This window comes from Exiguobacterium sp. UBA3491, from assembly GCF_002377745.1.
Taxonomy (GTDB): Bacteria; Bacillota; Bacilli; order Exiguobacteriales; family Exiguobacteriaceae; genus Exiguobacterium_A.
Genome location: NZ_DFQK01000032.1, coordinates 434727 through 492397 on the forward strand (window position 1 = coordinate 434727; position 57671 = coordinate 492397).

The 57671-nt window shown below is 48.9% G+C and carries 58 protein-coding genes, 1 pseudogene and 1 riboswitch (2 of these 60 cut by a window edge); of the genes and pseudogenes, 6 read left to right on the top strand and 53 right to left on the bottom strand.

The features are described 5' to 3' along the window. From B4F99_RS14695 to smc, 12 genes are all read right to left on the bottom strand, one after another. Positions 1-198, bottom strand: the start of a protein-coding gene (locus B4F99_RS14695) for a flagellar hook-length control protein FliK (protein WP_290759268.1). The gene continues 669 nt to the left of window position 1, outside the view; the window shows 198 of its 867 coding nt (coding positions 1-198); its start codon is at positions 196-198; its stop codon lies off the left edge, out of view. Between the two features lie 12 nt (positions 199-210). Beyond that, positions 211-963 (bottom strand): ribonuclease HII, encoded by a 753-nt coding sequence (locus B4F99_RS14700; RefSeq protein ID WP_290759270.1) that lies wholly within the window; start codon positions 961-963, stop codon positions 211-213. A 51-nt stretch (positions 964-1014) separates the two neighbouring features. After that, positions 1015-1878 carry a ribosome biogenesis GTPase YlqF gene (gene ylqF, locus B4F99_RS14705; protein ID WP_035409511.1) on the bottom strand — a complete coding sequence of 288 codons (864 nt, stop codon included), beginning with the start codon at positions 1876-1878 and terminating at the stop codon, positions 1015-1017. Between the two features lie 147 nt (positions 1879-2025). Continuing rightward, positions 2026-2565 (bottom strand): signal peptidase I, encoded by a 540-nt coding sequence (gene lepB, locus B4F99_RS14710; protein ID WP_035406947.1) that lies wholly within the window; start codon positions 2563-2565, stop codon positions 2026-2028. A 104-nt stretch (positions 2566-2669) separates the two neighbouring features. Beyond that, the gene (rplS, locus tag B4F99_RS14715; protein WP_023468738.1) at positions 2670-3023 is read right to left on the bottom strand and encodes a 50S ribosomal protein L19; all 354 of its coding nucleotides are present in this window, start codon (positions 3021-3023) and stop codon (positions 2670-2672) included. Between the two features lie 112 nt (positions 3024-3135). Continuing rightward, entirely contained in the window at positions 3136-3864 is a 729-nt protein-coding gene (trmD, locus tag B4F99_RS14720; RefSeq protein ID WP_290759273.1) for a tRNA (guanosine(37)-N1)-methyltransferase TrmD, read from the bottom strand. Further along, positions 3861-4370 (bottom strand): ribosome maturation factor RimM, encoded by a 510-nt coding sequence (gene rimM, locus B4F99_RS14725; protein WP_290759276.1) that lies wholly within the window; start codon positions 4368-4370, stop codon positions 3861-3863. Before rimM ends, trmD begins: the two co-directional genes overlap by 4 nt. A gap of 62 nt (positions 4371-4432) precedes the next feature. Beyond that, entirely contained in the window at positions 4433-4708 is a 276-nt protein-coding gene (gene rpsP / locus B4F99_RS14730; RefSeq protein ID WP_023468741.1) for a 30S ribosomal protein S16, read from the bottom strand. Positions 4709-4801: 93 nt separating this feature from the next. Further along, positions 4802-6151 (bottom strand): signal recognition particle protein, encoded by a 1350-nt coding sequence (ffh, locus tag B4F99_RS14735; protein WP_023468742.1) that lies wholly within the window; start codon positions 6149-6151, stop codon positions 4802-4804. A 12-nt stretch (positions 6152-6163) separates the two neighbouring features. Beyond that, positions 6164-6484: a putative DNA-binding protein gene (locus B4F99_RS14740; protein ID WP_023468743.1), complete on the bottom strand. Its 321-nt coding sequence runs from the start codon at positions 6482-6484 to the stop codon at positions 6164-6166. A gap of 99 nt (positions 6485-6583) precedes the next feature. Then, complete coding sequence (gene ftsY / locus B4F99_RS14745) at positions 6584-7588, bottom strand: signal recognition particle-docking protein FtsY (protein ID WP_290759280.1); 1005 nt, start codon at positions 7586-7588, stop codon at positions 6584-6586. After that, positions 7585-11148, bottom strand: coding sequence for a chromosome segregation protein SMC (gene smc / locus B4F99_RS14750; RefSeq protein WP_290759283.1), 3564 nt, complete (start codon positions 11146-11148; stop codon positions 7585-7587). Before smc ends, ftsY begins: the two co-directional genes overlap by 4 nt. 126 nt (positions 11149-11274) lie before the next feature. Between smc and B4F99_RS14755 the strand changes: the two genes are divergently transcribed. Continuing rightward, positions 11275-11475 carry a DUF1128 family protein gene (locus tag B4F99_RS14755; RefSeq protein ID WP_023468746.1) on the top strand — a complete coding sequence of 67 codons (201 nt, stop codon included), beginning with the start codon at positions 11275-11277 and terminating at the stop codon, positions 11473-11475. Between the two features lie 70 nt (positions 11476-11545). On the opposite strand, the gene rnc is transcribed toward B4F99_RS14755, so the two are convergent. The 11 genes and pseudogenes from rnc to B4F99_RS14810 all read right to left on the bottom strand — a co-directional run bounded on the left by rnc (position 11546) and on the right by B4F99_RS14810 (position 21741). Continuing rightward, entirely contained in the window at positions 11546-12316 is a 771-nt protein-coding gene (rnc, locus tag B4F99_RS14760) for a ribonuclease III (RefSeq protein ID WP_290759286.1), read from the bottom strand. Between the two features lie 56 nt (positions 12317-12372). Continuing rightward, positions 12373-12612, bottom strand: coding sequence for an acyl carrier protein (gene acpP, locus B4F99_RS14765; protein ID WP_029342095.1), 240 nt, complete (start codon positions 12610-12612; stop codon positions 12373-12375). 70 nt (positions 12613-12682) lie between these two features. After that, positions 12683-13414, bottom strand: coding sequence for a 3-oxoacyl-[acyl-carrier-protein] reductase (gene fabG / locus B4F99_RS14770; protein WP_290759289.1), 732 nt, complete (start codon positions 13412-13414; stop codon positions 12683-12685). Continuing rightward, a complete protein-coding gene (fabD, locus tag B4F99_RS14775; RefSeq protein ID WP_290759292.1) occupies positions 13411-14331 on the bottom strand; it encodes an ACP S-malonyltransferase in 921 nt (306 codons plus the stop codon). The genes fabG and fabD overlap by 4 nt, the downstream gene beginning before the upstream one ends. A 16-nt stretch (positions 14332-14347) precedes the next feature. Further along, entirely contained in the window at positions 14348-15343 is a 996-nt protein-coding gene (plsX, locus tag B4F99_RS14780; RefSeq protein WP_035406922.1) for a phosphate acyltransferase PlsX, read from the bottom strand. Next, the gene (gene fapR / locus B4F99_RS14785) at positions 15340-15909 is read right to left on the bottom strand and encodes a transcription factor FapR (protein WP_214854554.1); all 570 of its coding nucleotides are present in this window, start codon (positions 15907-15909) and stop codon (positions 15340-15342) included. The genes plsX and fapR overlap by 4 nt, the downstream gene beginning before the upstream one ends. 85 nt (positions 15910-15994) lie before the next feature. Beyond that, complete coding sequence (gene recG, locus B4F99_RS14790; protein ID WP_290759297.1) at positions 15995-18025, bottom strand: ATP-dependent DNA helicase RecG; 2031 nt, start codon at positions 18023-18025, stop codon at positions 15995-15997. Next, positions 18009-18905, bottom strand: a complete 897-nt coding sequence (gene sdaAA / locus B4F99_RS14795) for an L-serine ammonia-lyase, iron-sulfur-dependent, subunit alpha (RefSeq protein WP_290759300.1) — start codon at positions 18903-18905, stop codon at positions 18009-18011. The genes recG and sdaAA overlap by 17 nt, the downstream gene beginning before the upstream one ends. Positions 18906-18909: 4 nt before the next feature. Next, positions 18910-19579, bottom strand: a pseudogene (gene sdaAB, locus B4F99_RS14800) (L-serine ammonia-lyase, iron-sulfur-dependent subunit beta). Positions 19580-19679: 100 nt separating this feature from the next. Continuing rightward, positions 19680-21353 carry a DAK2 domain-containing protein gene (locus B4F99_RS14805; protein WP_396209314.1) on the bottom strand — a complete coding sequence of 558 codons (1674 nt, stop codon included), beginning with the start codon at positions 21351-21353 and terminating at the stop codon, positions 19680-19682. A 25-nt stretch (positions 21354-21378) separates the two neighbouring features. Then, positions 21379-21741: an Asp23/Gls24 family envelope stress response protein gene (locus B4F99_RS14810; protein WP_023468757.1), complete on the bottom strand. Its 363-nt coding sequence runs from the start codon at positions 21739-21741 to the stop codon at positions 21379-21381. Between the two features lie 283 nt (positions 21742-22024). Between B4F99_RS14810 and rpmB the strand changes: the two genes are divergently transcribed. After that, positions 22025-22213, top strand: a complete 189-nt coding sequence (rpmB, locus tag B4F99_RS14815) for a 50S ribosomal protein L28 (RefSeq protein WP_023468758.1) — start codon at positions 22025-22027, stop codon at positions 22211-22213. Positions 22214-22353: 140 nt separating this feature from the next. Further along, positions 22354-23757 (top strand): amino acid permease, encoded by a 1404-nt coding sequence (locus B4F99_RS14820; protein ID WP_290759302.1) that lies wholly within the window; start codon positions 22354-22356, stop codon positions 23755-23757. Between the two features lie 55 nt (positions 23758-23812). Here the strand turns inward: B4F99_RS14820 and B4F99_RS14825 are convergent, their stop codons facing one another. The 12 genes from B4F99_RS14825 to gmk all read right to left on the bottom strand — a co-directional run bounded on the left by B4F99_RS14825 (position 23813) and on the right by gmk (position 36559). Then, entirely contained in the window at positions 23813-24415 is a 603-nt protein-coding gene (locus tag B4F99_RS14825) for a thiamine diphosphokinase (RefSeq protein WP_214854562.1), read from the bottom strand. A gap of 1 nt (position 24416) precedes the next feature. Next, positions 24417-24977, bottom strand: a complete 561-nt coding sequence (gene thiT / locus B4F99_RS14830; protein ID WP_290759304.1) for an energy-coupled thiamine transporter ThiT — start codon at positions 24975-24977, stop codon at positions 24417-24419. Between the two features lie 59 nt (positions 24978-25036). Continuing rightward, positions 25037-25146, bottom strand: a riboswitch (TPP riboswitch). 22 nt (positions 25147-25168) lie between these two features. Next, on the bottom strand, positions 25169-25825 hold the full coding sequence (gene rpe / locus B4F99_RS14835) for a ribulose-phosphate 3-epimerase (protein WP_214854567.1): 657 nt from the start codon (positions 25823-25825) through the stop codon (positions 25169-25171). A 2-nt stretch (positions 25826-25827) separates the two neighbouring features. Further along, the gene (gene rsgA / locus B4F99_RS14840; protein WP_214854570.1) at positions 25828-26733 is read right to left on the bottom strand and encodes a ribosome small subunit-dependent GTPase A; all 906 of its coding nucleotides are present in this window, start codon (positions 26731-26733) and stop codon (positions 25828-25830) included. Between the two features lie 25 nt (positions 26734-26758). Continuing rightward, complete coding sequence (pknB, locus tag B4F99_RS14845) at positions 26759-28693, bottom strand: Stk1 family PASTA domain-containing Ser/Thr kinase (protein WP_214854573.1); 1935 nt, start codon at positions 28691-28693, stop codon at positions 26759-26761. A 2-nt stretch (positions 28694-28695) separates the two neighbouring features. Beyond that, complete coding sequence (locus B4F99_RS14850) at positions 28696-29430, bottom strand: Stp1/IreP family PP2C-type Ser/Thr phosphatase (RefSeq protein WP_290759310.1); 735 nt, start codon at positions 29428-29430, stop codon at positions 28696-28698. Positions 29431-29448: 18 nt separating this feature from the next. Continuing rightward, on the bottom strand, positions 29449-30780 hold the full coding sequence (rsmB, locus tag B4F99_RS14855) for a 16S rRNA (cytosine(967)-C(5))-methyltransferase RsmB (protein WP_290759313.1): 1332 nt from the start codon (positions 30778-30780) through the stop codon (positions 29449-29451). Beyond that, entirely contained in the window at positions 30777-32159 is a 1383-nt protein-coding gene (fmt, locus tag B4F99_RS14860; protein WP_290759316.1) for a methionyl-tRNA formyltransferase, read from the bottom strand. Before fmt ends, rsmB begins: the two co-directional genes overlap by 4 nt. A 9-nt stretch (positions 32160-32168) precedes the next feature. Further along, positions 32169-34493, bottom strand: coding sequence for a primosomal protein N' (gene priA / locus B4F99_RS14865; protein WP_290759319.1), 2325 nt, complete (start codon positions 34491-34493; stop codon positions 32169-32171). Then, the gene (coaBC, locus tag B4F99_RS14870; protein WP_214854579.1) at positions 34490-35680 is read right to left on the bottom strand and encodes a bifunctional phosphopantothenoylcysteine decarboxylase/phosphopantothenate--cysteine ligase CoaBC; all 1191 of its coding nucleotides are present in this window, start codon (positions 35678-35680) and stop codon (positions 34490-34492) included. Before coaBC ends, priA begins: the two co-directional genes overlap by 4 nt. Positions 35681-35736: 56 nt before the next feature. Continuing rightward, the gene (rpoZ, locus tag B4F99_RS14875) at positions 35737-35940 is read right to left on the bottom strand and encodes a DNA-directed RNA polymerase subunit omega (protein ID WP_029342114.1); all 204 of its coding nucleotides are present in this window, start codon (positions 35938-35940) and stop codon (positions 35737-35739) included. Between the two features lies 1 nt (position 35941). Continuing rightward, positions 35942-36559 (bottom strand): guanylate kinase, encoded by a 618-nt coding sequence (gmk, locus tag B4F99_RS14880; RefSeq protein WP_174316772.1) that lies wholly within the window; start codon positions 36557-36559, stop codon positions 35942-35944. Between the two features lie 168 nt (positions 36560-36727). Between gmk and B4F99_RS14885 the strand changes: the two genes are divergently transcribed. After that, on the top strand, positions 36728-38419 hold the full coding sequence (locus tag B4F99_RS14885) for an Rqc2 family fibronectin-binding protein (protein WP_214854581.1): 1692 nt from the start codon (positions 36728-36730) through the stop codon (positions 38417-38419). A 63-nt stretch (positions 38420-38482) separates the two neighbouring features. Here the strand turns inward: B4F99_RS14885 and B4F99_RS14890 are convergent, their stop codons facing one another. The 4 genes from B4F99_RS14890 to B4F99_RS14905 form a co-directional block, all read right to left on the bottom strand. Further along, the gene (locus tag B4F99_RS14890; RefSeq protein ID WP_035406871.1) at positions 38483-39394 is read right to left on the bottom strand and encodes an FUSC family protein; all 912 of its coding nucleotides are present in this window, start codon (positions 39392-39394) and stop codon (positions 38483-38485) included. After that, positions 39391-40293 (bottom strand): DUF4097 family beta strand repeat-containing protein, encoded by a 903-nt coding sequence (locus B4F99_RS14895; RefSeq protein ID WP_214854582.1) that lies wholly within the window; start codon positions 40291-40293, stop codon positions 39391-39393. Before B4F99_RS14895 ends, B4F99_RS14890 begins: the two co-directional genes overlap by 4 nt. 204 nt (positions 40294-40497) lie before the next feature. Beyond that, positions 40498-41187: a metal-dependent hydrolase gene (locus B4F99_RS14900; RefSeq protein ID WP_214854583.1), complete on the bottom strand. Its 690-nt coding sequence runs from the start codon at positions 41185-41187 to the stop codon at positions 40498-40500. 19 nt (positions 41188-41206) lie between these two features. Then, positions 41207-41521 carry a winged helix-turn-helix transcriptional regulator gene (locus B4F99_RS14905; protein WP_214854585.1) on the bottom strand — a complete coding sequence of 105 codons (315 nt, stop codon included), beginning with the start codon at positions 41519-41521 and terminating at the stop codon, positions 41207-41209. A gap of 104 nt (positions 41522-41625) precedes the next feature. Here B4F99_RS14905 and B4F99_RS14910 point away from each other — a divergent pair, with 104 nt between their 5' ends. Further along, positions 41626-42117: a lactoylglutathione lyase family protein gene (locus B4F99_RS14910; protein ID WP_023468778.1), complete on the top strand. Its 492-nt coding sequence runs from the start codon at positions 41626-41628 to the stop codon at positions 42115-42117. Positions 42118-42119: 2 nt separating this feature from the next. Beyond that, complete coding sequence (locus tag B4F99_RS14915) at positions 42120-43091, top strand: zinc-binding dehydrogenase (RefSeq protein WP_290759327.1); 972 nt, start codon at positions 42120-42122, stop codon at positions 43089-43091. Positions 43092-43202: 111 nt separating this feature from the next. On the opposite strand, the gene B4F99_RS14920 is transcribed toward B4F99_RS14915, so the two are convergent. From B4F99_RS14920 to ileS, 14 genes are all read right to left on the bottom strand, one after another. Further along, entirely contained in the window at positions 43203-44012 is an 810-nt protein-coding gene (locus B4F99_RS14920) for a GNAT family N-acetyltransferase (protein WP_214854591.1), read from the bottom strand. An 81-nt stretch (positions 44013-44093) separates the two neighbouring features. Then, complete coding sequence (gene pyrE / locus B4F99_RS14925; protein WP_396201154.1) at positions 44094-44735, bottom strand: orotate phosphoribosyltransferase; 642 nt, start codon at positions 44733-44735, stop codon at positions 44094-44096. Further along, positions 44723-45424, bottom strand: a complete 702-nt coding sequence (pyrF, locus tag B4F99_RS14930; RefSeq protein WP_214854596.1) for an orotidine-5'-phosphate decarboxylase — start codon at positions 45422-45424, stop codon at positions 44723-44725. The genes pyrE and pyrF overlap by 13 nt, the downstream gene beginning before the upstream one ends. Beyond that, positions 45399-46328 (bottom strand): dihydroorotate dehydrogenase, encoded by a 930-nt coding sequence (locus tag B4F99_RS14935; protein ID WP_290759506.1) that lies wholly within the window; start codon positions 46326-46328, stop codon positions 45399-45401. Before B4F99_RS14935 ends, pyrF begins: the two co-directional genes overlap by 26 nt. Beyond that, the gene (locus B4F99_RS14940) at positions 46328-47059 is read right to left on the bottom strand and encodes an NAD-dependent dihydroorotate dehydrogenase B electron transfer subunit (protein WP_290759332.1); all 732 of its coding nucleotides are present in this window, start codon (positions 47057-47059) and stop codon (positions 46328-46330) included. Before B4F99_RS14940 ends, B4F99_RS14935 begins: the two co-directional genes overlap by 1 nt. Continuing rightward, the gene (gene carB / locus B4F99_RS14945; protein WP_290759335.1) at positions 47056-50265 is read right to left on the bottom strand and encodes a carbamoyl-phosphate synthase large subunit; all 3210 of its coding nucleotides are present in this window, start codon (positions 50263-50265) and stop codon (positions 47056-47058) included. The genes B4F99_RS14940 and carB overlap by 4 nt, the downstream gene beginning before the upstream one ends. Continuing rightward, positions 50258-51346 (bottom strand): carbamoyl phosphate synthase small subunit, encoded by a 1089-nt coding sequence (locus B4F99_RS14950; protein ID WP_290759338.1) that lies wholly within the window; start codon positions 51344-51346, stop codon positions 50258-50260. The genes carB and B4F99_RS14950 overlap by 8 nt, the downstream gene beginning before the upstream one ends. Beyond that, positions 51339-52610 (bottom strand): dihydroorotase, encoded by a 1272-nt coding sequence (locus tag B4F99_RS14955; protein WP_056062328.1) that lies wholly within the window; start codon positions 52608-52610, stop codon positions 51339-51341. The genes B4F99_RS14950 and B4F99_RS14955 overlap by 8 nt, the downstream gene beginning before the upstream one ends. Then, positions 52594-53529 carry an aspartate carbamoyltransferase catalytic subunit gene (locus B4F99_RS14960; RefSeq protein ID WP_290759342.1) on the bottom strand — a complete coding sequence of 312 codons (936 nt, stop codon included), beginning with the start codon at positions 53527-53529 and terminating at the stop codon, positions 52594-52596. Before B4F99_RS14960 ends, B4F99_RS14955 begins: the two co-directional genes overlap by 17 nt. A 120-nt stretch (positions 53530-53649) precedes the next feature. Further along, positions 53650-54972: a uracil-xanthine permease family protein gene (locus B4F99_RS14965; RefSeq protein ID WP_056062331.1), complete on the bottom strand. Its 1323-nt coding sequence runs from the start codon at positions 54970-54972 to the stop codon at positions 53650-53652. Positions 54973-55023: 51 nt separating this feature from the next. Next, positions 55024-55554: a bifunctional pyr operon transcriptional regulator/uracil phosphoribosyltransferase PyrR gene (gene pyrR, locus B4F99_RS14970; RefSeq protein WP_035409506.1), complete on the bottom strand. Its 531-nt coding sequence runs from the start codon at positions 55552-55554 to the stop codon at positions 55024-55026. A gap of 247 nt (positions 55555-55801) precedes the next feature. Further along, positions 55802-56725 carry an RluA family pseudouridine synthase gene (locus B4F99_RS14975; protein WP_214854600.1) on the bottom strand — a complete coding sequence of 308 codons (924 nt, stop codon included), beginning with the start codon at positions 56723-56725 and terminating at the stop codon, positions 55802-55804. Further along, a complete protein-coding gene (gene lspA, locus B4F99_RS14980) occupies positions 56722-57198 on the bottom strand; it encodes a signal peptidase II (protein ID WP_056062334.1) in 477 nt (158 codons plus the stop codon). Before lspA ends, B4F99_RS14975 begins: the two co-directional genes overlap by 4 nt. 72 nt (positions 57199-57270) lie before the next feature. Continuing rightward, positions 57271-57671, bottom strand: the end of a protein-coding gene (ileS, locus tag B4F99_RS14985; protein ID WP_290759347.1) for an isoleucine--tRNA ligase. 2335 nt of this gene lie beyond the right edge of the window; only the last 401 of its 2736 coding nucleotides appear in the window; the start codon falls outside the window, past its right edge; the stop codon is at positions 57271-57273.

Here is a 57671-nt window from a genome sequence, read left to right on the forward strand (position 1 = left end):
TTGAAAGCGATACATGCCCCCTTCTTTTAATTCAGCCGTCGTCCCTGCCGTCAAGACGCGTTGACCGACCTGTAGTTCCATTAATCCGTCCGGCAACAGTTTTAAGACTTTGCCGACGATGTTTGCGCCTTCCCGTAACGGTAAGTTCGCATGATCGATGATTTTAAATGGTAGTAAGGCACGATGTTCGATGTGCATGCTCGATCCCTCCTAGAGACGTTCTTTGACAGGACGGAATGTTTTTCGGTGAATCGGTGTGACGCCCAGTGTATCAAGCGCTTGTAAATGCGTCGCAGTCCCGTAACCTGCGTGTGTTTCAAATCCGTATCCCGGATACTCGATCGCGTATTGTTCCATCATCGCATCTCGTGTCTCTTTTGCGACGACGCTCGCTGCTGCGATGGAGACACTTCTCGCATCTCCTTTGATGAGAGAGAGTTGTGGTGTATCGTCGTCGAGTGTCATCGCATCAACCAGCAAGGCATCAGGTTTGAGTTGACGAACCGCGACTTGCATTGCCCGTTTCGATGCTTGATAGATGTTGATCTCGTCAATTTCAGCTGGTTCGATGATGCCGACCGCAATCTCTGCAACGTCTTGTAGGTGTTTAAATGCCGCTTGTCGTTGTATTTTACTCATTTGTTTTGAATCCGTTAGGCCTGGATGATAGAATCCTTCTGGTAAGATGACAGCTGCCGCGACGACTGGACCAGCAAGCGGTCCCCGTCCCACTTCATCCACTCCGGCAATCCGTCTATATCCTTGCTGATGATACTGTTCTTCGAACGTGAACCGCTCCTTGAAATCGATCCGTTGTTGCTCTTCGAGGGCAAATCGTCGTTCTGTCTGACGAAACAGTGTATGCACCCCTTTTCGCGCGTCCGATGCGAGTTCCTGCTTCAATTGTGAAAACTCCTCGATCGTGATGTTGTGTAGACGTTCCTTTAATTCCGTAATCTTCATCTGTTTCGCTCCTTTGAAAAAAACTTGGACATCGAAGGATGTCCAAGTCCGTTATGCATGCGTTTCCCATTCTTCCACTGTTTCGAGCGTCACACGCCCTAGCTTTTCCGTCCGTAGTTCATGCAGAAGCATTTCACTCGTCCGTTCGAAATCGACGTAGCCACCTGAAACGAATCCGCGCTTTTTACCGATGGCTTCGAGTACATCAACCGCTTCTCCTGATACTTCGTCGAGACGATAACGCTCACGTAACTGCTCTGGATAACGCGTCTTTAGCTCACGAAGGGCAAACAGCGCGATATCGTCGATGTTTAAGATATCATCCTTGATCGCTCCTGTCGCTGCCAACCGATACCCGACGACTTGATCGTCGAACTTCGGCCAGAGGATACCTGGTGTATCGAGTAATTCCATCTCACCTGTCTTCATCTTGATCCATTGCTGGCGTTTCGTCACACCTGGGCGGTCACCCGTGATCGCGATGTTCCGACCGGCGAGTCGATTGATGAGTGTCGACTTCCCGACGTTTGGAATGCCGATGATCAAGGCACGAATCGCACTCGGATTCCGCCCTTTCTCCCGCATTCGTGCATGTTTTTCTTTCATTAGTCGCAAAGCACCTTCATGAATTTGATTCAATCCTTTATTGTGCTTCGCGTCGACCGCGACGACATCAACACCATCTGCCCGTAATGCGTGCATCCACTGTTCTGTCACTCGTTTGTCCGCCATATCCGCTTTGTTGAGGACGATCAATCGTGGCTTACCTGCCGTGATTTGTTCGACCATCGGGTTACGGCTCGACATTGGAAGACGTGCATCGACAAGTTCGATCACGACATCGATCAACTTTAATTTTTCTGTAACTTCCCGCCGTGCTTTGGCCATGTGACCGGGGAACCATTGAATCGTCATATCCTTCACCTCGTTCATATATTCCTGGACTTCTTGCTGATCATACGATACTTGAAAAAACATCCACTCTCTAGTATACGCAACTTAAGACAAGAAAAGAAGATGAGGTACTTACTTTTCACGGTAAGCGTCTCATCTTCTTTCGTTTTAATCGACAGAGCGTACATCATTGAATGGATAGAATACGAAGTTCGTCGTTCCGACGATTTGATCCTCATCCACAAAACCGATATCACGACTATCTTTTGAATTTTGACGATTATCTCCCATGACGAATACCTTCCCTTTTGGAACAGTCGTTTTTCCTGTCCGTTCCTCAAGTGTAAAGTCCTCCGTCAATGGAACACCATTCATCTGAGCTTTGTACTCTTTTAAATACGGTTCAGCTACTTTCTTATCGTTGACGTACAACGTATCGTCTTTATAATACATCGTATCTCCCGGAACAGCGATTACTCGTTTGATATAGTCGCGTGTTTCCGTTGCATGAAAGACGACGATATCGCCTCTTTCTGGTTCATTAAAATAATACGGAATCTTATTGACGATCATCCGATCCGCATTGTGTAAGGTCGGCATCATCGATTCCCCATCGACGATGACGGGTACGAACAGGAACGTTCGAATGATGAACGCGATGACAAGCGCTACGACGAGCGCTTTTACCCAACTGAATAACTCCTTCACGAATTCCACTCCCTTGATTAACGCAATTTCTTCCTATGGACTAGTATACGCATAAACAACAAAAAAAAGAAGCTTGTCCGGAGACAAGCCACTTTTTCACATGATTAACGACGAATTTCTTTAATACGCGCCGCTTTACCACGAAGGTTACGGAGGTAGTAAAGTTTCGCACGACGGACTTTACCGTAGCGAACAACTTCGATTTGTGCAACACGTGGTGAGTGGAGCGGGAAAGCACGCTCAACGCCAACTCCGTAAGAAATTTTACGGACTGTGAATGTTTCACTGATGCCGCCACCGTGACGTTTGATGACTACGCCTTCGAAGAGCTGAATACGCTCACGCGTACCCTCGACGACTTTAACGTGTACACGGACTGTATCCCCAGGACGGAACGCAGGGACGTCTGACTTGATTTGTTCTTGTGTAAGTTCACGGAACAATTGTTGTGTGTTCATGAATGATTTCTCCTTTTTTCACCAATGTTCTTATCTTCATTTGCTTTCAGCATCCGACAGCGGAACATCGTTAATGGGTGGCTTTTGCCACATGTTTTAACTTATCATAGATTCAATCGTTTGACAATCCTGAAATCGATTCTAAATAAAGACGATCATCCTCGGTTAATGGAGCATCAGTCAACAGATCCGGACGACGCTCAAATGTGCGTTTTAATGACTGTTCCCGTCGCCATTTTGCAATCCGCGCATGATTGCCTGATAACAAGACGTCTGGTACCTGGTATCCTGCATATTCAGCAGGACGTGTATAGTGTGGATATTCAAGAAGTCCCGTCGAAAAGGAATCATCTTCATGACTCGCAGATGCACCGAGCACGTCTGGCAAGAGACGGACGACAGCGTCAATCATTGTCATCGCAGCCAGTTCCCCTCCCGTCAAGACGAAGTCCCCAAGCGAGACCTCATCCGTTACAAGATGATCATGAATCCGCTGATCAAATCCTTCGTAATGACCACATAGGAAGACCAGTTCTTCTTCTTGTGCCCACTCTTCTGCCATCCGTTGCGAAAAACGTTTACCGGTCGGTGTCATGACGATGATTCGTCGTTTTCCTTCCGGCAGACTCGCCATCGCGTCGAAGACGGGTTGAGGGGTCAACAGCATGCCTGCTCCCCCACCATACGGATAATCATCGACTTTACCATGACGATTCGTCGAGAAGTCTCGAAAATTGATTGTTTCAAGACTGACACGTTCATCATCTTGCGCTCGTTTGACGATTGAATGATCGAGCGCTGAAAACATTTCCGGAAACAGCGTCAACACTCGGATGTTCATTCTTCAATCAATCCTGGAAGCGGTGTGATCTGGATACGTTTTTGCTCGACATCGACGGAAGCAACGACTTGCTCGATATACGGGATCAGGACATCCTTTTTCCCATCGCGTTTGATCGTCCAGACGTCGTTTGCGCCTGTTTCAAGAATGTCGGATATGACTCCGATTTTCGTTTCACCGTCATAAACCGTACAACCGATGATCTCATGATAGTAAAATTCATGCTCGTCTAAGTCTTGTAAATCTTCTGCGTGGACATAGAGTTTCAATCCTTTATACTTCTCGACGTCATTGATATGGTGCATCCCTTTGAACGTCACCATGATGAATTGTTTGTGTTTTCGGTAACCACTGATCGTCACCGGTGTATACGTACCTTCAGAGCCAATGAAGACTTCCTTTCCGACTTTAAAGCGTTCTTCCGGGAAGTCCGTGCTCGCGAGTAACTTTAATTCACCTTTTAGACCATGTGTATTGGCGATTTTCGCAATTTCCAACCATTCCATTCATTTCACTTCCTTTCTTGAATTAAAAAAAGGAGGTAAGCTTTTGCTCACCTCCTAACGTCTTACTTCGCGAGTTTCGCGTTGTGGAATTTCTCCATGATACCAGCTTGTGAGAAGAGGTTACGAACTGTGTCCGAAGGTTTAGCACCTTCAGAGAGCCATTTAAGAGCTAGCTCTTCGTTGATTTTAACTTCTGCTTCTGGTTTAGCAACTGGATTGTAGTATCCGATTTGCTCGATGAAACGACCATCACGTGGTGCACGTGAGTCTGCTACTACCACACGGTAGAAAGGTGATTTTTTTGCGCCCATGCGCTTAAGACGAATTTTAACTGCCATTCGTAAGTCCCTCCAAATAATAGATGATTTTTTCGTTTAGTCAAATTGACAACTTCATTAGTATACAACGTTACAGCAAAAGAGAAAAGACTTTTAAAAGAATGGAAGGCCAAAGCCTTTCTTTTTCCCTTTGCCCATCTGTCCGGAAAATTGTTTCATCATTTTCCGCATGTCTTCGAACTGTTTAATGAGACGGTTGACTTCTTGAATACTGCGTCCGCTACCACGGGCAATCCGCTTCCGACGACTCGCATTCAAGATTTCAGGTTCAGTCCGCTCTCGTTTCGTCATCGATTGGATAATCGCTTCGACATACACGAGTTGCTTCTCATCGATTTGGGCGTTTTTCAACCCCTTCATCTTCCCTTTACCTGCCCCAGGGATCATTCCCAACAGTTCGTCGAGTGGACCCATCTGTTTCACTTGCTGCAACTGCTCGATGAAATCATCGAATGTAAACGATGCATCGCGCATTTTGCTTTCTAACTCTTTGGCACGCGTAGCGTCCATTTGTGACTCTGCTTTTTCAATCAGTGTCAGCATGTCTCCCATGCCTAGAATCCGAGACGCCATCCGCTCGGGATAGAATGGTTCGATGGCATCGAGCTTCTCTCCAAGACCGACGAACTTAATCGGTGCTCCGGTGACTGCCTTGATGGAGAGTGCTGCACCACCTCGCGTATCTCCGTCGAGCTTCGTCAGAACAACCCCCGTCACGCCAAGCTTCTCGTTGAAGCTTTCTGCGACATTGACGGCGTCCTGACCCGTCATCGAATCGACGACAAGGAAGATTTCATGCGGTTTGGCGATCTCTTTAACATCAACGAGTTCCTGCATTAGTTCCTCATCGACGTGCAGACGACCTGCCGTATCGATCAACACGATATCGTGATGATGCTCTTTTGCATAATCGAGTGCACCGGTAACGATTTCTTGCGGACTGACCTGATCTCCCATTGAGAAGACCGGCAACTCCAATTGTTTCCCGAGTGTCTCTAATTGTTTGATTGCTGCCGGACGATAAATATCCGCCGCAACAAGCAAAGGACTACGATTATGTTTTTTACGTAAATGATTGGCAAGCTTACCCGTTGTCGTTGTTTTACCTGCCCCTTGCAGACCTGTCATCATGATGACGGTCGGAGGACGGTTCGCAAGCGTCAATGGTGACACTTCCGCACCCATCAGATTCGTCAGTTCATCATGGACGATCTTGACGACTTGTTGCCCTGGCGTCAAAGATGTCATGACGTCCTGTCCGACGGCACGTTCCTTTACATCATTTACGAATTGTTTGACGACCTTGAAGTTGACGTCGGCTTCAAGTAGCGCTAAGCGAACTTCGCGCATCATCTCTTTGACGTCTGCTTCAGAAATCTTACCTTTACCTCGCATTTTAGCGAGACTGGCTTGAAGCCGTTCCGATAATCCTTCGAATGCCATTAAGAATGCCTCCTACTCTAATTGCTCCAATGTCTCAATGATCACTAGGGCTTCACCCGGAAGGTCGCATTGCTTCAGCTGATCGAGTAACTGCTTTCGCCGTTCGTGTTTCTTGAACAGGGATAGTCGTTCTTCATACTGCTCGAGCATGGCTTCCGTGCGTTTTATGTTGTCGTAGACTGCTTGTCGGCTGACTTCAAACTCATCGGCGATCTCACCTAAGGAAAAGTCATCTAAGTAATAGAGTGACATGTAATTCCGTTGTTTTGGTGTCAAAAGCTCCTGATAAAAGTCAATCAGATAGTTCATCCGGTTCGTTTTATCAAGTGTCATTCGAGCACCTCCGCAATGTTAAGTGAAATTCCTTTACAGATAGTATAGTACAGCCCTCACAGTGTGTTGTCAAGTTTTTTTCTTTACATGAAACGTCGCTTATTCTGCGCTTTCTTCCGTGTCAACGTTTTCTTTTTCTTCAAAGACATCACCGAACAATCCATAAACGAATTGTTCTGCATCAAACGGTTGTAAATCATCGATTTTTTCACCAAGACCAACGAACTTGACCGGGAGGTTCAATTCGTTCTTGATCGCAAGGACGATTCCACCTTTTGCTGTTCCATCAAGCTTCGTCAAGACGATCCCGCTGACGTTCGTCGCTTGTTTGAAGGCTTTCGCCTGCACCATCGCGTTTTGTCCTGTCGTCGCGTCAAGCGCCAGCAATACTTCATGAGGAGCGCCTGGAATTTCACGTTCGATGACACGCTTGACCTTTTCAAGTTCGTTCATCAGGTTGACCTTGTTTTGAAGGCGTCCTGCCGTATCGCAAATCAGGACATCGACCTTACGTGCTTTAGCTGCTTGGACAGCGTCGTAAACAACAGCGGCCGGATCCGATCCTTCTCCTTGACGGATGACCGGTACACCGGAGCGTTCGCCCCAGACTTGCAGTTGATCGATTGCACCCGCACGGAACGTATCACCCGCTGCTAACATGACGCTCTTGCCTTCTTGTTTCAAGCGATTCGCAAGTTTCCCGATCGTCGTCGTCTTCCCGACCCCGTTGACACCGACGAAGAGAATGACGTTCAGCTCGTGATCGAGATCAAGTGCTGTCTCTTCCTCTTCAACTAACATCTTCGCAACGACTTCAACGAGGACATCACGTACTTCTTTTGGATCCTTGACGTTACGTCGTTTAACTTCTGTCTTTAACTCTTCGACCAAATCCATTGTCGTCGTCACGCCGACGTCGGCTTGAATCAATACTTCCTCTAATTCTTCGAAGAAATCCTCATCGACTTCGCGGAAACGATAGACGAGATCATTGACGGCACTTGCTAGTCCATCGCGTGTCTTCGTCAGTCCTTGTGTGAATTTCGTCGTGACTTCTTGCGTCGAAGTCGTCAAGCGCTCTTTCAGTTTTTTAAAGAAACTCATTGTTTAATCTCCTTTGGTTCTTCACTTAATGTACGTCGTGCCTCTTCTAGTTTAACGGATAACACTTCAGATATCCCGTTTTGCTGCATCGTGACGCCGTACAAGACGTCTGCCGCCTCCATCGTCCCTTTCCGATGAGTGATGATGACGAACTGTGTCTCGCGCGCTAGCTGATGGACGAATTCGCCGAATCGCGCAACGTTCGCTTCATCAAGTGCCGCCTCGACTTCATCGAGGACACAGAATGGGACAGGACGGGTCTTTAGAATCGCAAACAAGAGAGCGATCGCCGTCAAGGCACGCTCTCCACCTGACAAGAGCGACAAATTTTGTAGCTTTTTACCTGGCGGTTTCGCGACGATATCGATTCCGCTCGTCAGTAGATCAGTCGGATCGACGAGTACAAGGTCGGCTTCTCCACCCCCGAACAACTCCCGGAACGTTTCTCGGAAATGCTCACGGACGGCATCATACGTTTGTCGGAACAATCGAATGACTTCACGGTCCATCTCTTCAATGACACCATAGAGATCCGTTTTAGCGGCGACGAGATCGTCTCGTTGCGCCGATAGGAACGTAAACCGTTCATCGACTTCCGCGAATTCTTCGATTGCACCGATATTGACGATGCCGATTTCTTCGAGTTGTCGCTTGAGCAGATGAATTTCCTCTTTCGCCTCTTCATACGATTGATCGAGCGGAGCGATCAACTCGAGCAGTAATCCCATCTCTTCGAGCATTTCTTGTCTTGTCTCAAGGCGTGTACTCGTTTTCCCTTGTGAGAGTCGTAGTTGTTCAAGTGCCTGTTTCGTCGTATGTTGATCGTCCTTCGTCTTCGCTTCGCGAATTCGAATTAAGCGCAAGGATTCTGCCTGCACTTGAATCCGTTGCCCGATCGCGACAATTTCGGTCTCGACCCGTTGTTGTTCCTGTTCCTGTTCGCGCTGCTCGCCGTGCAAGGCATCGATTTTCGCTTCATCGAATCCTTCAAGGACATGACGCAAGTCACGGCGTTTATGACCACGTTCAAGCTTCGCGTGACTGACCTGTTCCGTCAGACGCTCGATCTCTTGCGTGAGTTGCGCTTGTTTCATTTGAATCGTCCGCTCTTCAAGAACTGCTTCTGCTTGTTCCTTCTTCAGTTCGTCCATCGTGACGGCACCACGGGCTTGAGCATCCTTGAGACGATCAAGTGCTTGTCTGAGCTCTGTTTGACGTTCCGTCCATTTCGCGATCTCGACTTCTGACATTTCGATGATACGGCGTGCTTCCTGTTCTTGTTCGAGCACACGTGCCATCTGCCGATCTTCAACCGATAATTCGGACGTCATGACGGCGAGGTGACGCTTCGCATCTGCTAACGTATCCCGCGATTGCTCGAGTTGTCCTTGTAATTCTTGAATCGTTTCTGTCCGCGTCCGAGCAGTAGCATCAAGCGTCTGAATCGCCGCTCTTAGATCTTCCAAGCGGCGCATCTGTTCCCGAATGACCGCTTGTCCTCGCGTCAGTCCCTCTTTTAACTCGTCGAGCTCGCGCGATTGACTGAACAATGGTGTGCCTTTTTTCCGACTTCCGCCGGTCATCGTTCCACCGACGTTGACGACATCTCCTTCGAGCGTGACGAGACGATAGCGATGTCCTGTCGAACGGGCAATTTGGTTCGCTTGTTCAAGTGATTCGACGACGAGTGTCGTACCGAGTAAGTTCATCTTTAATTTCGTCAGCGTCTCGTCTGTCGTCACAAGATCACTTGCGATCCCGACGAATCCAGACATCCCCCCGACTTGTTCTCGCACCGAACGGTTGACTTCACGTGTTTGGAGTGAGGCGAGCGGCATGAACGTCGCTCGACCGGCATTTAAGCGTCGCAGTTCCTGGATTAGACGACGTCCTGTCGCATCGGTATCAACAACGATATTTTGCATTGCCCCACCAAGCGCCGTCTCGATTGCCGCTTCAAATCGCGCAGGGACCGAAATCAACTCCGCGACCGCTCCGTGAATACCTGGGTACTGATCTCGTTGTTTTAATATCGTCTTAACGGCACCGAAATAACCGCTATAGTCGGCTTTGACGGATTCAAGAAATTCAATCCGATCTTCCGTCTTATGACGACGTCGCTCTAAATCCGCAACGGACTGTTCGACTTGGCGTAACGCATGTTGTTGTTCGTCTCGCGCCGCGAGTGCCGTTGCCTCTTCCTCAATCGCTTGATCTAATTCTGTCCGGATCGAAGCAACGTCCGCTTCTAGTCGAGCGACGTCTTCCTCGAGTTGACGACGGGTCGATTGTTTCGTACCGCTGTCCGCCGTAAAAGAACGTTGTTGTTCTTCTGCCTGCATGAGATCTTGCTTCGCCCGATTATAAGCATTATTCGTCGCAGCTAATCGGCTCGCCACTTCAAAGGCTTCCGAACGTAATGCTTCGGCTTCCTTATCAAAATCACGATCGGTTTGTGTCAGCGCTTGATCAGCTCGTTCTCGCTCAGCCGTAATCCGTTTTGCTTCCTGATCGACTTCTGCTTGACGCTCCTGTAAAGCGGTTAGTTCGAGTTCCAGTCCCTTGACGCGTTCTTCGACGATCACGACCTCTTGTTCGAGTCGCTCTTTCGTCTCGGTACCGTGTTTTTCACGTTCTTTTGCTAGGTTAAGGGCACCTTGGATCTCAACAAGTCGCGTCGAGACATGTCGAAGTTGCTCCTGCAACGCGTTTTCTTGTTGTCGTTCTTCTTCAAGCGTCGCTTCTTGTTTCTCCCGGGACACGACGGTCTCTTCGTGAGTCGTCTTTTGAGATGCAAGACGTTCTTCACATTGTGCGATATCACGCGCCAGTGTTTCGAGCTCCGTCTGATACGTCGTGATTTCATGCGCCAAGATGCCACGTTCCAGTACATCATGCCGTTCTCGAGCGACGAGATACTCTTTCGCGAGCGCCGCTTGTTCACGTAACGGCTCGATTCGTCCACCAAGTTCATATAAAATATCATCGACACGTGATAGATTCGCTTCCGTATCATTTAATTTCCGTTCGGCTTGCTTTTTGCGATGACGATACTTCAAGACGCCTGCTGCTTCTTCGATGACAGCACGACGTTCTTCCGGTTTTCCGGAAATGACTTGTTCAACTCGCCCTTGTCCGATGATCGCAAAGGCGTCACGCGACAAGCCTGTGTCCATGAACAAATCAAGGACATCCTTCAGGCGACATGGTTTTTTATTTAAAAAATAATCGCTATCGCCATTGCGGCTGACACGCCGCGTGACACTGATCTCCTGATACGGTAACGCGACCGTTCCCGACTCGTTGTCTAAGACGAGCGTCACTTCGGCAAATTGTTTCCGGTGTTCAGACAGACTGCCGGCAAAAATAACATCTTCCATCTTCGCTCCACGTAGTGACTTCGCAGATTGTTCTCCGAGTACCCAACGGACAGCATCCGATATATTTGATTTTCCACTTCCGTTCGGTCCGACGACTGCCGTGACACCCGGAAGGAATTCTAGTTCAGTTCGACTGGCAAATGATTTGAAGCCATTAATTTCAATTCGTTTTAAGTACATCTTGATCACCCGTATGTTTAAATTTCTTTTGAATTTCTTTCAGTTTACCATAGCCGAAACGCTAGCAACATGATAGGTTTTAAGGTAGTATCATGCGAAACGAGAAGAAGAGGAGCGAATAACACGATGACGATTGAACAAATGATTGAAGCGATCTTAGATAAATTGAATATCATCAACAAAGGGGTCATTAAAGCAGAACAGTTCGATGGCTCAAAAAATGAGGACTTAAAAGAGATTTATGAGTTCGTCATGATGCGAGACTCGTTATCACTCGCAGAGGTCGACGCGATCGTCGACGAACTGAAATCCCTCAAGACCGTCTAATCAAGCGAGCCTCAGACGATAAAGGCCGATCATCTCTCACGCGTTTGAGAGATGGTCGGCCTTTTGTTGCTTAAAACTGTTTCTTTAATTCAAGTAAGGCTTGTTTTGCCGCCTGTTGTTCTGCCTCTTTTTTCGAACGACCCGTTCCAATCCCTTCGAGCTCATCCGCGACTTGAACACGCGAGATAAATTCCCGACTATGCGCTGGACCGCGCTCCTCGATGATTTCATACTCGATGACACCTAAACCGACACGTTGAATCGCTTCCTGTAATTGACTCTTGAAATCCGTCTGTTCTTCGAAGAAGCCCGTCGCCACTTTCGGAAAAACCGCTTCGGCGAGGAATCGTTCGGCTGCTTCGATGCCTTGGTCAAGATACAAGGCGCCAATAAAGGATTCGAAGACATCCGCAAGTAAGGCTGGACGATTCCGACCACCGGTCAGTTCTTCCCCCTTACCTAACAGAATCATATCGGAAAACTGATAGTGATTCGCAAATTGGACGAGTGACGGTTCACAGACGATCGCCGCTCGCAATTTCGTTAATTCCCCCTCGGAACGTTCCGGGTAGTGTTCGAATAGATAGCGTGACACCGTCAACTCTAAGACAGCGTCCCCTAAAAATTCTAGGCGTTCGTTATCCCCTTCCGACTCGCGTTGTTCATTGACGAACGAAGAGTGCGTGAAGGCTTGTTTCAATAGTTCAACATTAGAAAACGTGATATTCAGACGCTCTTGTAACGCTTCGAATTTTTGCTCGATCTGAGCGAGCGTCCGAGCATCCTTGCGTCGTTTTACATAGGGTCCTTTTCGGACACGACGTCCTTTGTGATTCGTCATAGTTCCTCCTAAACAGCTAAAGCCCACCGCAAATTGCGGTGGGTCAGCTTCAATGATCAGACTTGTGTTTCGATGTAGTTGACGACATCGCCGACAGTCTTCAAGTTTTCTGCTTGCTCATCTTCGATCGTGATTTCGAACTTGTCTTCTAAGTCCATGACGAGTTCCATGACTTCAAGAGAGTCAGCTCCGAGGTCGTCTTTGAACGACTTATCAAGTGTGATTTCACTTTGTTCTTTACCTAATTTTTCTGCGATTGCTTCTTGTACGTCTACTAAGATTTGTTCTTTTGTCATTTTAAAATCCCTCCATGAGTTGAGTATATAAGATGATTACCGATTTGGCAAAGTACTTCCGTTAGTTCTGTTACATCGTCATGCCGCCATCGACGGCTAGAGTTTGACCTGTGATGTATCGTGCTTCATCTGAAGCGATGAAACTGACGAGTGAAGCGATATCGTCGGTTTGACCGAAGCGTTTCAACGGAATTTGCCCGAGTGACAGGTTCCGCTGTTCTTCTGTCAATTCATCCGTCATGTCCGTCTCGATGAAGCCTGGACAGATGGCATTGACTGTGACGCCTTTACTAGCGAGTTCACGTGCGACGGATTTCGTCAGCCCGATCAGACCCGCTTTCGCTGCGACATAGTTCGCTTGCCCTGGATTTCCAGAAATACCGACGACTGATGCGATATTGATGATACGACCGCTTGTCTTTAACAACGGACGTGTCGCGGCTTGTGTGACGAGGAATGCCCCTTTCAGGTTCGTATCGACGACGGCATCAAAGTCTGCTTCCTTCATACGCATCAGTAAACCATCGCGCGTGATGCCAGCATTATTGACGACACAATCCAGTTGACCGAACGCATCAATCGTTTGTTTGATCATCTGTTTGACAGCATCCGCTTCAGCGACATTCGCTTGAATCGCGAGTGCTTCACCGCCTGCCTCCTTGATTTCACGGACGACAGCTTCCGCCTTGTCCGTGCTTCCTGCATAGTTGACGACGACACGGAAACCATCTTTTGCCAATCGCTTTGCGATGGCCGCTCCGATACCGCGTGACGCGCCAGTGACGAGTGCTACTTTACTCAACGAATTCCCTCCGCTTCCAATTGCTCAAGTGTCGTGATGCTGATGATTTTCGCATCTTTTTTGATTCGTTTCACGAGACCGCTAAGTGGAGATGACGGACCGAACTCGATGAACGTATCCGCACCCTCTTCGATGAGACGCTCGACGCATGATTCGAACCGGACCGGCGAATAGAGTTGCTGAACGAGCAAACGAATCAATTCGTCTGGTTGATCGTGAAATGCACTGTCGACGTTCGAGATGAATTTCGTCTTCGCGGCTTTAAACGGTGACGAGACGAGAATATCTTCGAATCGTGGTGCGAAAGGTGTCATGAGCGACGAATGGAACGCACCCGAGACATCAAGTGGTAAGACTCGTTTTGCTCCGAGCTCTTTTAACTTCGCTGTAGCGGATTCGACCGCTGCGATTTGTCCAGAGATGACGAATTGCCCAGGACAGTTGTAGTTGGCGATTTGAACGATTTCTCCCGTTGCCGCAATTGATTCAACCGCGTGATGGGCTGCCTCGACATCATTCATGCCAATGACTGCTGCCATCGTTCCACCCGTGACTTGATTCATGAGTTTTCCGCGTTCGCGGACGAGATAGACGGCTTCAGACGGTGTGATGACAGAAGCTGCGACGAGCGCGCTATATTCTCCAACACTGTGTCCGAGTACGAAATCAGGTGTATGTCCTTGTGCTGCGTACTGCTGTGCGAGTAATGCACTGTGTGCGACGATGGCTGGTTGAGCGATATCCGTCGCTTTCAATTCATCCTTCGTCCCTGTCGTCATCAGCGTCGTCAGATCCAGACCAATTCGCGTTCCGAGGTCAGCGAGTGCTTGGCGTGTCTCGTCTTGCGTGATGAGCGTCTGTCCCATTCCAGGCGTCTGTGACCCTTGTCCCGGAAACATCCAAACTGTTTTCCCCATCTCGTCTCACTCCTTCTTAACGTGCTTCAGTTGCTTTCGCCTGAACGATTTTGGCAACGACTTCTTGTTCGACCATCTTTTCCGCTTGAACGAGCGCTCTGCTGAATGCATAGGCATTACTTGATCCATGCGCCTTGATGACCGGAGCCGCAATACCGAATAGTCCGGCACCGCCATATTCTTCATAGGCGAGCAACTGCTTCATTTTTTTCAACTTCGGTTTCAGTACGAGAGCGGCGAGCTTTGATGTCCACGAGCTCATGAATTGTTCTTTCATGACACCCATGATCATACTGGCTGCCCCTTCAGTACTCTTAAGTAACGTATTGCCGGCAAAACCTTCCGTGACGATGACATCGACGTCACCGCTCATCGCTTCTCTCGCCTCGACGTTCCCAACGAAATGAATCGGTGCTGTCTCAAGTAGCGGATACGTTTCCTTCGTCAATGCATTTCCTTTACCGGCTTCTGATCCGATATTCAGGAGCCCGACTTTAGGACGTGTGATACCGCGAACTTGTTCTGCGTAGACAGACCCCATGATGGCATAATCGAGCAAATGCTCTGCCTTCGCATCCGGGTTGGCGCCGACATCTAAGATGACGACACCCTTCCCATTACGTGTCGGGAAAGTCGGGGCCAGTGCAGGACGGTCAACTCCTTCGATCCGACCGATGACGAACAATCCGGCAGTCATGAGCGCTCCCGTGTTGCCTGCTGAAATCAAGGCATCTGCTTCTCCTGATTTCACCAGGTTTGCAGCCACAACGAGTGAGCTATCTTTCTTGCGGCGAATGGCACGTACCGGTTCATCTTCTCCGGTGATGACGGATGCTGCGTGGACGATCGTCACGCGCGGATCCTCGATTGTGTATGAGCGTAACTTCAACTCATCTCCGACTAGTCGGATATCGATGTTGTCGTTTGGACGTTCTGCCAGATAGGCAACGACCCCTTCTACGATGGCACGGGGTGCATGGTCGCCCCCCATGGCGTCAACTGCTAAAATCATTTCGATTCCTCCTTACTACTTCGATACACTGTGAATTCGCCGATAAAGACACATTCTTCACCGACATAACTCTCTACCGTGATGTCAGAACGTCCATCTTGGCGATGGGAACTGACGAATGCCTTCGCAACGACGCGTTCTCCGACGTGGACGGAGCGTGTGAACTGAACGTTCGCACGGGTCGTTAACGCGAGTTCATCATCGATGAGCGCAATCGCAAGCGAGTTTGCCTGTGCGAACAAGATATGTCCGCGGGCGATTGCATTTCGACTAAACGCATGTTCCGGCAAAACCTCAAGGATCGAGATGGCAGATGTATCGAGTTTCAGGTCAATCATATCACCAATGACTTCATTTTCAGTCAACGTACGCACATCATCCAGCCGTTCAGTCGCGACATGTTTAATTCGCTCCCGTAATTCCGGAATCTTTAATTCCATCCGGTCCAGACGAATCGTCTGGATACTGACATGGAATCGTGTCGCCAGCGCTTCATCCGTGATGAACGGATTTTGCTCGATCGTCTGTAATAATTCTTGTTGTCTCTCTTTTTTAGGTACCCGCATGTACGTTCCTCCCACAAGAAGGATGACTACTATTATTACCTGGTACTAACAGTAGTATATATCCCTTGTTGTTCACTTTCAAGTATTATTCGATTCTTTCTCCCTCAAGAAGCCCTTGCCGTTCGATATATTCACGTAAGACATCGTATTCCGGCGCTTGCCAAAAGGCGTCCGATCGCAGTAATCGGACTGCATCTTGCCGCGCCGTTTCCATGACTTGAATATCAAGTGCCGGATCGGTCAAGACGAATCTCGGTAATCCACTTTGTTCGGTACCGAAGAAATTTCCGGCTCCACGCAGTTTTAAATCCTTTTCCGCTAGCTTGAAGCCATCGTTCGTCTCCGTCATTGTCTTGATCCGTTCTTTTCCCGTATCGGAAGAGGGATCGGCGATTAGAATACAGTAAGACTGGGCATCGCCTCGACCGACGCGCCCTCTTAATTGGTGTAACTGCGCAAGACCAAAGCGTTCTGCATCATGAATGACAATGATCGACGCGTTCGGAACGTTCACGCCGACCTCGACGACCGTCGTTGAAACAAGGATTTGAACAGTATTCTCCTTAAAAGCCTGCATGACCTCGTCTTTTTCTGAAGAAGTCAAGCGCCCATGCATCAAACCGACATGATAGGGCTTGAACCGCTCGGTCAATGTCGCATGTAATTCGATCGCATTTTGAACTTCGAGTGATTCGGATTCCTCGATCAATGGCGTGATGACGTAGGCTTGTCGACCTTGCGACAATTCTTTCTCGACGAACCCGAAAACACGTTCCATCTGTTGCGGTTTCGCCCAGTAGGTCTCGATTTCCTTTCGTCCCGCCGGCATCTCATCGATGATCGAAACATCCATATCTCCAAAGACCGATATCGCAAGCGTACGCGGAATCGGTGTCGCTGTCATATATAATACATCTGCCTGTTCAGCTTTCGCGCGCAACCGCTTCCGTTGTTCGACACCGAAGCGATGTTGTTCATCGGTGATGACGAGGTGTAATGCCTTGAACTGGACAGTGTCTTGAATCAGCGCATGTGTTCCGACCAAGACGTCGATCTCTCCTGTTGCGAGGGCTTCGAGCAAGTGTGCACGCGCTTTCCCTTTAACGGAACTCGTCAGTAGACCGACTCGGATCCCAAGTGGTTCAAGCAATGGGGCGAGCGACGCTGCATGCTGTTCCGCTAAAATTTCGGTCGGCACCATCAAGGCGCCCTGTTTTCCGGCACGAACCGTCGCGAACAAGGCGATGGCAGCGATGACGGTCTTCCCGCTTCCGACATCCCCTTGCAGCAACCGATTCATTCGTTCGCCGCGACCGATGTCGTCTAGAATCTCTTTTGTCACACGTTGCTGTGCACCTGTCAGCGGAAACGGCAGGCTCTTGATGAAATTGGCAATATCCGTTTCATGAAGGGGAAGAGCAATCCCTCGACCTTTCCGTCGTCCAAGACGTAACGCTTGTAATTTCAGCTGGAAATAGAGGCACTCCTCGTAGACATAACTGCGACGAGCAGCCGTTAACTCTTGTCGATTCGTTGGGAAATGAAGCGACTTCAACATCGTCATCCGGTCTTGCAACCGATACGTCTTCCGGATGCTATCCGGGATTCGTTCAGCTAATGCCTCAGTCTCCTTGAACGCCAAGTCGACGACGCGTCGGAATGTCTTCATCCGCATGTCACCCCGGAGCGAGTAAACGGGTGTCAATTCGCCTTCGATTGCCCCGAATTGCAATTCCGTCGCAGAGATCGTCATCCGGTGTAAATCCCACTTGCCACTGACCGTCACTTCTGCTCCGAGTTGCAATTGGTCTTTGTAGAATGCCCGGTTGAACATCGTTACGGTCACACTATACCGTTCTTCAACGAGCAGACGGAACGTTAAACGATTTTTTCCTTTGCCGTAATAGCGCACAAGTGGTTCAGACTGGACTTGACCCGTGAACTTGACTTTATCCTCATGGATTGCTTCCGTTAGACTTCCCGTCACGAAGTCGTCATAACGAAACGGGACGTGCTCGAGCACGTCCGCAACGGTGAGAATATTCATCTCTTCTAGTTTTTTCGCTAAATCCCGTCCGACCCCTTTTAATGTCTTGACGTCACGTGATGGATTCATTCGATAACTCTCCGAAGATTTTCGCTTCGAGCCAGCGACCCGTCGGCGTATTCGCGAGTCCACCTTTTGCTGTCTCGCGAAGCGCAGATGGCATCATCTGACCAATCTCATGCATGGCTGAGATGACTTCATCACACGGAATCCGTGACGTGATTCCAGCGAGTGCCATGTCGGCAGCGACAACAGCATTCGCCCCGCCCATCGCATTGCGTTTCACGCATGGCACTTCGACGAGTCCTGCAACAGGATCACAGACGAGTCCAAGCATGTTCTTCAGCGCGATCGCAAAAGCATGCGCTGACTGATCCGGTGTTCCGCCCGCCATCTCAACGATGGCAGCAGCTGCCATCGCTGTTGCTGAACCGACTTCTGCTTGACAGCCACCAGCCGCTCCGGAAATCGATGCATTGTTCGCGACGACGAAACCAAACGCACCGGATGTGAACAAGAAGCGTAACATCTGCTCACGCGTCGGGTTTAACCGATCTTTGCCAGCAAATAGTGTACCTGGTACGACGCCGGCACTCCCTGCCGTTGGTGTCGCACAAATTTTTCCCATCGCAGCATTGACTTCATTCGTTCCGATTGCCTTACTAACGGCGTCCAGTAATAAATCACCGGATAATCCTTTACCCGAAGCACGGTACCGTTGAAGCAAGACAGCATCCCCACCGGTCAGTCCTGTTACCGACTGGACACCGTCACCATCAAGTGAACGAGCGACTGCTTCTTCCATCACTTGTAGGTTTCGTTCCATCATCGCATAGACTTCATCTCGCTCTAAATGACGAACCGTCATCTCTTGCTCGATCATGACTTCCGAAATCGGAATATTTCGTTCCGTCGCGATGGCGACGAGTTCTTTTACGGATTTAAACATGTCTTCACTCTCCCATCATGACGGCACGCTCGACTTGAGGTAACCGATCGATTTCTTCCAACACTTCTGCCGTTATCCGGTCATCAATCTCAATTGCCATAAGTGCTTGTTTTCCTTTTTCATGCCGTGATACTTCCATATGCCCGATGTTGATTTCGTAATCAGCCAAAATGCTCGTCACAGCTGCAATTGCTCCGAACCTGTCATGATGTAAGACGACGAGTGCCGGTCCCCCACCGGACAAACGAAGCGGTACGCCATTTAATTCCGTGATTTCAATCGTTCCCCCACCAATTGAAATACCGACCAGTTCAAACTCTTCTNNCTTCTACCCCATTCGTCAAGTGAACACGTGCCGTATTCGGATGATCCGTCAACGCTTCACTCGTCTCGAAATGAATCTTAATCCCTTTTGACTTCGCGATGTCGATCGATTGCGGAATCCGGTCGTCAAACGTGTCGTATCCGAGAACACCGCCGATGATGGCGACATCCGTTCCATGTCCGCGATACGTATCCGCGAATGAACCGTAAAACGTGATGTGGATGACAGCAGGCGTTTCCCCGAATAATTTACCCGCCATCAATCCAATCCTTGCAGCCCCTGCTGTATGCGAGCTCGATGGACCAACCATGACTGGTCCGATGATGTCAAAGACGCTACGATATTTCATTTCTTTTCCCCTCTCTATGAAACAAACGAAATCCCACCTCTATTATCGCAGATGGTGGGATTCGTGAAAAGGCTAGTCGCCCTTTTTCAGTATGATGGTTTTATTCGACGCTTAAAATGTACGAATAAAGTGGTTGTTTGCCGTCGTGGACTTCCACTTCAGCATCCGGATTGACCGATTCGATGTACGCGACGAGTGCGTCAACTTCTTCTGTTGAGACGCCTTCACCATAAAGAACCGTGATGATTTCGTCGTCCTCAGTGACGAGTGTATCGACGAGTTTCTTGACTGCACCAAGACTTGAAGCGTCCGTAGCGACGATTTGTTTTTCAGCAATCGCCATATGGTCATCCTTCTTGATTTCTACACCATCGATGTTCGTATCACGTACGGCATATGTGACTTGTCCCGACTTAACGGCTGCAATCGCATCTGCCATGTGCGCTTCGTTCTCTTCGACAGTCGCTTCCGGATTATAGACGATTGTTGCTGCTAAACCTTGTGGAACTGTTTTTGATTTCACGACCGTCACACCACAATTCGCAACAGATGCTGCTTGTTCAGCGGCCATGATGATGTTTGAGTTGTTTGGATAGACATAAACGTGTTCGGCGTGTGCATCCTCGATCGCCTTAACGATATCTTCCGTCGACGGGTTCATCGTTTGTCCGCCTTCGATGACGACACTGACACCGAGTGATTTAAAGAGTTCGCTGATTCCTTCACCCATTGCGACTGTCACGAGGGCTGCTTTCGCTTTTGCCTTCGGTGCAGCGACTGGAGTGACTTGGTTCGCACCTTCTTCTTCAAGGATCGTCGAGTGTTGTTGACGCATGTTTTCAATCTTAACAGCGACGAGTTCACCGAAACGTTGTCCTTTTGTGATGACTTCTCCTGGTGTTTCAACGTGGACGTGAACTTTAAGGAGTTCTTCATCCGCTACGACGAGCAAAGAATCACCAAATTCCGCTAATTCGTTACGGAAGTCTTCTTCGCTGAATGGTGCATTCGCAAGCTTGTCATCTTGGAAACGAACCATGATTTCCGTACAGTAACCGTAATGGATTTCTTCTGTCGACATGAAGCTTTGAGCCGTTTTATGATGCTCTGCTTCGACGAGTGCTTCCATGACAGGTGTATGCGGTTTGTCGAGTTCTTTTCCTTCGAGTGTTGCGAGGAATCCTTCATAGATACAGACGAGACCTTGACCACCAGAGTCAACGACACCGACTTCTTTTAATACCGGAAGAAGTTCTGGTGTTCCGTCGAGCGATACTTTCGAAGCTTCGACGAGTTGACGCATCAACTCTAAGAAATCCGTCGTCGTCTCAGATTGTGCGATAGCAGCGACAGCTGTTTCACGGGCAACCGTCAAGATTGTTCCTTCAACCGGTTTCATGACTGCTTTGTATGCTGTATCGACACCTTTTTGTAACGCATCTGCGAATTCCTTCGTATCAATCGTTGTTTTGCCTTCGATTGATTTCGAGAATCCACGGAACAATTGACTTAAGATGACGCCAGAGTTTCCGCGCGCCCCCATCAATAATCCACGTGCGAAGACGTTCGCGACTTCCGATACAGAATCCGAAGTTGATTTACCTGCTTCTTTTGCTCCTGAAGTCATCGTCAAATTCATGTTCGTTCCCGTATCACCATCTGGCACAGGGAAGACGTTCAATGAATCGACGAAATCTGCATTTTGATAGAGATTCGCCGCGCCATTTTGAATCATCTTGACTAACTGCGCTCCTGTTAAACGATCTACACTCACTAAAGTTTCCTCCTCTATTCCCGCCTTAGACATTCGTCAAGCGGACTCCTTGGACAAAGATGTTCACAGATGTCACGTCAAGACCTAGTGCCTGACTGAGCGTGTATTTCACGCGACTCTGTACGTTGTTCGCCACCTCTGAGATTTTCGTTCCATAGCTTACGATGATATGCATATCGATATGGACCTGCTCTGAAGCCTGTCGAACGATGACACCGCGTGCAAAGTTCTCACGTTTTAAGAGTTCAGCAAGACCATCCTTGATTTGAGACTGGGATGCCATACCAACGACACCAAAACATTCCATTGCTGCGCCGCCCGCAAGTTGCGCGACGACATCATTATCTACATCAATCTTTCCATAGGTCGTTTTCATCTCGATCGCCACCTGAGTAGCCCCCTTTGAATATTGTATTCTTCTCATAATTCTACTATAAGGACCTACTATTGAAAAGTCGCCGTACTGACTATACAATGAATAAGTGAAAAATAGTAGCGGTCAAACGAACTTTTACCATCATCCTCATCCATTATTTTAAATTTCGAGGTTGTCTGTCAAGTTTTTTTCTTGTCAGCTACTTTTTTTATGTTGCAACCGCCCTGACACCATGCTAAGATAGCAAAGTGTCTATTAGGACGAACGCAAAACAACATAAAAGGAGGCGGAACGCATGGCACGTAAATGCTACGTTACTGGGAAATCGCCAAAGTCGGGTAACAACCGTTCACACGCATTGAACAAAACAAAACGTACTTGGGGAGTCAACGTACAAAAAGTACGTATCCTCGTCGACGGTAAGCCAAAAAAGGTTTGGGTTTCAGCTCGAGCTCTTAAATCAGGTAAAGTCGAACGCGTATAAGGCGCAACCACCGGATGGGAATCTTCCCTTCCGGTTTTTTTATGCCCTCATTTATTTTTCTCATAAACTAATTGTCGCTTTTATTGAAAACGCTTACAATAGGAACGTACTTTATTTTGTCTGAATTGGGGGAAGTCATCATGCAACTCAAACGAGAGATGACGAGTCGACACCTGTTCATGATTTCACTCGGTGGAATTATCGGAACAGGCTTATTTTTAGGGTCAGGATTAACGATTTCACAAGCAGGACCTCTCGGGGCGGTCCTCAGTTACATCGTGGGTGGGACCATCATGTATCTGACGATGTTATGTCTTGGAGAATTAGCGGTCTATCTGCCGGTCTCGGGGTCATTTCAGACCTATACGACCCGCTTTATCGGACCAGGGGTCGGCTTTGCCGTCGGTTGGATTTACTGGCTCGGCTGGGCTGTGACGGTCGCACTTGAAATCACAGCTGCCGGTAGTTTGATGGACCGTTGGTTTCCGAATGTGCCGGTCGTTGTCTGGTGTACCGTCTTTACGGTCTTGTTATTCGGTTTAAACGCCGTCTCCGCCAAAGCGTTCGGGGAAGCGGAATTCTGGTTCTCAAGTTTAAAGGTACTCGCCATTCTTTTCTTCATCATTCTTGGTGGCGCAGCTTGGTTTGGCTGGTTACCGATGGAAGCAGATCGTCCATCCTCATTGTTTGCAAACTTCACGGCAAGCGGTTGGTTTCCGAACGGAATTCTCGGTGTCTTGACGACGATGATTGCTGTCAACTTTGCTTTTCAGGGGACCGAATTGATCGGTGTCGCGGCTGGGGAGTCCGATACGCCTGAAAAATCGATTCCAAAAGCTATCCGGAATACAGTTTGGCGCACGTTCATTTTCTTTGTCTTATCGATCACGATCGTCGGTGCATTGATTCCGTATGAGACGGCTGGCGGAGTCAGTAGTCCATTCATCATGGTCTTTGATGCGATCGGCATCCCGTATGCCGCTGACTTGATGAACATCGTCGTCTTGACAGCACTATTATCCGTCGGGAACTCGGGATTGTATGCCGCGACCCGAATGTTATGGGCAATGGCACAAGAAGGGATGATTTCAAAGAAATTATCTTATGTTAATGCCCGTGGTGTGCCGATGCGCGCTTTACTCTTTACGATGATGTTTGCGATGTTATCGCTTCTGACAGCTTTTTTCGCAGAGGATACCGTCTTTATCTGGCTCTTGTCTTTAGCTGGACTCGGTGCTCAAGTCGGTTGGATTTCAATTTCCGCTTCGCAACTTGCGTTCCGCCGTCAGTTCATCCGAAACGGACATGATCTATCCGAACTAAAGTTCAAGACGCCATTCTATCCAGTATTACCGTTGATATCGTTGACACTTAATGTCGTTGTCCTTTTCAGTCTTGCGTTTCAAGCGGATCAACGAATTGCTTTATACATCGGTGTTCCATTTTTCCTCGTCATGTGGGGAAGCTATCATCTGTTCGTTAAAGGAAAACACCTATCGGCTCAAAGTGACATTCGAGTCGCCCCTTCCCAACTCGAAGAATAATGCCATATGAAAAGAGGCCGCGGTATCATCCACGGCCTTTTTTCATATGCTTGTTCTATTCCTTAAGTGTTCGCATCATCAATAGTTCTCCTTGATGGAGCTCTACTGTCGCTTCTGACGTACTCCATTCATTACTGACGGTCAAGGAACCTCCGACCGGAACAGGATGCATATCAAGTGGATATTTGACTCCAGCTAAACTCAAGATTGACGGCACAAGTGGAATGAAAGAAAGATAATGATAGCTTTCGGCTTCGACTGCATACGATCCTACTGCCAAATATCGCACCTCTTCCCGTTTCGTGACGAGTCGCGCTTCAGGGTATTGCTTCAATAAATACACATTTTGAACGGTCATGTCGAGTCGTCCACCTGTTGCTCCGACGATGATAGTATCATCAAACCGTTTCATCTCTGATACTGTACGAAGGGCGAGTTCGAGATCCGTCTCATCTTTCTCAGCCGGATGAACGATTGCTCCTTCAGGTACGTAACCAAGCGAATCAAAATCACCGATCGTCATGTCGCATGTCAGCCCAAACAATTCAATAGTCTGAACACCACCATCGACACCAATGATGAAATCACTAGACTGACAAAGCATCCGCAAATCAGGCACTTCTTCTTGAGGACCGGCGCACACGAGAATCGCCCGCATCTCAGATGCCTCGTGCTGAATAACGTAGTAAACGTGGCGCAGTTGTAAAGAGGAGACCCGCGACGACACCGCATAAAACATAAGATGGTACCATGTATGTCGCGTTATAAACTAATGAATATGGCACGACTGGACCTTCTGCATATTTCGCGAAGAACACGATTCCGCTGATGACATGACAGATATAACGGAGTCCTGCGCCTAATAGTGTTGCAAGGAGAACGAACGCCATCAAACGTTTCTTTTGTCCGTTACGTGCAGTTTGTCTAACCTGACGGGCGAACAGACCGCTCAGTCCGACGACACCGTATGCAATCGTGTAATCGAGTAATGGTTGGACGATCGTCAAGACTTGTGGGGCGAACATCAGTTGGATCGTACCAACAAGCGCTCCTGTGACGACACCTCCGATGACACCGTGGCGAAATGCCATGACAAAGATCGGTAACATCGCTAAGCTGATTGAACCGCCTTGTGGCATTTTAAATGGAATCAGTAAATCAAAGACGACCCCGAGACTTGCGAAGATGGCAATTTCCATCATCATTTGTAACCGTTTCATGCTATTTCCTCCTTCATTGTACGAGAGGACGCAAAAAGGCAATACGACGAACGCCGTACTGCCTGCGTGCGCCACATCCCTACGTCCGTTTGAACGGAACAGGTTCGAAGGGTTAAAGTCTAAAAGACTCCTCTCAGCCGCTTTTCAAGCGACACCCCTTGCGGTCATCATATTTCGTTTTCTCGTTCTTATTATACGGCAGCCCCTTGACGAATGCTAGTGATCGCTTCCGCATAATCTGGTGCATTGTAGATTGCTGATCCCGCGACAAGAACGTTCGCGCCGTTTTCGATGCAAAGTTTTGCTGTTTCCGGGTTGACGCCACCATCAATCTCGATTTCAAATGTCAGATCACGATCTGCTTTCATTTGTGCAAGTGATGCGAGTTTTGGCATGACATTCTCGATGAAGGCTTGTCCACCAAAGCCCGGATTGACCGTCATCAATAAGACCATATCGACATCCTCAAGGACGTGTTCAATCGTCGATAATGGCGTGTGAGGATTCAAGACGACCCCTGCTTTTGCACCGGATAGCTTGATTTGTTGTAAAACACGGTGGACGTGGTTCGTCGCTTCGACGTGGAACGTCACGATATCTGCCCCTGCCTTAACGAAATCTTCAACGAAACGTTCTGGCTGGTCAATCATTAAATGGACATCAAGGACCATATCCGTCTTTTGACGTAAACTGCTGAGCACAGGCAGTCCAAACGAGATATTCGGTACGAACTGACCATCCATGACATCGAAATGGATATAGTCCGCGCCTGCTGCCTCGACTGCTTTGACATCACGCTCAAGATTCGCAAAATCTGCTGATAAGATAGATGGTGCAATTTTAATCATCTTCAATACCTCCGGGCTCGATTCTTGATTTCGTCTATAAACATACCATAGTTCTCATAACGAGAGGACATGATTTCTTGTGCTTCGACGGCTTCCTTGACAGCACATCCGGGTTCATTCAAGTGCAAACATCCTCGATACTTACATTCGTCCTGTACAGCCACGAATTCAGGAAAACTCCACCGTACATCCTCGATTTCCATATCATACGGAAAATCAAGGTTCGAGAAACCTGGTGTATCAGCAATCAAGCCTTCGGCAAGTGGCATCAACGTGACGTGTCGTGTCGTATGCCGCCCACGTCCGAGTGATTTCGAAATCGCACTCGTCTCTAAGTCGAGTGTTGGTTCAAGTGCGTTCAAGAGCGAACTTTTCCCAACACCGGATTGTCCGGCAAGAACACTCGTTTTCCCGGCCAGTAACGGACGGACTTGCTCAACACCCGACAACGTCTCACTGGATGTCTCGATGACCGTATATCCAATCTTCCGGTAAGCGGCAATTGCCTCTCTAACTGCAGGACCTTTGACATCATCAAGCAAGTCCATCTTCGTTAACAGGATGACGGGTTGGATTTCCTTCGCTTCGATCAAGACGAGGAAACGATCGAGCAAGTGCGCTGAAAAATCAGGTTCTGCAGCCGAGACGACAAGCAACGCTTGATCGATATTCGCGACAGGCGGGCGTACTAAAAAGTTGTCCCGCTCCTTCACTTCGAGAATATACCCGGTCTCACTTTCGATATGAAGAACGACTTCGTCTCCAACGACTGGACTGATGCCGCGTTTTCGGAAATTCCCTCTTGCCCGTGAACGGACCTCTCCTTCTGGTGTCATGACATCATAAAAGCCACCCTGCAGGCGTATGATCGTTCCTTCTCGATTCTCTTCGATGCGTTGTTCCGTCATCCTATGCACTCCTTTTTCATCACATTTACTGTGCGTCTTTTGCTTGATTGTACGTGATGGTTTTTGAACGATACACCGTATCGTCTTTATAAATCGTAATCTTGCCTTCTTCTCCCGGATCAATCGTCACCGGCACGTCGAATGTCTCATCTTGGTCAATTGATTCCTCGATGACGGTCCGCTTCCCTTTCGCATCTTCCGTCTCAATCCGGATGACTTGTTTCGGTGGTTCCTCGTCCTCGTTCTCGCTGACCGCGTCATAGACGACCTTTTCAGGGAACGTCGCTGTCAACGTTTTTTCTTCCTCACCTTTTGAGATGAAGACCGTCACGGAGTCGTTCGGTTCGACTTGAGTCCCTGCTTGTGGGAATTGACGGATAACTTGATCGAGTTTCACGTCGCTAGAAAATTCTTGCTCGAACGTTCCATCGAGCCCTTTTTCGTCCAGGTAGGCTTTTGCTTCGTCACTCGATAAGTTCGTCAAATCCTTCAACTCGAAGGAAGATGTTCCTTCCGAGACGGTGATCGTAATCGTTTGTTCTTTCGCGATGACCTCCGTACCAGCCGAGATCGATTGCCGGATCACATTACCTCGCTCGATTTCATCCGACTTTTCACGTTCGACCTCGACTTTAGCGAATCCAGCCTCTTTTAACGTCTCAATCGCCTCTTTTTCAGCGTCATCTGTCACATCCGGTACTTCGACCGGAGCACTTCCGGTAGAGACGACCAAGTTGACTGTCGAGCCCTTCTTGACCTGTGCGTTTTCACGCGGTGTCTGACTGATGACGTCTCCCTCATCGACCGTATCACTGTTTCGTTCTGTCGTCTCGACAACAAATCCAAGTTTCTCAAGCTTCGTTTCCGCTTCATCTCCATCCGTTTTGACGACGGACGGTACCGTAACGGTAGGATCCGGCCACATCGCAAACGTCGTAGCCGCTCCACCGAGTAATACCAGTAATAATAGGATGACCCACCAGCGTTTTTTCTTTTTCTTTTCTGACGGTTTCGGTTGAACGGTCGTGACGACAGGTGTGTCCGGTTCCGCTTTTGATTCTTCTGGCACTTGTACAGGTGATAAGACCATCGTCTTTTCCATCTCATCCTCTTCTGCACCTCGGATGCCTTCACTTGCTCGTTCGTCAGACAACGCCGTCACCATATCTGCCTTAAAGGCTGCGACGGACTGCTGACGGTCATGCGGTGCTTTTGCGAGCGCCTGCATGATACAGTTCTCAAGCGCTTGTGGCACTTTCGGATTCAAGACGGATGGACGACGCGGTGTATCTTGCAGATGCTTCAAAGCGATCGCAACCGGTGAATCACCCTCGAACGGGACTTGTCCTGTCACAAGTTCGTATAAGACAGCACCAAGCGAATAGATATCCGACTTCTCATCGGCAAATTTACCTTTTGCTTGTTCTGGCGAGAAGTAATGGACAGACCCAAGGACGGACATAGTATGCGTCAGAGTCGCATTCGACATCGCCACAGCGATTCCGAAATCCGTTACTTTGACGGTACCATCCTCTCGAATCAACATGTTTTGCGGTTTGATATCGCGATGGATGATTCGGTGTGCATGGGCATGATCGATCGCATCACAAATTTGAGCGATGATATCGACGGCCTGCGGCACAGGTAATGCTTGATTTTCACAAAATGTCTTTAATGTCATACCATCGATATACTCCATGACGATGTAATAGATGGCATCTTCTTCGCCTACATCATAGACGGCAACGATGTTTGGATGATTCAAGCTGGTAGCAGCATGCGCTTCACGTTCGAATCGACGAATGAACTGTTCGTCATGCGAAAATTCAGTCCGTAAAATCTTAATGGCAACATGACGCTTTAAAATCTCATCATAGGCTTGATAGACATTCGCCATCCCGCCACTTCCAACTAGCCGTTCTATGCGGTAGCGGTCATTTAATCGATCTCCGTATCGCATATTCAGACCCTCTTTCTTTCTTTGAACCGGATGGCGGCAATCGTAATATTATCCGCGCCTCCTCGAGCATTCGCTTCTTTCACCAATCGTCCGACGATCTCATCAAGCGGATCATCCCGTAAGATGATCTGTTCGATGACATCATCTGGCACTTCATCGGTCAACCCGTCGCTACACACAAGGACGAGGTCATAGTCTGGAGCATCTCTTACTTGAATGTCGACTTCGACCGTTTCGTTCGAGCCGACCGATCGTGTGATGACATTTTTACGTGGATGATTTTCGACTTCCTCGTCCGAAAGCTCTCCCATTTGTCGTAACATGTTGACGTAAGAATGATCATCCGTCAATTGTTTTAACGCCGTACCCTCAAGGGCATAGACCCTACTGTCTCCAACATGACCGATGACGAGCAAATCCTCGACCCAGCACACACAGGCAATGGTCGTTCCGACGATCGCAAGTTGTTCTTCTTTTGAAAACTGAAGAATCCGGGCATTCGCTTCGGCTACGCGTTGTTCTATCCATTCGGACAATTCCATCGGACGATTTGGCATGAGTGAAAAGGATGCTTCAAATACCTCGCGAACGATCGCACTTGCGATATCGCCAGCAGCGTGACCTCCCATACCATCCGCAACGACGGCAAGACCACGTTCAGCGTTCCCGGTGAGTAATACCGTATCCTCATTTTTAGTCCTGACTTTCCCAGTGGTCGAAAGGTGAGCTAACTCCATGACAGTCCTCCGTTCGTATCAATCTTCTCGTCTCTTAAACGCGGCAATGTAGAAGCCATCCGTTCCGACTGTCGTCGGTAACAACTTGAGTTCTGCTCGATCTCCGATTAGATGCCGCACGGATTCTGGCATGCGTTCCGCGAAAGATGCATCAAAGTCAAAACCCTGATCGAGAATGAACGCTGTCTGCTCCTCGTTTTCGGTCGGATCAATCGTACAAGTCGAATAGACGAAGATTCCACCTTTTTTAACGAGTGGTAAGACAGATGTCAAGATGTCTCGTTGAATTTTTGGGAGTTGCTCGAGTTGTTCTGGGCGTTTCGTCCATTTGATATCCGGTTTTCTCCGAATGACACCAAGTCCTGAACAAGGTGCATCGACAAGAATCCGGTCAAAGGATTCGCTTTCGAAGCGTTCCCCTGCTTTACGGGCATCTAACGCTTCTGCTTGAACAGTCGTAAGACCTAATCGTGTCGCCTGCTGTTCAATCAATTTAATCTTATGTGGATGAAGATCAAGTGCCTGTAGTGTACCCGTCGTCAAACCTTCAGCAATATGCATCGCTTTCCCACCAGGTGCGGCACAGCTGTCGAGTACATGATCGGATGCTTCTGCACCAAGCGCACGGGCGACGAGCATTGAGCTCTCATCCTGAAGAGAAAGATACCCACGGTCAATCAGATCCGTTTTTTGGACGCTTCCTCGTTCGATTTCGAGACCGTCCGGCGCGACCGTAGATGGTTTTGCCGTCACACCTTGATCGAGTAGAAGCTCGATTGCTTCCTCCCGCGTCGTTTTCGTGCGATTGATGCGGACCGTGACGGGTGCCGGTGTGTTATTCAATTGACAGATCTGAAGCGTTTCTTCCGAACCAAACAGTTCGATCCAACGTTCGACGAGCCACTGCGGGTGACTCGTTTCAATGCTGATTCGTTTTGCAGCAGGCTCAATCTCAGCGAAATGAGGCATTCCCGCCCGTAATACATTCCGTAGCACTCCGTTGACGACTTTCGAGACATGGACTTTCCCACGTTTTTTAGCAATTTCAACGGCTTCATGAATGACGGCATGATCCGGTACACGATCGAGATAAAACAACTGATAGACACTCATTCGTAACAATGGGCGCATGAATGGATCAAGTTTTTTCTGTTTCGCTAAATATGGTTCTAAAATATAATCAAGCGTCAATTCACGACTGAGCGTCCCGTAAACGAGTTCCGTGAACAAGCCGACATCTGTTGCTGAGATAGCACGCTTTTCAAGCATCTGGTGGACGGTGATTGTCGAGAAGGCACCACCTTGACCAATTTTCATCAGTGTCGTTACTGCTGCGTCACGTACATTCATGCGTTCTCACCTACTTGTTGTCCGAGTTCAAGCGATTGACCGATCCCACGCATGAACGTAGCACCGTCCATCCGTTTTTTGCCGGACGGCTGTAAGTCGATCAGCTTCAACGCTGTTTCGGAACCTGTCGCGATGACGGGACCATCCGCTTCTAATGCGATGATTTCACCCGGTCGTCCCGTTCCTAAGACTTTCGTTGCGAAAAAGACTTTTAATCGATCGTTCCCAAGCATCGTATACGTACTCGGGAATGGATTCATCCCACGAATTTGATCATAGAGTGTCTCACCCGGTAGCGTAAAATCAAGTCGTTCCCGCTCACGTGAAATGTTCGGCGCAAATGTCGCTTCTTCCTCGACTTGTGCTTCCGGTGTCAATTCACCTGCGAACAGACGTGGTAACGTTTCAAGTAACAGGCGCGCTCCTGCGTCCGCTAACTTCTCGAACATCGAACCGGCTGTATCGTTCTCTTCGATTGGAACGATGATTTTTGACAACATATCACCTGCGTCTAGCCGATCGACCATATACATGATCGTCACACCTGTCTCTTTTTCTCCATCGATGATCGCTTGATGAATCGGTGCACCGCCACGATATTTAGGTAAGAGTGACGCGTGGACATTAATCGCCCCAAAACGTGGTGCTTCGAGAATAGCGGTCGGGACGATCTGACCGTAAGCTGCGGTGATGATGAGATCAGGTTTTAAATCGAGAACATCTTGATAATCCTCTCGAATTCGTTTCGGTTGCAACACAGGAATATCTTGTTCCATCGCGACGAGTTTTACAGGCGTCGGTTTGACTTCCCGTTTTCTTCCGACTGGTTTATCTGGTTGTGAGACGACACCGACGACGTCATACCCAGCATCGATCACTTCACGCAGTGTCCCTGCCGCAAACTCAGGTGTCCCCATGAAGACGACGCGCGGTTTTTCTTTCTGGACGAGTTTATCCGTGAACAGGACACCGTCTAAATGATCCATCTCGTGCTGGATGGCACGTGCAAAAAAGCCGTTTGCTTTGATTTTAACCGTCCGCCCGAGACGATCTTGAGACTTGACGACGATTCGGTCGAACCGTTCAACCGGTCCGAAGATGCCTGGCATGCTAAGGCAGCCTTCATCATCGATTTGCGAACCATCCGCTTCGATGATTTCCGGATTGATCAGCTCGATTGGTCCCGTCTCATCATCGGTATGAACGACGGCTACACGAATCGGCTGGTTGATTTGCGGTGCGGCTAAACCAACCCCGTCATATTCGTACATCGTATCGAACATCCGGTCGATCATTTTACCGAGTTTTTTATCAAACTTCGTGACAGGTTCACACACCTGTCGTAATACATCATTTGGTACTTCTACTACTTTATACATACAGACACCTCACATGAATACAAATGGATTCAAGTCAATCGCGACTTGTGTTTTTGATTTTTGACGACGGGATAAGATATCACGAAGATGTGTCCGGACATCCTCCTGTCCTTTATGTTTAATTAAGACCTGTTGCCGGTACATATTTTTGAGTCGAGCGAGTGGTGCATCAAACGGTCCATTGACGACTAAATCCTCAGATTCAAAGGCACGAAGCTCGGAAGCGATTTGCTGCGCTTCTGCTTGTGTTTCGAGCGGATGCGCTGCTGAAACTGTAATCAGACCAAGGAACCAAAATGGTGGATGCCCACCGAGCTTTCGCAATTGCATCTCTCGCTTATAAACCGTTTCGAAATCATGCTGTTTGGCAGTTTGAATGACGTAATGCTCCGGGTTGTAGGTCTGGATAATTGACTGACCAGCGAGTTGACCCCGTCCGGCACGACCGGACACTTGGGTGATCAACTGAAACGTGCGCTCACTTGCTCGAAAATCCGGAATACCAAGCGTCGCATCGGCAGCAATCACTCCGACGAGTGTAACGTTCGGAAAGTCGAGACCTTTTGCGATCATCTGTGTTCCGAGCAGAATGTTTCCTTCCTTGCGTTCAAAGGCATCGAGTAATTTCTCATGCGCACCTTTACGCGACGTCGTATCCTGATCCATCCGGATGATTCGCGCCTCCGGAATCAAGTGTGCCAATTCTTCCTCAATCTTTTGCGTACCCGTTCCGAACTGACGAATTTTCGTCGATTCACAGGACGGACAAGTTTTCGGCATTGCGGCTTCAAACCCACAGTAGTGGCATTTCAAGCGATCTTCATGTTGGTGATAGGTTAAATTGACGGCACAATGCGGACATTGTAGCGTCTCCCCGCAATCCCGACATAAGACGAAGGTCGTATATCCGCGACGGTTCAGGAGTAAGACGGTCTGTTCCCCACGTTCGATGCGTTCTTTGATGCCTTCGACTAGCGCGAGGCTGAACGGCGTACGATTGCCCCGTTCGAGTTCCTTACGCATATCAACGATGTCAACTGGAGGCAGTTCCCCACCAAATCGTTCACGAAGCGGTAAGTAACGATAGACCCCTTTTTGTGCCCGGGCGTACGTCTCGAGTAACGGTGTTGCACTTCCGAGCACAACCGGACAGCGATGATAGGCCGCCCGCCACTTCGCGACATCGCGCGTATGATAGCGCGGATTCTCTTCCTGCTTATAAGTTGTTTCATGTTCTTCATCGAGAATGATGATGCCGATGTTCGTCAGCGGCGCAAACACAGCAGACCGTGCACCGACGACGACATCGACCTCGCCTTGGGCGATTTTGCGCCACTCATCATACTTTTCGCCGAGCGATAGACCGCTATGCAAGACAGCGACCCGTTCTCCGAAACGGCGTTTAAACCGTTTGACCATCATCGGCGTCAGACTGATCTCTGGGACGAGCAAGATCGCTTGTCTACCGCGTTCGAGTTGTGCATGAATCGATTCAAGGTACACTTCCGTCTTACCGCTTCCTGTTACGCCATGTAACAAAAATGTTCCGGTCTCAGCTTCAGCCGTAATCGCCGAGACAGCTTCCTGTTGCTTTTCCGTCAAAGAGGACGGCACAAAGATGTCTTGGACGAGATGTTCATAAGGATTTCGCCGAACATCGATCGTCTCGACTTGAATGATGCTCTTTTTCTCAAGAGCGTTCAACGTCGCGCTCGTTGCGCCCGTTGCCTGCTTGACTTCACTCCAAAGCGCATCCGGAAATTCTTGAATATACGAGTAAAGTGCCGCTTGTTGGCTCGCTTGTTTCGTAAAAGTTGCTTGCTCCTCTAGAAGACGAATCCGTTTATCGATCTTAGACGTCTTCTTCTCGCGAATGACCGGTTGAAGCGTCACGTCAGCTTGTTTCGCCGCTGTTAAGACGATTTGCTGCACTTCCGTTGGTAATTGACTCATTTTCTTACCATGATATGTCCGAAGTGGGCCCGACTCGACTATGACCAGTTTATCATAACTCACCTTTAAGGCAGCCGGCAGCATCGCAAGCAATGCCGTCGCCTGAAAACACAAAGTCGTTTCCGATAGATACGCTGATAACTCGAGTAATTCCTGTGTATAGGTCGGGGTCTCATCTAAGACACGCACGATCGATTTGACGTTCGTCAGATCAGAGGTAGCTTTCGTTCCGACGACGATTCCAAGCAACGCCCGTGGACCAAATGGTACTTCGACGCGCATACCGGGAACGATCAGCTCTTGCCAAAGTTCTGGCACGGCATAATCGAACGGACGATCGACCGTTGCTGCTGCGACGTCAACGATGACTTCGGCTATCATGCCAATGCCTCCGCGAATTGGCGCATGAGCGATTTGGCGAGCGTCGATTTCAATTGTTGATCGTATCGCGTGACGGAATCATTCTCCCCAAAAACGACGACCTCATTTTCATCACTGACGAATCCGATATCAGATCGTGACACATCATTCGCGACAATGAAATCGGCTTTCTTTCGGACGAGCTTTTGTTTCGCGAACGTCTCGACGTCCGTCGTCTCAGCCGCAAATCCGACTAATAACTGATGTTGTTTCTGCTCACCAAGTGTCTTCAGAATATCGGTCGTCTCTTCGAGTTCAATTCGAAGTGGTCCGTGGATTTTCTTTTGCTTCTGATCGTATTGGATAGACGGTCGATAGTCAGCTACGGCAGCAGACATGATGACGATGTCTTGCGTCTCATAATCACGTAACATGGCTTCGAGCATCTCTTCTCCCGATTCAACAGCAATCGTCGTTATCCCGGTCGGTAATCCGATCCGAAGTGGTCCATGGACGAGCGTGACATCGGCACCTGCGTCTCTTGCCGCTTCTGCTAGCGCAATTCCTGTCTTTCCTGAAGAATCATTCGTCAAGTAACGAACCGGATCAATCCGTTCCACGGTCGGTCCCGCACTGATCAAGACTTTTCGTCCGGCTAGATACTTCTCTTCAAAGAACGTTGAGAGTGTTGCGACTAAATCTTCCGGTTCAGGTAAACGACCTTTCCCGACCCAACCACATGCGAGATTTCCGACTCCCGGTGCAATCACCTGGACACCGTCCTGCTTCAGTTGTTCGATGTTGCGGACTGTCGCCGGATGTTCGAGCATGTTGACATTCATCGCTGGAGCGACGATGACGGGACATGTCGCTGCAAGGATCGTCGTCGTGATGAAATCATCCGCGATCCCGTGCGCGAGTTTTGCAATCAAATTCGCGGTCGCTGGTGCGACGACGATCAGGTCCGCTTCGTCCGCTAAATCGATATGGGCGATCTTTGACGGATCATGCTCGATGAAGACGTCATCATAGACCGCTTTTCGCGTCAGTGCTTCAAACGTCGTCTTACCGACGAATTGTTGCGCATTACGCGTCATCGCGACTTGAACGTGTGCGCCTGCTTGAACAAGCTTTGAAGCGAGTGCTGCTGATTTGTAGGAAGCGATTCCACCGCCGACACACAGTAGAATGTTTCGGTTGGTTAACATGTAGGTGTCCTCCTTATTGAAAAAAACAGCCACGATGACAAGTGGCTGCTTCAAAATTAGTCTTGCGGTTGGTTCGTGACGGATACTTCTTCGAAATAAAGCTCTTCTAAAGCTTTCCCGACCGGTTTATGCGATTTTGGGTTCGTGACTTTCACGCGTTTCCCGTCTTGGATTTGACGCGCACGCTTAGCGGCAACTGTAACGATTGTATATTTCGACGGTACTTTCTTTTGAAGCTTATCAACTGATGGATATAACATATCACTTAACCTCCATGGCTTTTTTATATAGGGACGCGACACGTTCCCGACTGCAATGTTCCGCTGTGACGATCGCTTGGATCCGGTCACAGGCTTTATGAATTTCGTCGTTCGTCACGACATAGTCATAGGCATCCATCATCTCGATCTCTTCCTTAGCGACGAGAAGACGTTGCTTAATGACTTCCTCCGATTCCGTTCCACGCCCTACGAGGCGGTTCCGTAATTCTTGGAGGCTTGGAGGTGCAAGGAATAAGAAGACAGCTTCCGGAAAATGTTCTTTGACCTGCATGGCCCCTTGAACTTCGATTTCGAGAATGACGTCTTTTCCTTCATCTAGGATCTGGTTCACCCATTCGACAGGTGTTCCATAGTAGTTCCCTACGAATTCAGCATATTCCAAGAGTTGATTGTTCGCAATCATCTCTTCGAATTCTTCACGCGATTTAAAGAAATAGTGGACACCATCTACTTCTCCTTCACGCGGTTGGCGCGTCGTACAGGATACCGAGTAATGCAGATCGTTATCCTGATCTTCGCGCAAGGCACGACAGACCGTTCCCTTTCCGACACCACTTGGACCAGATAATACGAGTAATAAGCCACGCTCTTTGAAAATCACTTCAAAACCCCTCCATCTCACAAACTTCACATTGTTTCATATTAGCAGTAGAGACGGGAAGTTCGCAAGTCATCTTTTTTAGCTCGACTGCTTTATCATACCATAACGATGCCATTTCTGTTACCTTTAGAAAGTGAGAACGAAATCAAGAAAGAAGGTAATCGTATGGCTTTTGACGGATTGATGACGACACGCGTCGTCAAAGAACTCCAACCGCTCGTTGGAGGACGGATCAATAAGGTATACCAACCATATACATTGGATTTAGTATTCCAGGTCCGCGCCGAGCGAAAAAACGTATTGTTGCTCGCCTCTGCGAATGCCATGTATGCACGGATGCACATTACGTCGGAAGCGGTCAGCAACCCGAGTGAACCCCCACTCTTCTGTATGATGCTTCGCAAGCATGTCGAAGGCGGATTCATCGAATCGATCGAACAACTCGAACGCGACCGAATCATTGTCTTACGTGTCCGTTCCCGGAACGAACTTGGCGATGAGGAAGCGAAAAAAATCTATGTCGAGTTGATGGGACGACACTCGAACATCATTTTGACCGATGGACAAGATAAGATCCTCGATGCGATCAAACACTTACCACTCAGTCAAAATACATTCCGGACGATCATGCCAGGGATGACCTATCAACTTCCACCAGCACAGGATAAAGTGGATCCACTCACAGGAGATATCGAAAAGGCACTCCACCGAATCGACTGGAACGCTGGGAAACTGGATCGCCAGTTACTTGGTCTGTTCAGCGGTTTGTCTCCACAAATCGCTAAGGAAGTCGTCACGCGGGCAGGTCTTGCGAACCGGACGAATCTTGCTACCGCTTTCCAGGACGTCTTAAAAGAACTAAACGGTCCTTATGTATTGCAACGGATGGAAGGCGGCAAGGAACGCTTTGCACCGGTCCGCTTAACGGAAGGTTCAATCATTGACGAAAAGACGTTCGCGACGAGTGGTCAAGTCCTCGACGCATTCTTCCATCAAAAAGCAAACCGCGATCGTGTCAAACAACAAGCGGCCGATCTCGAACGGTTCATCAAGAGTGAGTACGATAAGAATATCTTAAAGCGCTCAAAACTCGAAAAAGATTTAGAAGCGACGTTACGAATGGATGAATGGAAGCATAAAGGAGAACTGCTGACGACTTATCTCTATCAGCTCGAACGCGGGATGAAGGAAGCAACCGTCGTCGATTACTATGATCCAGACGGTGCTGAAATCACGATCACGCTTGATCCCCGCTTCTCGCCAAACGAGAACGCACAGCGTTATTACAAACGGTATAACAAATTAAAGACCGCCAAAGTCGAAGTCGCGCGCCAGCTTGAGAAGAACCAAGCCGAGATTGCGTACTTCGAAGGTTTGCTTGCGCAACTCGACGTCGCATCCCCGGAAGATATCCGGGAAATGCGCGAGGAACTCGTCGAAGAAGGTTATCTGCGCGAACGACAAAAGAAGAAAAAGAAACCGCAACTCCCACAACTCGAAGCATACCGTTCTTCGACCGGCCTTCCATTCTTCGTCGGAAAGAACAATAAACAAAATGATTACGCGACGTTCAAGTTTGGACGTCGGTCCGATACGTGGTTACACACGAAGGATATCCCAGGATCGCACGTCATCATTCAAAGTGATGCACCGGATGAGACAACGTTAAAAGAAGCAGCGATTGTTGCCGCCTACTACTCGAAAGCACGTGAATCGAGCCAAGTCCCGGTCGATTTTACGGAGTTACGATATGTCAAAAAACCGAGTGGTGCAAAACCCGGTTTCGTCATCTATACGGATCAAACGACACTTTACGTCACACCTGATCCAGATGTCGTCCAATCCTTACGTCAATGACGCTACACAAAAAAGCGCTGTTTTTCCTAAATATCACTTAGGAGAGACAGCGCTTTTTCATCTTCACTTCATTTTTTCTAACTGTTCCCGGTAATCGAGCAAATGCCCATGGATGATATCCTTCGCCTCGCTTAATTCTTGATCGAATGAGAACATCGCTTGTTTTCGTTCGTGGGAGAAGATGACATCGTAATGATGGCTGAGTAAGAAATCAATTTCCTGGCCGAGCGTCTTTTCCTGTTCTTCTGTCATCGGGATATCCCGATGACTGGCAATGCTTTCAAGCAAGACGAGCAACTTGTCTTCAAGATCGACAAGCTCCTTCAGTCGGATGAACGCTTCACTTTGACCGCTTGCCATCAATGGATATTTTTGATCTTCTTGAAGCATCAACATCATTTCTTCATGTTTGAGAATTTGTTTCCGAACGGCAAGCAACCTCGTATCATCTTGCACAAGGCTCCGCCAATCTTCCATCAACTGTTGCGTCGTTTTTTTGACAAGCAAGAGTAAACGATCCTCATAATGTGGTGGGAAGACGATGTAATTGATGAGGACAGCAGATAATACACCGACGACAGTCAGCAACGACCGTGATAAGGCATAGTGGACGTAGTCGGCGGTCGGACTCTCGAACATCAACACGATGGCAAAAGCCGCGAACGTCGACATATCCGTTCTTCCAATCATCGAATTAAGGACGAGCGAGACAATTACGGCGAGTCCAATCGTCAGCGGATTCGCCCCAAGTGTCGCAACAATCGCAAGACCACACATTAATCCAAGTACTGTTCCGAAAATCCGGTTGAAGACGATTTTAAACGACCGATGAATCGTCGGTTGCATCGCAACAATTGCTGCGACAGCCCCCATTCCCGAATAAATATCGAACACATACCAGGAGATACTAAGCGCAAGAGCTACCGCGATACCGGTCTTGACCGTTCGTAGTCCAATCCGAAACTTTAATTTCACTCGAGCGTCACCTGCCCGACTTCACTATTGACTGTCACTTCCGGTTTTTCTTGTTTCGACAGTTCATAAATTGTCTCATCCTTATTCTTTTGTTTCGTATATCGGTCAGAGGCTTTAATATCGCCTCCTGTGTCAATCGTAATCGTACCGGCTGATTTATTTGGTTTTAGCTTCGTCGCGCCGTCAATCGTTGTGACGTCGAGACTCAACTTCGCCACATATTCCGCAAGAGAAACACTTTCACCTGTCACTTGCGCATGGACGGCATCCATCTCTTTGATGGAAATCGCACGTGATGCATTCAGTGTAATTTCATCACCTTTTACTTTATCGAGACTCATCGCTTCTCCGTTCATCTCGATTGTTTTTGCGTAGATGCCCATTCCTTTAAGTGTTCCAGCATCGACATCGACACGGTTCATATAACTCGGTAGTCCCACTTGAATCGTATAGTCTGCTGTTTTTTCGCTCGGACGATTGCCGAGTCGAGACAGCCAACCATCTCGTCCTGTCACCGTTACCGTATTCGTCGATGTACTGATTTTCAGTCGTTTTCCACTCGATGCACTATCGACGAGTTTGATTTGGACGTTTCCGTCTGTGCTTCGAACGAATTGTACGGTTGCGTGCGGCGCCTCGATGGCGAGAGACTTATAGCGATTCGTCGTCTTGAATGTTTCGCCGCGCGATAACAATTCCGTTGAGACGAGCAATGTAATCGAATAGATGACGACAAGTCCGAGAACGACACCACCGTACAAATAAAGCGGTCGCTTCACTGGTCCTTTTTCTCCAATGCGGTTCAACCGTGCATCCATCTTTTGTTTTTGTTTATTTTTTAAGCGTGTGAACGACGATTGTTTTCGTTTCCGCACACTCCTACTGTTATGCTCTTCCATGTCAGTCCCTCCATCTCATGTCTACCATTATTCCGAATATCTGAATCGGCTGTCAACAGCCCCTACTTATCATAGAAGAAGTTCACTGTTTCGCCATCGGGCGGAAGAAGGAAGCGTCATCGGATGAACTACAGATATTCCAGAAGAATAATCGACAAAAAAGAGAGGAACCTTGACGTTTCCTCTCCTTTGCTTAAGAACGGATTATAATTCGAGTGACTCGCCGATCGCGAGTAAATGACCAGTTTGACCTTGCGCTTCAATTTGTTCACAGAATGCGTTCGCATCTTGTTTGATTAAATCAAATGTATCGTAGTGGATCGGTACGACTGCTTTCGCTTGCAACATATCTGCAGCGATCAACGCATCATCCGGACCCATCGTGAAGTTATCACCGATCGGTAAGAAGGCTAAATCGATTTCATGATGGGCGCCATAAAGGGCTAAATCCCCGAACAGTGCCGTATCGCCTGCGTGATAGATTTCTTTGCCTTCGATCGTCAGTAAGAATCCAGCCGGCATCCCCATATACGTAATGGTTTGTTTCTCTTCATCGATGATGCTTGATGAATGGAATGCCTGTGTCATCTTTACTTTACCAAACGAGAATTCAAACTGTCCGCCAAGGTTCATCGGGTGGACATTCAATCCTTTGAAGCTTAAATACGTTGCCAACTCATGCGTAGCGATGATCGTCGCCCCCGTTGCTTTCGCGATCCGCTCTGCATCAAGCATATGATCGGCATGGGCATGGGTTAACAAAATAAAATCTGCCTTGACGTCATCTGGATTCGTCGTCGCTTTTTCATTACCGCTAAAGAAGGGATCGATGACGAGATGATGACCATTCGTTTCAATCGTTACTGTTGACTGTCCATGATAAGTTAGCTTCATCTAATTCACTGCCTCTCGATTAGGATTCGGATAATTGATTCCCTTCCCCCCATGCGCATAAACCTTTCATGGCTGGTTGCAGTGTAAATGCCGCTTCTGTCAATTTGTATTCGACATGTAAGACGGCTTCATCATACTCAATCCGTTCAATCATTCCGAGACGTTCGAGTTCTTTTAATTGATCCGTCAAGACTTTCCGAGAAATCCCGGGAATGGCACGTTGTAACTCTAAAAAACGTTTCTGACCGTTCTCTAACGTGCAATATAATTGTGGACGCCATTTTCCGCCGATGATGGCGAGCGCCCGATTGACCGGAAATTGTTCTGTCGACATGTTGTTCTCTCCTCCAGAGTAGTTACTTCAAAGTGCGTACTATGCAATCGAGTGTAGCGTAAGTTAGAGTATGCGTAAATCATTTTGCAAAAGGAGTGTTAAGCATGACGTATCCACGTAATTTTTCGCACATCGGTCTTTCTGTACCGAATCTCGACGAAGCCGTCCGTTTTTATCAAGAGGTGATGGGTTGGTATATCATCATGGAACCATCTGATGTCCTCGAAGATGACTCTGCCATCGGTGTCATGTGTACGGATGTCTTTGGTGCAGGATGGAACAAGTTCCGGATTGCTCACATGGCAACAGGTGACCGCATCGGAATCGAGTTGTTCGAGTTCCCGAACAATGAACAACCCGAAAATAACTTCGAATTCTGGAAAACAGGCATCTTCCATTATGCGATCCAAGATCCAGACGTCGAAGGACTCGTCGAAAAAATCGTCGCCCACGGCGGCAAACAACGGATGCCAATCCGCGAATACTATCCGGGAGACAAGCCGTATCGAATGGTCTACTGTGAGGATCCATTTGGTAATCTCGTCGAAATTTACTCTCACTCATATGAACTTACCTATTCGGAAGGAGCTTATTAAACATGAAAGCATGGTTAAATCACTCAGGTACAGCGATTGATCAATGGACATTCGAAGAGGTCAAGACGCCGACGCCAGGAGAAGGACAAGCCTTGATTCGCGTCAAGACGGTCGCACTGAATCCCGTCGACTATAAGGCGACCAACAATCCAGCTTGGACGTTCCCGCATATTCCGGGCGTCGATCTAGCGGGTGTCGTCGAACAAATCGGACCCGGCGCAGAAGTGAAAATCGGCGATCGTGTAGCGATTCATACGAACCTGCAACGCGATGGTGCTTTTGCTGAATATGCACTCGTCGATACGCGTGCCCTCGCCCTGATTCCGGAAGACATCTCATTCACTGAAGCCGCTGCGATTCTTTGCGCAGGCATGACTGCCTATGAAGCGATCGTTCAGAAGATGAACACGACAGGGAAAGAAACGATCCTCATTCATGCTGGTGCAGGTGGTGTCGGTGGCATCGGCATTCAACTCGCGAAACGCCTTGGTCTTAAGGTCGCGACGACTGCTTCGACAGAAAACCATGAGTGGGTCAAGCGACTCGTTGCCGATCTTGCCATCGACTACAAAAAAGAAAATGTCACGGATGTCATTCGCGATTGGACGAACGGTCGCGGTGCTGACTTGATTTTCAATACGGTCGGTCGAGATGAAGCAACAGCGGATCTCGGACGTCTTGCCTTCTCGGGGCAACTCGCCTTCATCGCCGGTGGTCCCGATCAGTCGGTCGTCAAGCCGTTCACGCTCTCCCCTTCGATCCATGAAGTGGCACTCGCGGCTGCTTATGCCAGCGAAGATGACCGTGCGATCCGAAACCTCGGTCATATGGCAAGTGAATTATTAAAACTCGTCGCAGCGAAAGAACTCGATCCACTCGTCACAGAGGAGATTCCAGCAACTGACATCGTCAAAGGATTACAACGTCTATCTGAACGTCACGTCCGTGGTAAAATCATCGCTAAATTTAACTAATACTTGCCGTGGCACAAAACAGCCGACTGTCCTTAGATAATAGGACGGTCGGCTGCTGTCGTACTCTATTTTTTAATTCCTGAACGTTGACTGAAAAAGCATCAGCCATGTTCACCGGTAGCGTTCTTGTTTTTTGATATGTAAGGATCGTCCGACTAACTCGAAACCGACATGCTGATAGATTTTATTCGCTGTCTGGTTCGACCAGTCGGTATAGAGCGTCACGACCGGATAAGACTGTAGGAGGTGTTCAGATAGTTTTGCGACAAGATAAGAAGCATATCCATTCCCACGTAGTTTTTTCGGCGTATAGACGTAAGAAATCGTAATCCCAGTTTGCGTGGGACGTGTCGCTGCCGCCATCGCGACGAGCGTATTTCCACTAAACAATCCGAACAAGCTTCCTTGCTGAATGTGTCGCGTCATTGACTGATGGAGTTGCGTAAGCTGTCGATCAGATGGACGCGTTTCGACCTCATATAAAAATCCGGACGCAAATTCTAAGGCTTGTTGTCCTTCATCGTTCAAAACCGGTCGGAAGACGACGTTCTCCTGAACATGTGGCATCTCGACCTTCGTCAATGCATACATCCCTTGTTCCATATGTACCTCATACATGGAATGTGGGAGTAACAGCGGCGCTAAGATGACCTGTTCTCCGACGAATCCTGGACTATCCAGAATTCGCGCAAGCTTTCGAATCCCTTCTTGCGAGAACATATCCCCTGCGACGATGACTTGCTCCGGTATCGTTTGCAATATGACGAGACGATGATCGCCTTCTTGTGCCGTTGCCATCAAGAGCGGTTCATCTCCCCGTTCCAATATACCTAGAATCAACTGATGCGTATCTGGACGTTCAAGCAGAAACGGGAGGACGACCATTTTGAATTGTTCATAATCACGATAATGCGTCACCATAGTCGACGACCTCCTTTATTTCTATAGTGTACCAAATCATGCACTAGAAATCGTAGGTCGTCCGACGGAATCTATCTGTTTTTACACGTTTGCGGTAAAACGTTCGCTCCAAGCAACTGGGTCCTTCGACCAATCTGCCAATTGTTCCTGTTCTTCTACCGTGATATCCCCTTGTTGTTGTGCCGTTTCGAGTAACGCTTCGAACGTTAGTAATGCATCCGCGTCAATCTTCGCTTCTCGGAGATTATTCTTCAAGCGTTCCATCCCGTAAGAGAAAATCGCTTGAATCCGAATGACGTTCGCTCCCTTTGCTTGGAGTGCTTCCGCTGCCTCGATCGCAGACATCCCCGTTGACAATAAGTCTTCGATGACGACGACGCGTTGGCCTGGTTGAATAACACCTTCGATTTGATTACCTTTCCCATGTTTCTTACTGCCACTACGCACGTAGACCATCGGTAACCCTAATCGTTCCGCGACGAATGCCGCGTGAGGAATACCTGCTGTCGCTGTCCCGGCAACGACTTCGATTCCTAAATCCTTCACTTTCTCAGCGAGGGCATCGGCAATCAAGGAGCGGACTTCTGGGTACGAAAGTGTCAACCGATTATCGCAATAGATCGGAGAACGGAGCCCACTCGCCCACGTATACGGATCGTTTGGAGATAACGTGACGGCTTTGATACGGAGTAATGCATTTGCAATTGGATTTACCATGATAATTGCCCCTTCCATTCTTCGAGTAACGCCTGATAGACCTGTTCTGGATGTTTGGCACGTGTAATCGGGCGACCAATTACTAAATCCGTCGCTCCATTTCGACGCGCATCAAGAACGGTCGCGACTCGCTTTTGATCATCTGCTTCACTGCTAGAAGGACGAATGCCTGGTGTGACAAAACGGAAGTCCGTTCGGCAAACTTCGATTAGTTCAGGAAGATCGAGCGCCGAACAGACGATACCATCTAGTCCGGCTGCTTCTGCCAGTTGCGCATACTCACGAACGACTGCCGGCATCGCTCCTTCAATCTTTAAGTCGCGTAACATCGCTTCATCCGTCGATGTCAACTGCGTCACGCCGATTAGTTGTGTCTCGGCATTCGTTTCACGAAGTCCTTCTCGCGCCGCGATCATCATCTCTTTCCCACCGGCAACATGGACGTTCGTCAATTCAACACCTAATTGCCCGATGATGCGCATCGTCCGGCGCGCCGTTTCTGGAATGTCATGGACTTTGACATCGAGGAATACAGCGTGCCCACGCTCGACGAGTTTTTGGACGAACGGTCCACCTGCAGCATAAAATAATTCCATCCCAACTTTTACGGCTGGTCGTGTCTCTTTGAACTGTTCGAGGAACGAAAACACTTCTGTTTCGGTCGGAAAATCAAGCGCGATGTAAAGTTGATTCATATGCTTTCCCCCTGATGTCTAAGATATGGTCGATGCCGAGTTCATCCATGCGACCCGGTAACTGCTGGATTAATTCTTGACAGATGTATGGATTGACGAAGTTTGCGGTACCGACGGCAACAGCGGAAGCCCCAGCGTATATCATTTCTAAGACGTCATCGACTTCCATCACGCCACCCATCCCGATAATAGGAATCGAGACTGCTTGTGCGACATCATGAATCATCCGAATCGCGACTGGCTTGATGGATGGACCGGATAATCCACCAATCCGGTTGGCAAGGATTGGCTGTCCCGTTCGGACATCGATTCGCATCCCAACGAGTGTGTTGATCATCGTCAGCCCGTCTGCACCTGCTGCTTCGACGGCACGTGCCATCTCGACGATTGAAGTGACATTCGGTGAAAGCTTAACGTAAACCGGTTTGGTCGAGACCTGTTTGACTCGACGCGTTAATTCAGCGGCAAGCAACGGATCCGTTCCGAACTGGATTCCACCTGATTTGACGTTCGGACAGGAGATATTTAATTCCAATGCATGAATGCCAGGGTGACGGCTCATTTTTTCTGCGACAAGCTCATACTCTTCTGGTGTCGATCCGGCGACATTCGCAATGATTGCTGTATCAAACGTCTCAAGGAACGGTAGTTTTTTCATTAAGATACCATCGACACCCGGATTTTGGAGACCGATTGCATTCAACATCCCCATTCCACTCTCCGCGACACGCGGCGTCGGATTTCCGTAACGTTCTTCGCCCGTCGCTGCTTTGATCATGATTGCCCCAAGCTCTGATAAATCATATAACTTTGCGTATTCCTCACCGAATCCAAAACATCCAGATGCCGGCATGATCGGGTTTTTCAAGGAAAGTCCCGGCAACTCGACACGTAATCGTTCTATCATAATACGACCTCCTCTGCCCGAAAGACTGGACCATCGGAACAAGTCTTGACGTACCCGCCTGTTGGTGTTTTACAGACGCAGGCAAAACAAGCACCGATGCCGCACCCCATTCGATTTTCGATGGAGAGATACTTATGCTCAATCGGTTGTTGCTGGAGTGACCGCAACATCGGCTCTGGTCCGCAAGCGAGTAACACATCATAGTTTTCCGGATGTAAGGCAACCGTAACGAACCCTTTCATTCCATGCGTTCCATCAACCGTCGAGACCGTCGTCTTACCAAGTGCTTGGAATTCCGCTTCGTAAAAGACACTCGTTGCCGTATCAAATCCTAGAATCGCTTCACACGTCACACCACGCGCGACAAGTTGGCGCATCGTCTCATACAGCGGTGGGACACCGATCCCTCCACCAACGAGAACGACCCGTTGATCTCGGTTGATGGCGTCGATCGGAAAACCGTTTCCGAGTGGTCCGAGGGCATCGATTTTGTCGTCGGGACGCAAGGAAGCTAGTTCTGCTGTCCCTTGTCCGATTTCTTTAAAGAGAAACGTAATCAGATCACGATCGACCCGAGCAATCGAGATCGGTCGGCGTAAGAGTGGACCGACGCGTAGATGCATGAATCGCCCCGGCGCAATGTCCTGCGGTTGCTCGAGGCGACAGACGAGTTCTGTCGCGCCTTGAGCTACCGTTCGTCGAGAGACGACCGTCAAGAGTTGCTTCATTGGATCACCACTTTCTTTTCGTGTGTGAAGGCTTGAATCGCACTCGCTTCGAACGAGCGACTCTCGATGACGCGTAGAATCGCTTCCGCCGTATCGAGTGATGTTAGACAAACGACTTGATTCTCCGCTGCTGCCCGGCGAATGATGAAGCCGTCTTTCGTGACTTGTGAGTCGCGACTCATCGTATTGATGACATACTCGATCTCCCCTTTTTCAATCACGTCGAGCATCGATTCGGAAGACGAGTCGATTTTACCGACCGTCTGAACCGGTAACCCTTGCTCCGTCAAGTACGCTGCCGTTCCTTCCGTCGCAAGCAACGTGAATCCAAGTGAGGCAAAGCGTCGTGCGAGATCTGTCATTTCTGCTTTGTCCGGGTCTGCGACTGTCAAGAGAACACGACCGTGTTCTGGAATCGCCATCCCAGAAGCAAGCAATCCTTTGTAGAGTGCTTTTTCAAGTGTTCGGTCTGTTCCGATGACTTCTCCGGTCGATTTCATTTCCGGTCCGAGCGTCGGGTCGACTTCTTTAAGCTTCGCAAACGAGAAGACCGGTACTTTGACCGAGACGAGCGATTCTTCCGGTAGGACACCACTTGTTAACCCGTAAGAAGCGAGCGTTTCACCGAGAATGATGTCCGTCGCGAGCCGCGCGACCGGAAGTCCCGTCACTTTCGAGATGAATGGCACCGTCCGGCTGGCACGCGGATTGACTTCAAGAACATAGAGTGCGCCGTCCGCATAGACAAACTGGATGTTGAGCAATCCTTTGATGCCGAATGCTTTGGCGATTCGTGTCGTGTAGTCGACGATCCGATCCTTGATGTCTTGGGAGACACGTTGTGGCGGATAAACTCCAATCGAGTCACCTGAGTGAACACCGGCACGTTCGATATGCTCCATGATGCCTGGAATGACGACATCTGTTCCATCACAGATCGCGTCGACTTCGAGTTCGATTCCTGTCAGGTAACGGTCGACGAGGACCGGTCGTTCCGGTGAGGCGATGACCGCGTGTTTCATGTAATGTTCCAGTTCTTCTTGTGCATAGACGATTTCCATTGCCCGGCCGCCGAGAACATACGATGGACGAACGAGGACCGGGTAACCGAGTGACGCTGCTGCCGTGACCGCTTCTTCGACCGTGACGGCCGTTTTACCTGGTGGCTGTGGAATGTCGAGCGCCGTCAACGCTGCTTCGAACTGTTTTCGGTCCTCTGCCCGGTCTAAATCCTCAAGCGATGTCCCGAGGATTTTTACACCTTCTGCTGCTAATGACTCAGCTAAGTTGATTGCTGTCTGTCCACCGAACTGGACGATGACACCGAGCGGACGTTCATTTCGGATGACTTCGAGGACATCCTCCGTCGTTAATGGTTCAAAGTAGAGTCGATCGGAAATCGAGAAGTCGGTCGACACGGTTTCCGGATTGTTGTTGACGATAATTGCTTCATAGCCAGCTTGACGAATCGCTTGAATCGAATGGACTGTCGCATAGTCGAACTCGACTCCTTGACCAATCCGGATCGGACCCGATCCTAAGACGAGGATCGAAGAACGATTCGTCGCGATTGCCTCATTTTCGCGTTCGTATGTTCCATAGTAGTACGGTGTATCAGAAGCGAACTCTGCCGCACACGTATCGACCATTTTATACACTGGATGAATCGCTTGCGCTTCACGCATCCGGCGAATCTCTGTTTCCGTTTGTCCTGTGATCCGGGCGAGCATTGGGTCACTGAATCCATACCGCTTCACATGAAGTAGCAGTTCAGGTGTCAAACCGGTAGCGACCGATTGCTCAAGTTGCCAAATGTGCTGTAGCTTTTCGAGGAATAAGCGATCAATTGCCGTCCAAGCATGAATCTGTTCGACGCTATAGCCGCGGACAAAACCAGCGTATAAGGCGAAAAGTCGATCATCTGTCGCCTGGCGAATCGCTTGTTGCAAAGCATCATCTGCCATTTCGATGAAGCGTGGCATGTACAAATCCGCTGTACCGATTTCAAGCGAACGAACGGCTTTCAGTAATGCCTCTTCCATCGTCCGCCCCATTGCCATAACCTCACCGGTCGCCTTCATCTGTGTCCCGAGCGTCCGATCTGCCGTTTCGAATTTATCGAACGGCCAGCGCGGAATTTTGGCGACAACATAATCGAGTGCCGGTTCGAACGAAGCAAAGCTCGTCTCGGTGATCGGGTTCTTTAATTCAGATAAGGCATACCCGACGGCAATCTTTGCAGCAAGTTTTGCGATCGGATAACCGGTCGCTTTTGAAGCAAGTGCGGACGAGCGAGAAACACGTGGATTGACTTCGATGACATAGTAGTCAAAGCTCGTCGGATCCAGCGCGAACTGGATGTTACATCCACCTTCGATACCGAGTGCGCGAATGATATCGAGTGAGACGTTACGTAGCAGTTGATAGTCGCGATCCGATAACGTTTGCGTCGGAGCAAAGACGATCGAGTCTCCGGTATGAACACCAACCGGGTCGAAGTTTTCCATCGCACAGACGATGATGGCTTGGTTCGTTGCATCACGCATGACTTCAAATTCGACCTCTTTCATCCCAGCAATTGATTTTTCAAGGAGTACTTGTGTTGCCGGACTTGCCTTGAGTCCCCCTTCGACGATTCGCGTGAACTCTTCCGGTGTATGGGCGATTCCACCACCCGTTCCTCCGAGTGTATATGCTGGACGGATGATGATTGGTAGACCAATCTGTTGTCGGAATTGTTGTGCTTCTTCGAGCGAATGCACGATTTCACTATCCGGTACGCCATGTCCGCGTCTAAACATCAGTTGACGGAACAAATCACGATCTTCTGCCTCTTCGATTGCTGATAATTTCGTTCCGAGCAACTCGACATTGTATTCAGCTAGGACACCAAGACGATCTAGTTCAACAGCCAAGTTCAGACCCGTCTGACCGCCAAGTGTCGCAAGTAAGGCGTCTGGTCGTTCCTTCCGAATGATCCGCGAAACGAACTCTGCTTGAAGAGGCTCGATGTAGACGCAATCAGCAACTGTTGGATCTGTCATGATTGTCGCTGGATTCGAGTTGACGAGGATGACTTCATATCCTTCTTCCTTTAAGGCTTGACACGCTTGTGTTCCTGCGTAGTCGAATTCAGCGGCTTGTCCGATTACGATTGGACCGGACCCGATAACGAGAATCTTCTGGATATCTTGACGTTTAGGCATGAGAGACCTCCTGTTGTTTCGTGATTTCTTCTAAAAACTGTTGGAATAGACCGTTCGCATCCATTGGACCGGGTGATGCTTCCGGATGATACTGGACGGAGAAGACAGATGCTGACGTATGACGGATGCCTTCGACCGTTCCATCGTTGATTGCGAGATGCGTTACTTCAAGCACTGTATGTTGCAATGATTGTTCATCGACGGCATATCCATGGTTTTGCGACGTGATGTCGACGCGACCTGTCCGGATATCTTGGACGGGATGATTCGCCCCCCGGTGACCGAATGGCAGTTTGAACGTATCCGCGCCATGTGCTAGTGCAATCAACTGGTGCCCAAGACAAATTCCGAAGATGACGACTTTCCCTGTCAATTCTTGAATCAGCGGAATCGCTGTCGGGACATCCTTTGGGTTCCCTGGTCCGTTCGACAGCATTACACCGTCTGGACGATAGCGTAAGACTTCCGTTGCGCTCACGTCGTATGGTACGACGACAACTTCACAGCCGCGTTTGACAAGTTCGCGGACGATTCCGAGCTTCGCTCCGAAGTCGACGAGAACGATTCGTGGTCCAGCTCCTGGGATGATATACGCCCGTTCCGTTGAAGCACGTTTGACTTGATCCGTCTCGATTGGTGCATTTTGCAGGTGGCTTAATTCCTCTTCTAGGTCGAACTCTCCATCAACGAGTCGGCCGCGCATGACGCCTTTCGAGCGGATATGTCGTGTTAACTGTCGCGTATCGATTCCACTTAATCCTGGAATATCAAGATCTCGAAGAGCTGCATCGAGCGACATCTCACTGCGGAAGTTCGACGGTGTTTGGCAATGTTCGCGGACAATCAATGCTTTAGCGAGTGGACGCGTCGTTTCATAGTCTTCTCGATTGACTCCGTAATTGCCGATCAACGGATTCGTCAGCACGATCATCTGATCACAGTAAGATGGATCCGATAGCATCTCTTGATAACCAGTCATTCCGGTTTGGAAGACGACCTCTCCTGTTGTTGTCGTGTCCGATCCAAACGCCGTTCCTTCAAACGTCATACCATCCTCTAACACCAGTGTCCGTTTACGCATGTGCTATGTCCTCCTTGAATACGATTTCTCCCTTGACGAGCGTCATGACCGGGAATCCTTTTAACCGTTCTCCTGCGAACGGTGTGTTCTTACCTTTTGAACGGAACCGTTCCGGTGAAACCGTCCGCTCCGTCTCTAGATCAAGCAGGACTAAGTCTGCTTCCGCCCCCACTTCGAGTTTGCCGTAAGGTAGTTCAAAAATCGCTGCTGCCTTGTCCGTCAAATTCCGAATCAGTGTCTCAAGTGTCATCTTGCCTTCAGCGACAAGCTTCGTATAGAGGAGCGGGAATGCTGTCTCGAATCCTGTGATGCCAAACGGGGCGCGTTCGATACCGAGTGCCTTCTCTTCTGCTGCATGAGGAGCGTGATCCGTTGCGATGCAATCAATCGTTCCGTCTGCTAATCCTTCGAGCAATGCTTGGCGATCTGCCTCACTCCGCAGTGGTGGATTCATTTTAAAGTTCGGATCCTGATTCGATATGTCTTCATCGATCAATACAAGATGGTGCGGTGTGACTTCTGCTGTCACTCGGATCCCTGCTCGTTTGGCGTCACGAATGACGCGAACGGATTCTTTCGTCGAGACATGACAGACGTGATAATGACAGCCGGTTTCTTCTGCAATCAGGACATCACGTGCGATGTGGATACTCTCAGCAAGCGATGGAATACCTTGCAAACCTTCCCGTCGACTGTAGTTTCCTTCGTGCACACATCCTGCTTTTAACGAATCATCTTCGCAGTGGGCAACAATCGTCTTCCCGAGCCGTGCGGCTTGTTGCATTGCCGTTCGCATGACGGCTGCCGTCTGGACCCCGACACCATCATCCGTGAATGCCACGGCATCCGTTAATTGATCGAACGCGACGAGTTCTTGTCCGAGTTGATTTTTTGAAATCGCCGCGTAAGGCAAAACCCGGACAGATGCCGTCTCTTCAATCTTTTGGAACAATGCATCAAGTGTTTGACGATCGTCCGGTACGGGACGCGTATTCGGCATCGGGCAAATCGTCGTAAATCCACCAGCTGCCGCAGCTGCCGTACCTGTCGCAATTGTCTCCTTATGTTCGCCGCCCGGTTCCCGCAGGTGGACATGGATGTCGACGAATCCTGGTGCAACGAATAATCCGGAAGCATCAATGACCGTTTCCCCAACTTGCGGTATTGCTGCTAAGTCCGTGATTTTTCCAGCTTCGATTCGAATATCCCCTGTTCGAACTTGTCCAGCCTCGTACCATCTCGCATTTTCAATTCGTGTTGTCATCTGCATCGTCTCCTTTGATTGTTTTCATCGAAAAGCACCATTCCAGAATCGCCATTCGCGCAAAGACACCATTTTTCATCTGTTCAAAAATCCGCGATTGCGGGTGTTCGACGAGTTCGTCGGCAATCTCGACTCCGCGATTGACCGGTGCCGGATGTAGGACGATCGCTGAAGGTTTCAGTCGATTCATCCGCTCATGCGTCAATCCATGTGTGACGTGATAGACATCTGGATCAAACCGTGTCGTTCCGTCATGCCGTTCGTGCTGGACTCGAAGCAACATCAAGATGTCACACTGTTCAACTGCTTCGTCCATTGAAAGATACGGTATTCCCATCGCTTCGTCATACCATTCGCGTGGCCCTGATCCATAGACGATGGCGCCAAGTCGTTTTAAGATATCGGCATTCGACCGAGCGACACGACTATGTTGTAAATCCCCACAGATGACGACTACTTTTCCTACAATCGTTCCAAACGTCTCGACCATCGTCATCAAATCAAGCAAGGACTGCGATGGATGCTGTCCGCTCCCGTCTCCTGCATTGATGATCGGAATATCGAGTGTCTGAATCAATTCTTCATAATAACCGGTGCCACCGTGACGAATGACCAATCCATCGGCGCCAATCGCTTCGAGTGTTTTGCACGTATCGTGTAACGTCTCCCCTTTTTGCACGGATGACGTCGCTGTTTCAAACGGCAGTAGATGCATGTTCAAGCGATGCTCTGCCATTTCAAAGGAAGAGCGTGTCCGCGTCGAGTTTTCAAAAAACAGATTGACGAGTGTCTTGTCGGAAAAGTCTGGTGCCGGTTCGCCTTGTTTAAAAGCGAGACTACGTTCAATCAACGAATTGATCTCCGTTATGGATAAGCTTTCTAAATTGACGAAATGTCGGGTTTGCAAGATCGTTTTCATGTATTTCACTCCTTCAGGTCATGAAAAAGGCGCACCTTCTAAGTGAAGGTGCGCCGAAAGAAGACAGAGGAGTCCCTGCATCTTTTCATGGCCTTCACTTTATCGTTCTCTCGGAACGTCTTAAAAGTTGTTCGCTACAGATTGAGTTGTAGAGTTTTCCGTTGTTTCAGCTGTTTCTTCGACCTGTTCCGTCGTTTTCGGAAGGATCAGATTCAGGATGATCCCAAGAATCGTCGCCAGTGCCATACCTTCGAGGGAGAAGTTCCCGATTTTCAAGGCGGCCCCTCCGATTCCCGTGACAAGAATGACAGCTGTGATCGTCAAGTTCCGTTTATCAGCAAGGTCGATCTTACTTTCCGTCAGTGTCCGGAGACCGTTTGACGCGATGACTCCGAATAAGAGAATACTGATGCCACCCATGACTGGTGTAGGAATCGTCTTGATGAATCCTTCGACATATCCGAGGAATCCGAAGCTGATAGCAAGAACCGCTGCCCCACCTAGAACGAAGACACTGTAGACCCGTGTGATCGACATGACGCCGTTGTTCTCACCGTACGTCGTAACCGGTGGTCCACCAAGCATCGAAGCGACTGTCTTCGCGATTCCGTCGCCAAGTACTGTCCGGTGCATCCCTGGATCAAGGAGCGTCTCGCGCCCGATGATCCGTGATGTCACTTTTTGTTCGCCGATGTGCTCCGTCAGTGTGACGAGCGTCACGGGAACGATCAGAAGCAAGGCAGCTGTATTCCATGATGGTGTGTAATTCAAGAACGGAATCGTGAAGTCCGGCACGTGGAAGAACGTTGCCTGTTGAAGTGGTTTGAAGTCAATGATTCCGACCGATGCCGCAACGAGATAACCGACCGTGATTCCGAACAGGATCGGAATCGTGCTCCACATTCCTTTTAAATACGTCATTGCGAGAAGTGTGACACCGAGCGTGACCATCGCGACGAGGAAGTAAAGTCCGTTGTACTTACCGTCCGCTCCGTTCATCGCCATGTTGACAGCGGTCGGGGCAAGCGATAACCCGATGACCATGATGACCGGACCGATGACGACCGGTGGCAGTAAGCGAAGCAACCAAGCAGCCCCCGTGTAACGGATGAGAAGTGAGACAAGTCCGTAGACGAGTCCAGCGACCATTCCGCCGATTAAGGCGTCCTCGACACCCCACCGTTCACTGACGGCGATGATCGGGGCGATGTAGGCAAAACTAGAACCAAGATATGTGGGTACTTTGAAGCGAGTGACGGCGAGGAAAATCAGTGTGCCGACTCCGCTTGCGACGAGCGCGACCGATGTGTTGAGTCCCGTTAAGAGCGGGACGAGCACGGTCGCACCAAACATCGCGAAGACGTGTTGTAGGCTGAGCATCAGCCAATTTAGAGGGTGAGTAGGTACTTCTTGTACATCAAGTACTGCGGCATGTTTTGCCATATGGATGACTCCCTTTCTGGTCTCTCTGGACCACCTTAAAGGTTTTGATTTTTAGCGTTTAATGAATACTTGATCGGCTTCGTCGACTTCAGCGAGCGCGACGACGACTTGCTCGTCACGTGACGTCGGAACGTTCTTGCCGATGAAATCTGGACGGATCGGTAACTCTCGATGCCCACGATCGACGAGGACAGCGAGTTGAATCATACTCGGTCTTCCGTGGTCGACGAGTGCGTCCATCGCGGCACGGACGGTGCGTCCTGTGTAGAGGACATCGTCAACGAGGACGACGATTTTTCCGGTGATGTCTTCCGGTAGATCAGATCCTTTTATTTCTGGCTCTAAACTTCGCTTTGACAAGTCATCTCGGTACATTGAGATGTCGACGACACCGAGTAAGACCGGCTTTCCTTCAATCTGTTCGATCCGCTTCGCAAGGCGGCGCGCGAGTGTCTCACCACGCGTCTTGATTCCGACGATCATTAAATCAGCAATACCTTTGTTACGTTCGATGATTTCATGGGCGATCCGTGTCAGTGCGCGTCCAATCGCGGCTTCATCTAAGATGACGGCTGGTTTCATGGTTTCTCCTTTCATACAAAAGACCTTCTGCGGAAATCCGCAGAAGGTCATCGAAGACAGAATCATGGCATACGTCTTGTATGCATGCCTACGCACGTTGTGGTAGGTTCTCCCTTTCGCAGCCTCTCCGGACTCGATTAAAGGTGATACTAGTTTGGTAGGATCGTCGCTCGGACGACCGAAGTGTCAGTAGAGGATGTCTCGCATCGCTCTCTAGGTGATACTCTACCGTTTTATTAGAAAAACGTCAAGACTCTAATTCAAGTTTTTTCAGCTGACCGATTTCAAATGTCATCTCTTCTGGGAGTGGTGCTTCAAAACGCATCCATTCGCCTGTCCGTGGATGTTCGAAGCCGAGAACCGCAGCATGCAAGGCTTGACCATTCATTTTCATCGTCTTACGTGGACCATATTTCGGGTCACCGGCAAGCGGAAAACCGATATAACGCATGTGGACACGGATTTGGTGTGTCCGCCCTGTTTCGAGTTTACATTCAACGACTGTAAAACCTTCGTACCGATCGAGAACACGGAAATGGGTTACGGCAGATTTTGAATTCTTATCCGTTACCGTCATCCGTTGACGATCGTTCTTATCGCGTCCGATCGGTGCTTCAATCGTTCCGAGCTCGTGCGGAATCTCACCGTGTACGAGCGCAATGTAGAGACGTTCCGTCGTTTTCTCTTTCAACTGATGCGCGAGTGATTCATGCGCTAAGTCGTTCTTAGCAACCATCAACAGACCAGACGTGTCCTTATCGATTCGGTGAACGATTCCTGGACGTTTGACACCATTAATGCCCGAGAGATCTTGACAATGATGTAATAAGGCATTGACGAGGGTCCCTGAGACATGACCTGCCGCTGGGTGGACGACCATACCTTTTGGTTTGTTGACGACAATGACATCTGAGTCCTCGTAGACGACCTCAAGCGGGATATCTTCTGGTAAAATCTCGAGTTCTACCGTTTCCGGGATATGAACGGTAATCGATTCTGTTCCCGATAATTTATAGTTTGGTTTAACGACACGACCATCGACTTCGACGCGTCCCGCTTTTAACCATTCCTGTACTTGCGAACGCGACCATTCATTTTGTTCTGCGAGCCACTTATCAATGCGCCCTGTCGCTCCATCCGCTTGTACGGACCATGTTTCTACTTCATTCATTTATCCATCGTTCCTTTCTTAGTCAACCGTTCTTCGAACATGACGCTAATCAGCATCGTGATGACACCAAACGTCAAACAGACGTCTGCGACATTAAAGATCGGGAAATTATAGCCGAACGGGAAGAAGTGGAAGAAATCAACGACTTCTCCTCGAACCATTCGATCAATGAAATTTCCGATCGCACCACTAAGTAGTAGCGAGATACTCCAAGCAAACACCTTATTTTTCGTGCCTTCCTTGTAGAGGAAGTAAATCAATCCAATGACGACGATAATCGTGACGAAGAAGAAGAAACCGAATTTACCTTCGAGCATTCCCCATGCGGCGCCACGGTTCCGATACGAGTTGAGATAAAAGAAATCCGGAATGACTGTGATCGCTTGACCGATCGTCATATTTTGAACGACGATCCATTTCGTCAACTGGTCGATTCCAACGAGTAAAGCAGCAATCCCTAAGTAAAGCCACATCCTATTGTCCTCCGCATCCAAAAATAATGAGGGACGTCCTGCGAAGTCGCAGTCGCCCCTCCCTTTGTATCATTATAAAGAATTGACGACTTCAGTACAACGTGGGCAAAGCGTCGGATGAGCCGGATCTTGTCCGAGTTCTGTCGAATATGTCCAACAACGTTCACATTTTTCACCGTCAGCTTTTTGAACTGTAATACCGGTCGTCTCATACATCTTATCCGTTGTATCCACGAATTCGAGTTGTGAGACTTGGAGCAACTGCTCAAGATGATCAATCGTTTTAAGCAATGCTTTCGTTTCTTCCTTCGGTGCAAGCAAGAGTTTTGCTTCGAGTGTCTTACCGACGAGTTTCTCGACGCGTGCTTCCTCGAGTGCTTTTAAGACATCATCACGGAACGTCAGGAACGCGTTCCATTTCTCGATGAGAGCAAGTCCTTCTTCTGAGACTTCGACCGTTTCTGGAAGGTCCG

Bases quoted from the DNA above. Each gene is read 5' to 3' on its own strand.
- B4F99_RS14700 (WP_290759270.1), bottom strand. From the start codon at position 963: ATGAAGATTACGGAATTAAAGGAACGTCTACACAACATCACGATCGAG.
- ylqF (WP_035409511.1), bottom strand. From the start codon at position 1,878: ATGACGATTCAATGGTTCCCCGGTCACATGGCCAAAGCACGGCGGGAA.
- rplS (WP_023468738.1), bottom strand. From the start codon at position 3,023: ATGAACACACAACAATTGTTCCGTGAACTTACACAAGAACAAATCAAG.
- trmD (WP_290759273.1), bottom strand. From the start codon at position 3,864: ATGAACATCCGAGTGTTGACGCTGTTTCCGGAAATGTTTTCAGCGCTC.
- rimM (WP_290759276.1), bottom strand. From the start codon at position 4,370: ATGGAATGGTTGGAAATTGCGAAAATCGCCAATACACATGGTCTAAAA.
- rpsP (WP_023468741.1), bottom strand. From the start codon at position 4,708: ATGGCAGTTAAAATTCGTCTTAAGCGCATGGGCGCAAAAAAATCACCT.
- ffh (WP_023468742.1), bottom strand. From the start codon at position 6,151: ATGGCATTCGAAGGATTATCGGAACGGCTTCAAGCCAGTCTCGCTAAA.
- B4F99_RS14740 (WP_023468743.1), bottom strand. From the start codon at position 6,484: ATGACACTTGATAAAACGAACCGGATGAACTATCTGATTGACTTTTAT.
- ftsY (WP_290759280.1), bottom strand. From the start codon at position 7,588: ATGAGTTTCTTTAAAAAACTGAAAGAGCGCTTGACGACTTCGACGCAA.
- smc (WP_290759283.1), bottom strand. From the start codon at position 11,148: ATGTACTTAAAACGAATTGAAATTAATGGCTTCAAATCATTTGCCAGT.
- B4F99_RS14755 (WP_023468746.1), top strand. From the start codon at position 11,275: ATGACGATTGAACAAATGATTGAAGCGATCTTAGATAAATTGAATATC.
- rnc (WP_290759286.1), bottom strand. From the start codon at position 12,316: ATGACGAATCACAAAGGACGTCGTGTCCGAAAAGGACCCTATGTAAAA.
- acpP (WP_029342095.1), bottom strand. From the start codon at position 12,612: ATGACAAAAGAACAAATCTTAGTAGACGTACAAGAAGCAATCGCAGAA.
- fabD (WP_290759292.1), bottom strand. From the start codon at position 14,331: ATGGGGAAAACAGTTTGGATGTTTCCGGGACAAGGGTCACAGACGCCT.
- plsX (WP_035406922.1), bottom strand. From the start codon at position 15,343: ATGATTTTAGCAGTTGACGCCATGGGGGGCGACCATGCACCCCGTGCC.
- fapR (WP_214854554.1), bottom strand. From the start codon at position 15,909: ATGCGGGTACCTAAAAAAGAGAGACAACAAGAATTATTACAGACGATC.
- recG (WP_290759297.1), bottom strand. From the start codon at position 18,025: ATGAATCCATCACGTGACGTCAAGACATTAAAAGGGGTCGGACGGGAT.
- sdaAA (WP_290759300.1), bottom strand. From the start codon at position 18,905: ATGTTTAAATCCGTAAAAGAACTCGTCGCCATCGCGACGGAACGAAAT.
- rpmB (WP_023468758.1), top strand. From the start codon at position 22,025: ATGGCACGTAAATGCTACGTTACTGGGAAATCGCCAAAGTCGGGTAAC.
- B4F99_RS14820 (WP_290759302.1), top strand. From the start codon at position 22,354: ATGCAACTCAAACGAGAGATGACGAGTCGACACCTGTTCATGATTTCA.
- B4F99_RS14825 (WP_214854562.1), bottom strand. From the start codon at position 24,415: ATGCGGGCGATTCTCGTGTGCGCCGGTCCTCAAGAAGAAGTGCCTGAT.
- thiT (WP_290759304.1), bottom strand. From the start codon at position 24,977: ATGAAACGGTTACAAATGATGATGGAAATTGCCATCTTCGCAAGTCTC.
- rpe (WP_214854567.1), bottom strand. From the start codon at position 25,825: ATGATTAAAATTGCACCATCTATCTTATCAGCAGATTTTGCGAATCTT.
- rsgA (WP_214854570.1), bottom strand. From the start codon at position 26,733: ATGACGGAACAACGCATCGAAGAGAATCGAGAAGGAACGATCATACGC.
- pknB (WP_214854573.1), bottom strand. From the start codon at position 28,693: ATGCGATACGGAGATCGATTAAATGACCGCTACCGCATAGAACGGCTA.
- B4F99_RS14850 (WP_290759310.1), bottom strand. From the start codon at position 29,430: ATGGAGTTAGCTCACCTTTCGACCACTGGGAAAGTCAGGACTAAAAAT.
- rsmB (WP_290759313.1), bottom strand. From the start codon at position 30,780: ATGAATGTACGTGACGCAGCAGTAACGACACTGATGAAAATTGGTCAA.
- fmt (WP_290759316.1), bottom strand. From the start codon at position 32,159: ATGTATAAAGTAGTAGAAGTACCAAATGATGTATTACGACAGGTGTGT.
- priA (WP_290759319.1), bottom strand. From the start codon at position 34,493: ATGATAGCCGAAGTCATCGTTGACGTCGCAGCAGCAACGGTCGATCGT.
- coaBC (WP_214854579.1), bottom strand. From the start codon at position 35,680: ATGTTAACCAACCGAAACATTCTACTGTGTGTCGGCGGTGGAATCGCT.
- rpoZ (WP_029342114.1), bottom strand. From the start codon at position 35,940: ATGTTATATCCATCAGTTGATAAGCTTCAAAAGAAAGTACCGTCGAAA.
- B4F99_RS14885 (WP_214854581.1), top strand. From the start codon at position 36,728: ATGGCTTTTGACGGATTGATGACGACACGCGTCGTCAAAGAACTCCAA.
- B4F99_RS14895 (WP_214854582.1), bottom strand. From the start codon at position 40,293: ATGGAAGAGCATAACAGTAGGAGTGTGCGGAAACGAAAACAATCGTCG.
- B4F99_RS14900 (WP_214854583.1), bottom strand. From the start codon at position 41,187: ATGAAGCTAACTTATCATGGACAGTCAACAGTAACGATTGAAACGAAT.
- B4F99_RS14905 (WP_214854585.1), bottom strand. From the start codon at position 41,521: ATGTCGACAGAACAATTTCCGGTCAATCGGGCGCTCGCCATCATCGGC.
- B4F99_RS14910 (WP_023468778.1), top strand. From the start codon at position 41,626: ATGACGTATCCACGTAATTTTTCGCACATCGGTCTTTCTGTACCGAAT.
- B4F99_RS14915 (WP_290759327.1), top strand. From the start codon at position 42,120: ATGAAAGCATGGTTAAATCACTCAGGTACAGCGATTGATCAATGGACA.
- B4F99_RS14920 (WP_214854591.1), bottom strand. From the start codon at position 44,012: ATGGTGACGCATTATCGTGATTATGAACAATTCAAAATGGTCGTCCTC.
- pyrF (WP_214854596.1), bottom strand. From the start codon at position 45,424: ATGAATCAACTTTACATCGCGCTTGATTTTCCGACCGAAACAGAAGTG.
- B4F99_RS14940 (WP_290759332.1), bottom strand. From the start codon at position 47,059: ATGAAGCAACTCTTGACGGTCGTCTCTCGACGAACGGTAGCTCAAGGC.
- carB (WP_290759335.1), bottom strand. From the start codon at position 50,265: ATGCCTAAACGTCAAGATATCCAGAAGATTCTCGTTATCGGGTCCGGT.
- B4F99_RS14950 (WP_290759338.1), bottom strand. From the start codon at position 51,346: ATGCGTAAACGGACACTGGTGTTAGAGGATGGTATGACGTTTGAAGGA.
- B4F99_RS14955 (WP_056062328.1), bottom strand. From the start codon at position 52,610: ATGACAACACGAATTGAAAATGCGAGATGGTACGAGGCTGGACAAGTT.
- B4F99_RS14960 (WP_290759342.1), bottom strand. From the start codon at position 53,529: ATGAAAACGATCTTGCAAACCCGACATTTCGTCAATTTAGAAAGCTTA.
- B4F99_RS14965 (WP_056062331.1), bottom strand. From the start codon at position 54,972: ATGGCAAAACATGCCGCAGTACTTGATGTACAAGAAGTACCTACTCAC.
- pyrR (WP_035409506.1), bottom strand. From the start codon at position 55,554: ATGAAACCAGCCGTCATCTTAGATGAAGCCGCGATTGGACGCGCACTG.
- B4F99_RS14975 (WP_214854600.1), bottom strand. From the start codon at position 56,725: ATGAATGAAGTAGAAACATGGTCCGTACAAGCGGATGGAGCGACAGGG.
- lspA (WP_056062334.1), bottom strand. From the start codon at position 57,198: ATGTGGCTTTACTTAGGGATTGCTGCTTTACTCGTTGGAATCGACCAG.